We start from the raw sequence: 51,655 nt of genomic DNA, 5'->3' as shown, positions 1-51,655 counted from the left end.
AGCCTGTAAGGAACTGGGGCATAATCCTAAATCAGTTCCTGACGATCTATGAAAAAAGGGTCAGACTTTAAACAAGTCAAACCCCTGTTATTTTTAACTTACACAGTTAATAGGATAGTGTCTATTATTTCAAGGCTTTTTTATTTCTGATAATTACATCATCCAGAATGCGATGATAAAACTTATTACCGAGATGATTATTCCTACCATAAAAACGGTGTAGGTTTTTCTAAGCAGCATGTATTTTTTGTTCAGAACAACACCTAAAAGGTATAAATCTTTAGTAAGTGCTTCATAGATATAATCTTTATCGTAGATGATCTCGTTAATAGCCCACTGATATTGATCGTATTTCATTTTGTGAAAATTTCCAAAGAATAAAATATTCACTTGTTTTTTCTTCACTTGCTCTCTTGTAAACTCTCCGGAAGTTACATTGGGACGCGTAGAAAGTATAGACATAATTATTGAAGCTACACTAAATATAACCAGTACAAGAGTGGGTATCAATAAGTGGCGGTTACTAGGTGCATCTAACTTAGGAATCATATTAGATAATGCTAGCGAAATAATAATAGCATTTACTGAAAGTAAGATGTTTGCCTTTGTATCTGCAATATCACTTAATTTGATGTGGTTTCTTAAAGTTGTACGATATAACGTTTGTACCCCGCGATCCGGACTTTCATCTTTAAATTTGGCCTTAAGTTTGGCTTTAACTTCTTCCTTGCGGTATTTTTTCTTCTTTTTCTTTTCTTTTTTCAATAGAGAAATAAGGTTCTCATCCTTTTGGTTTTTCCAGTTTCTGGCAGCATAATCAGTATAGAATTTATGCTTATGAGTAAACATCTGAATGTTTTCTTCACGCCATTCTGCTGGAGTAAACTTTTTAGTTTCTGTTAAGAGTAATTCTTGTCTTAAAAACTCACTAGTTTGAGCATAATATTCTTTAGCAAAATGGGAATTGTCAGCATCTTTTAAGATGCGCTCTAATTCATTCTGAGGTTCCTCACCCATTTTTGTTGATGCGATAAGTTCAACAACAAGTTGTTGTGTTTCGGCGTCAACATTCTCTTTTTCCATGTAATTTTTAGCAATCTCAATACTAGCTTCTTCATGACCGTCTCGAGTCTTGGTATAACCCGTGTCATGCATCCATGCAGCAAGAATTAAAGCATCTTTCTGTTTAACATTAATTTGAGAATTTTCGGCTATTTCTTTAGTACTTTTAACAACTCTTACGGTATGATTGTAATTGTGATATAGATAACTGTTAGGAAGTTTTTCCTTAAAAAGTTCTAGAACAAATTGATCTGCTTTTGAAAAAGTATCCTTTATTTTTTCTGCTGTTTCAGCCATAAAATTTGGTTATTAAAGTAAGGGAAAGTACGAAAAAGAATTCCCAAAATTATTTTCATGATAAAAAATAACATACTTCTAACACTTGTAATCTGCTTGTTTTTCTCGGCTTGCGCCACTTATACTTCCAGATACAAAGAAGATGTTGAACAAGGGATTTATCCATCAGCAAAAAAAATAGATCGTACTTTTTATTTACTAGGTGACGCCGGTAATTCTGAAATGGGCGAAAGCACTGAGGGGATTAAATTATTTAAGAAGTTTTTAGATAAAGCAAATGATAAATCATTTGCTATTTTTTTAGGGGATAATATCTATCCTGTAGGGATGCCGCCCGAAGGAACAGAAGAGCGACCGCTTGCTCAACACAGGATTGATGCACAGGTTGAAACTTTTGAAAAATATAGAGGAACCCCCATATTTATTCCCGGAAATCATGATTGGTATAGTAATCATTTACACGGTTTAAATAGAGAAGAAGAATATTTGAAAAGAGTAACCGGTTTAGAAGATGTTTTTCTTCCTAAAGATGGTTGTCCATTAGTGAGTTATGATGTTAACGAGTCGGTACATATGATTCTTTTAGATACACAATGGTATTTAGAAGATTGGGATAAAAGCCCGGAGATTAACGATAAATGCGATAATATTAAAGATCGGGAGAAATTTTTTATTGAGCTTGAAAATGAAATTAAGAAAAATCAGCATAAGACCCTAGTGATAGCTATGCACCACCCCATGTACACAAACGGAGTGCACGGTGGTAAGTTTGCTTTAGACAAACATTTATATCCTTCTCAACAGAAAATTCCTGTACCCATTTTAGGCTCTCTAGTAACTCAGATTAGAACACAGGGCGGAGTCTCAAAACAAGATCGTTTTAATGAGAAATACAATGAGTTAATGAAGCGTTTGCGTGTTTTAGCTCAGGGACATAATAAAATTATTTTTACTTCTGGCCACGAACATGGCTTGCAGTACATTGAGCACGATGAGGTTAGACAGATCGTTTCAGGTTCAGGTTCTAAATCATCTTATGCGTATTTAGGTAATGATGGTTTATTTAGTTCAGATTATGAAGGCTTTGCTCAATTAGATGTTTTTAAAGATGGTTCTTCTTGGGTTCGTTACTACGGAACTAATCAAGAAACCGGGGAACCTGAGTTATTTTTTCAAAAAGAAATATATGGGCCTGATAAGGTAGAAGACTATTCTCATTTGCCGACAGATTTTCCTACCACGGTGAAAACTTCGGTTTATTCCATAGAAGAAACAGAGCGGTCAGACTTTTTTGAAAGAGTGTGGGGCGAGCATTACCGCGAAGTTTATGGTAAAAAAGTGACAGCTCCTGTAGCTTTACTAGATACACTATATGGAGGTCTTGAAGTTGTGCGACCAGGTGGTGGCCATCAGACCGTTTCTCTACGACTTAAAGATAAAACCGGTAGAGAATACAATATGCGAGCGCTACGTAAAAGTGCGGTTCAGTTTTTACAAAAAGTTATTTTAAAAGAAAATGCTGATGCAGAAGAGGATTTAAAAAATACAATACCAGAATCTCTGATTCAGGATTTTTATACATCTGCACATCCTTACGGAGCTTTTGCAGTCCCGCGTTTGAGCAATGCTGCACAGGTTTTACATACAACGCCTAGATTATATTTTGTGCCAAAACAACCTGTTTTAGGTTTGTACAATGAAGATTATGGCGATCAACTTTATATGATCGTTGAGCGACCGGCTAAGGAGTACAGTGGGGAGACGTTTAATTATCCGGATGATATTGAGAGTACAGATGATATTCTTAGCAAATTGCGCAGTGATGAGTCTAATGTGGTAGACGAGCCTACTTATATACGTGCCCGTATGTTTGATATGCTTATAGGAGATTGGGATAGACATAATGACCAGTGGCGTTGGGCAGAATTTAAAACTACAGATGGTAAAGATGTATTTGTACCCATTCCTAGAGATCGTGATCAGGTATTTACCAATTTTGATGGAGCTATTCTAGATGTTGCCCGCACTTTATTTGGTATGGCAAAACAGTTTCAGGTTTATGATAAGAATCTGGATGATATGAAATGGTTTAATAATGCAGGCATCAAGCTTGATCGTGCTTTGGCACAGCAGTCGGGAAAAGAAGTCTGGTTAGCCCAGGCAGAGTACATAAAAGAGCATGTTACCGATGAGGTTATAGAAGAAGCTTTCAAAGATCTTCCACCCGAGGTTAGTAATGGTCAATCTATACAGGATATAAAGGAGAATTTAAAAGGGCGGCGTGATAACTTAGTCAATATAGCAGAGTCATTTTATGATTATCTGGTACAGCTACAAATGGTTGTGGGTACAGATAAAGATGATTATTTTGAGATAACTCGTGGAAACAATCAGACAACTATAAAGGCCTGGCGAATAAAAGATGGAGAGAAGGCAGATTTGATACACGATCGTACTTATTTTTCTGATGAAACTAAGCAGATTTGGATTTATGGTCTTGATGACGATGATGTTTTTGAGGTAAAAGGAGAAGGAAACAACCCAATTTTTACCCGAATAATCGGTGGGCAGAATAATGATATTTACCGTATTAAAAGTGGGAGAAAGATTAAAGTTTATGATCATGAGAGTTTACCCAATACTATAGAAGAAAAGGGAAAGGCAAATTTTAGGCTTACTGATGTATATGATTACAATACCTATGATTATCAGAAACAATTTTTACGCTCTAATGTATTAACTCCAGCATTTGGTTATAATCCAGATAATGGTATAAGTCTGGGACTTTCTGATGTATACACTGTACAAGGCTTTAAACAGAATCCTTTTTCGCAGCAGCATCGTTTTAGTGTGCTGTATTATTTTGCAACAAGTGGTCTTGATTTTTCATATAAAGGAGAGTTTGCGGGTATTATGAATGATTGGAACCTAGTTTTATCGGGTAGATACACTACACCTAATCATGCAAGAAACTTCTTTGGCTATGGGAACGAGTCAACCAATAATGATGAAGAATTGGGAATGAATTTTAATCGGGTTCGTTTGAGCCGTATGGAAGCTTCTATAGGGCTTTTACGTAATTCTGATTATGGTAGTACATTTTCAGTAAAGGGGGAGTTTGAAGGGATTGAAGTGGCAGATAACTATCTTAGATATATTGATATTGTAGATATTATAGAGCAAGACAAGCGTAAGTATTTTGCAACATTAGATGCTACGTATGAATATCACAGTAAAGATAATACGCTAGCTCCCACACGAGGGATGGATTTTATACTTAACGGTGGGTTTACAAATAGTATTACCGAAACAGGTAGACGTTTTGTGTACTTGAATCCAAGTATTGGTTTTTACAATGCGATAAGTACAAATAGAAAACTGGTGCTTAAGACTTCTGCGAGTAGTCAGTTTAGATTTGGTGATAATACTGAATTTTATCAGGCTGCAACGTTGGGGCAACGTAATGGATTACGCGGTTATCGTTTTGACCGTTTTACCGGTGAGCGAGCTTTTGCAACTTCAGGTGATTTAAGGTATGCTTTCAACACATTTAAAACAGGGTTTTTACCGCTGCAGATTGGAGTTTTTGGAGGTTATGATTTAGGTAGAGTTTGGTCAGATTTTGATAACAATTCAGAAAAATGGCATGACTCATACGGTATAGGTTTTTGGGTTAATAGTACAGATGCGTTGAGCGGTACATTTAACCTTTTTAAATCTAGTGAAGGCTACCGCGTTTCATTTGGATTTGGTTTTAATTTTTAAGATTAATTTTTTCGTCGTTAGGGAATTTATATATGAAAGAAATAGACAATATTGATAATACAGAGGGTTTAGAGAAGCGCGAACGCGTAGATACAATCAATTTAGAGTATCTCAAAGTTAAAGACTATGAGGAGCTCAAAGAGATCATGATTGCTGTGTATCCTAATATTACAGATCCATACTGGAAGAAAAAAGACATTCAAAAACTGATATCGATTTTCCCCGAAGGTCAGGTCGTGGTAAAAGTTAATGGTGAGATTGCCGGCTGTGCGCTATCAATCATTGTAGATTATGATAAGTTTACAGATACGCATACCTACATGCAAATTACAGGTGACGAGACTTTTAGTACGCACACACCTAAAGGAAATGTACTTTATGGAATAGAGATATTTATTTCGCAACAATACCGTGGGATGCGTATAGGTCGTCGTTTATATGATTACCGTAAAGAATTGTGCGAAAACCTCAATCTGGAGCGTATTGTTTTTGGTGGAAGATTGCCCAATTATCATCAGCATGCAGACGAACTTTCTCCTAAGGCTTATATTGAAAAAGTAAGGGCACGTGAGATTAACGATCCGGTTCTTGATTTTCAACTGAGTAATGATTTTCACGTAAAGCGAATCATCACAAATTATCTGGAGGGAGATAAGCAGTCTAAAGATTATGCGGCACTTCTGGAATGGGATAATATTTACTATCAGAAACCTGCAAAAAAACCGAATGCAATCAAAACGGTGGTGCGTTTAGGTTTGGTGCAATGGCAGATGCGAACGTATAAGAACCTTGAAGAGCTTATAGAACAAGCAGAGTATTTTATAGATACCATTTCGGGTTATCGCTCAGATTTTGCTTTGTTCCCAGAGTTTTTCAATGCGCCGCTTATGGCTGCATACAATCACCTTTCTGAACCTGATGCTATACGGGAACTTGCGAAATATACTGAGCGTATAAGAGATCGTTTCTCTGAGCTTTCCGTAAGTTATAACATCAATATTATAACAGGGAGTATGCCCTATATTGAAGACGGAACGCTTTATAATGTTGGCTTTTTATGTAAACGTGACGGAACAATAGAGAAGTTTTATAAATTACATGTAACTCCAGATGAGGCAAAAGCCTGGGGAATGAGTGGTGGAGAAGTGCTAAAAACTTTTAATACTGATTGTGGTAAAATAGGAATTCTTATTTGTTATGATGTAGAATTCCCAGAACTGGGACGTTTGCTCGCAGATGAGGGTATGGATATTCTTTTTGTTCCCTTCCTAACTGACACCCAAAATGGCTATAGCCGTGTGCGTCATTGTGCACAGGCACGAGCGATTGAAAACGAATGTTACGTGGCGATTGCTGGTAGTGTGGGTAATATTCCTAAAGTGCATAATATGGATATGCAATTTGCCCAAAGTATGGTTTTAACACCTTGTGATTTTCAGTTTCCTACAAACGGGGTGAAGGCTGAAGCTACGCCGAATGCCGAGATGATTCTTGTAGCAGACGTTGATCTTGACCTCTTAAAAGAACTGAATCAGTTTGGTAGTGTTCACAATCTCGTAGATCGTAGAAAAGATTTATTTCAGTTAAAATGGAAGAAAAAATAATGTTTTTAATTTTTAATTGGCAATAATTGATAGTTATCATCATCAATTTCTACTACTTCAAAGGTTGAAAACAGCCAGTCGCTTTGCTCTTTGTTCAACTGTTCTATAACATCTCGTTCAAAAGTCCTATTCACACGGGCATTTGTAAGGTCTGTATCTAGAATTTTAGACTTTAAGAAGCTCGCATTTCTCAAATCTGCCATTTTTAAATTTGCTTTTTGCAAATTGGCATAATCTAAGATCGCATTCTGAAGTTTTGCCGATTCAAGATTAGCATTATTGAAGCTCGTATAGGTCAGATTTGTATTAGCTAAGTCAGTATTACTAAAGTTTGCATTTTCAAAATCGGTGCCGTTAAAGTTTGAATTTCTTAAATCAGCGTAAGAAAGATCAATGTTCAAAAGGTCATAACCTTTAAGTGAAATGTTTCTCAATTCTGCATAGGTAAAGTCCAAGCGCTCAATTAGTTTTCCGTTAGTACGGGTTCTTGTGGTGCTGTTGAGGTTTACTCCTGTTTCTAGAAGAGAAATTAAAAGATAGCCCCGTTCTGGGCTAGTAACGTGAGCTATAAGACTGTCGTTCTCGAGGTATTTGTAGGGTTTCAGCATTTTGCTCAAAGCAATAAGTCTTCCTGCAGTGGCGTCGTCTATTTTGTTTTGAGAACTGCCGGCAACATCATTACTTATTTCTTTCAGCATATTATCCATTATCAAAAGGGTCTGACCGCGACGATCTGCTTCTTGTAAATAGGTTTGCTGATCCAGACGTGTATTTTGTTGCTGAAACATTTTGCTCTGACCAGTAATTAATGTATTCTGTTTGGCGAGATAATAGGTCTGAAAAATTAATAAGATAGAAGGTAGAACAGCTGTTAGAATCAGTAAAAATCCCACACGTGTAAGCCTTATTATAATACTGCTCAGTAACTCTGAAATGGTTTCTCTAGATACGCGTTGTTGTTGCGCCATTTCATCTAAAAAACGCTCAATGCTTTTTTTAAGTTGAGCACCTAAAATCATACCTGAAGAGCGTTTTAAAAAAGTCCAACCCAGTTTGCGGCGCTGTTTCTTTTTAGATTCTTGCTTGTCGAGTTTAGCTCTTAGCTTCTCATTTTCGGCTTCAAGTTCAGAAAGACGTTCTTCGATCATATATTTAAAGTCTGGTACTGATTAAAAATACTATAAACGAACAGTTTTTAAGAATGTTGTCGAGCCTATTTAAGGTGTGTTTTTCCTGTAAGAGAATATTCATATAAATTTCCGCCGGTCTGAGCCCTGCGTTCATCTACTATGTATAGGGTAGAGTCATTTTTAAAAGCGATCCCTTCTTTTGGGGAGGTGTAGTTAAGATCGAATGTCTCAATTTTTCCAGAGAAAAAGTTTTCCCCTTTAAATTCTGAGAGCATCAGTATCTTATCTGAAGTGAGTAGTGCAATTCTATCGCCTTTTGGAGATAGAGCAACACCTGTAACTGCACATGTGTTTAGATTATCGCATACAACATATTGATCAATAAGTTGTGCCTGATAATTACCGGGACGCGCCGGAAGTTTGTATATTTTAGTTGTTCCGTCAAAATTCCGGCTTCTGTTACGGGTAAACATATATAAGCTGCCCTCTTTATACAACAAAGCCTCTATGTCGAAATTAAGATTGTTTAAATCTGGCGGGTAATCTTTTTGGTCTGAAAGTGTAAATGTAATACGTTTGGCGTGTAAGGTATCTGAAGTGGCTGCAAGGCTTGCGAAATTTTCAATGATATAAATAAATTGATCTTCGCGCTCATTTTCATTATTTCCCGTATCAGAAATGTAAAGCGTGCCATTTGGATCAGTTGTAAGATCCTCCCAATCTTCATTAGGTGCATTACTAATTACGATTTCCCGCTGAATATTGCCGTTACTATCTAATCCATAGATATAATTCGGATTTCCGTGATCTGCAGCGGTGTAGATTAAGGTATCATTTTCAAAAACTGCTAAGCCAGAAACTTCTGCGAGGTTACGAGCTAAGCCACCTTTTTTATCGAGATTGCCATAATCCTGACAACTGAAAATAGAGAGAATTATAATGAAATAAAAGGCGGTTTTAAACATAAGATTATGCTTCTGAAGATTGACCCTCACCAGAGTTGGCAATAGTTATAGTCTCTGATCTAAATTTGTTTTTACCAAAATCTAAAGTACGAATTGGGAATGGAATATTTATATCATTAGCATCAAAGGTTTTCTTGATAGCTATGATAGCTTTATCTTGAGCGATGAGCATATCTCTTCGTTTAGAAACTGGGGCCCAAAATCGGGCAACGAAGTTTATAGAACTGTCCCCAAAACCTTCGTAATAAAATTCTATTTCCTCTTTACTCTGCTGTTCAAAAATACTGTTTAAGCTTTCTAAAGTAAGTTCTTTTACTTTTTCTAAATCACTTTCATAACCAACACCACAATTAATGAAAACGCGTGATCGAGTTGTTTGACTCCAGTTCTTAAAGGGAGAATCAACAATTTTAGAGTTAGGTACAATAACATAATTATTATCTGACTGTCTTAAAGTAACATTGCGTAAAGTAATATCCTCAACAACACCTGCATAATCATTAGTCTCTACCCAGTCTCCTAATTGCAGCCGTGGCATAAAACTTAAAATAACTCCGCTAAAAGTATTATTTAGAGTTCCCTGTAAAGCCAGACCAATTGCCAGACCTACAACACCGGCACCTGCCAATACCGAGGTTAGAACTTTATCTAAATCCATAATACCTAATGCAACAAAGAAACCAACCAATACAGTAATTGCAAAAGAAGTTTGACCCGCCATTACTTTAATGGAATCTTGTCCAACGCTGCGCATTAAAATATTGCGAACAAATCTGGATACATATTTAGCAATAAACCAAAAAATTACAAAAACTAAAACTGCAACAATAAAATTGGGTAGTTTTAAAATTAAACTCTCGCCCCAACCTTGAAGTTTGTCTATTAGTTTGTAAAGATCAAACCCTAAAAAGGTTAGGTCAGATTTTGATGCAGCTTCTTGTAATATTAGCATAGATAATAATATAGCTTAGTTATATTTTATAATTTACGATTTTTTATGGTTTGAAGTTTTGGTCATTCTCCATGAGTCTAACATCCAACTTGTTTTTTCTAACTCTCTTATATAACCACCTAATAAGTCTATGGTACCTTCATCACCACCTTCGTCTGCAGTTTTTACAGTAGATCGCATTTGCTTTAACAGTAAACTGTGGTCGTCTAAAAGTATTTTTACCATCTCAATATCTTTAATTTCACTTGGAGCTTCTTCAATATTAGATAATTTTAAATAATCTGTAAGATTACTTATTGGCTGATAGCGTAAGGTTAAGATTCGTTCGGCTACTTCATCAATCTTAACTAATGTATCAGTATACATTTCTTCAAACTTTGCGTGAAGATCAAAAAAGTTTTCGCCAATTACATTCCAGTGAAAGTTTCTAAGTTTCTGATAATATAAATGATAGTCGGCAAGAAGTATATTAAGATTTTCAACTGTAGCTTCTGTTTTTTCGGTATTTAAATTCAGGTAATTCATACACTTTGATAAAAATTATTTATGTAGATCAAATTTACTATTGATTTTTCTTAGACACGAATTACTTAATCCGTTTAGTAAAAGTTTAACGTCAAAATCTAAAAGATGTTAAATAGTAAAATCAAGTTAAATAAAAGTTAAAGTTTTTCAATAAAAAAATAATATATTAGCAGTCTTGATCCCTACTTCATGAGAAATACAAATTTTAAGCAGTTAAAAAGCAAGAATGTTTTTGTTACTGGGGGCTGTGGCTTTATAGGCTCGCATTTAATTAAGGCATTGCTAGAACTAGGTGCTAATGTTAAATGTTTAGATAATTTATCTACAGGTAAATTCGAAAACATCAAAGAATTTTATAACAATTCGTCTTTTGAATTTATAGAAGGTGATATAAGAGATTTTGATACGTGTTCAAAAGTGATGCAAAATTTTGATTACGTAAGTCATCAGGCAGCTTTAGGATCTGTTCCAAGGAGTTTAAAGACCCCTTTAAATACACATAATGTTAATGTAACAGGATTTCTAAATGTTATTGAAGCAGCGAGATTGGCCAAAGTAAAACGGTTTGTTTTTGCGGCAAGTTCTTCAACTTACGGTGATAATGAAGCTTTACCAAAAATTGAAAGTGAAATTGGTAGACCACTATCACCTTATGCAGTAACAAAATTAATTAATGAGTTATACGCAGAAGTTTATAAACAATCTTTTGATTTTGATAGTATAGGTTTACGTTATTTCAATGTTTTTGGGCCAAAACAAGACCCTAACGGTGCTTATGCTGCGGTAATCCCCAAATTTGTATCATCTTTACTACAAGGTAAATCTCCTGTAATTAATGGTGATGGTTCTTTTTCTAGAGATTATACTTATGTCGATAACGTTGTAGAAGCTAATTTATTAGCATTAACGACTTCAAATAAGCGAGCTTTAAACGAAATCTATAATATTGCTTTTGGAGAGCGTACCACATTAATTGAATTAGTAAATTTGCTCAAAGAACGATTACTTAATTACGACAGTTCGTTAGCTAAAATTAAACCTGAATTTGGGCCGGAGCGTCCAGGTGATGTGCCGCATTCTTTGGCTTCTATACAAAAAGCTATAAATCTATTAGGGTATAATCCACACTGTGATATATCTGAAGGTTTAACTAAAGCTATTGACTGGTATTATGAGAATTTGAAAATAGAAACTTAATGAAGATTGGAATTATTGGGCTGGGTTATGTGGGCTTACCGCTAGCAAGCTTGTTTGCAACAAAATATGCTACTACCGGCTTTGATATCAATTCAAATAGAATTCAACAGTTAAATACAGGCTTTGATAAAACAGGCGAACTTGAAACAACCACCTTAAATGCTGTTTTAAAAAAAGAGCAATCTACAGCGTATGGACTGTTCTGTACGGCTGAGTCAGATCATTTAGCAGAATCCAACGTCTACATTATAACGGTTCCTACACCAATCGATCAGAATAATAATCCTGATTTATCACCTTTGATAAGTGCAAGTGAATTAGTTAGCAAGTATCTTAAAAAAGGCGATATTGTGATTTATGAGTCTACTGTTTATCCTGGTGTTACAGAAGAGATTTGTATTCCTATTCTAGAGAAAGAAACAGGCTTAGTTTACAATAAAGACTTTTATGCAGGTTACTCACCAGAACGTATCAATCCTGGTGACAAAATCCATACGGTAGATAAAATTAGAAAAGTGACTTCAGGTTCTACACCCGAAATTGCAACTCAAATTGATGAATTATACGCTTCCGTTATAACCGCCGGAACCTACAAGGCTACTTCTATTAAAGTTGCCGAAGCTGCAAAAGTGATTGAAAATTCGCAGCGCGATATAAACATTGCTTTTGTAAATGAGCTCGCCAAAATCTTTAATCTTCTCGATATTGATACTAATGCGGTTTTAGAAGCTGCCGGTACAAAATGGAATTTCCTTCCGTTTAAACCCGGTTTAGTAGGTGGGCATTGCATAGGTGTAGATCCATATTACTTGGCTCAAAAAGCAAAACAAGTAGGTTATCATCCCGAAATTATTTTAGCCGGAAGAAAATTGAATGACAGTATGGGGCCTTATGTAGCATCCCAGGTCGTTAAACTGATGGCACAGAGAGATATCAAACTTAAGAACAGCCGAATTTTGGTTATGGGAATTACTTTTAAGGAGAATTGCCCAGATGTTCGCAATACACGAGTTATAGATATTATAACTGATTTAAAAGAATACGGAGCTGAAGTTTCAGTTTATGATCCTCTTGCAGATCCTGAGGTAGTTAAAAAGGAATATGGTTTTGAATTATTAGATAGTATTGAGTCTAAAAAGTTTGAGGCTGTCGTTTTAGCCGTGGCACACGCTCCATTTGAGCAAATAGATTTTGAATTGCTAAAGGCGGAAAATGCTATTGTCTATGATGTAAAAGGATTTTTTAAAAACGGGGTTGATGGCAGACTCTAAAAAAAAGACCGTACTTTTCGTATTTGGTACACGTCCTGAGGCTATAAAGCTGGCTCCTGTTATTAAGTATTTTAAAAAGGACTCTTATTTTGACACACGCGTTTGTATAACAGCTCAGCATCGAGAAATGCTGGATCAGGTTTTAGATTTTTTTGAGATTGAAGCAGATTACGATCTGGATTTGATGAAGAAGAATCAGGACTTATTTTCACTTACTGCTAGAGCTTTAGAAGCATTAAAAGAGCCTTTGAGTAGGTATAAGCCAGAGCTTGTTTTTGTACATGGAGATACCACGACTAGTATGGTAGCTAGTTTGGCAGCCTTTTATGCTGGTGCGAGAGTAGGACATATAGAAGCAGGTTTGCGCACTTTCAATAAGCAATCTCCATTTCCTGAAGAAATTAATCGACAGCTAACGACGCGTATTGCAGATTTTCATTTTGCACCTACTAAAAAATCTAAAGCCAATCTTTTAGCGGAAAATATCCAAGAATCTCAGATATTCATAACTGGAAATACAGTTATTGATGCCTTAGAAGAAACAGTAATAAAGGTTTCTCAGCAAACACCGCATTTCGCTGAAAAAATTCCATTCAGTTCAAAAAAAATTATATTGATCACGGGGCACCGTCGAGAAAATTTTGGTGCAGGAATGCAACGTATCTGTGAGGTTTTTAAGGAAATTGCCGAAATGCGTCAGGATGTGCATTTGGTTTATCCTGTGCACTTAAATCCTAATGTAAAAAATACCGTTCACGAGATATTGGGCAATATTGCCAATGTTTCACTTATTGAACCACTGAATTACCCAGATTTTATCTGGATTATGCACGCTTCTTATTTTGTCATTACCGATAGTGGTGGCGTTCAGGAGGAAGCTCCGGGACTGGGCAAGCCAGTTTTAGTAACGAGAGATACTACAGAGCGTCCCGAAGCGGTAACCGCAGGGACGGTAAAATTAGCTGGTACAAATTCGATAAAGCTAAAATCAGCAATTTTAGAACTTTTAGATCAGCCCGAGGCTTATAAAGCAATGAGCAAGGCTCATAATCCATACGGTGATGGTAAAGCTTCTGCACGAATTCTTGACATAGTAAAAAAGAAGTTATAGTCTTCACTATTTACTTAGAATACTTCAGTAGGATTAAGTTTTAACAAGTTTTCTTAAGCTTTTTATTCGGTTTAAAATCTTTGTTACCTTTACGCGACAAGCGGATTTGAAACGCTATTCTTTTATTTTTCTATGGAATTTTCATCAAAACTTTTAGAGCAGGCAGTTTACGAGATGTCTCAATTGCCGGGAATAGGTAAGCGTACGGCCTTGCGGCTGGTGTTGCATTTACTAAGGCAATCAGAGAGTCAGACTGAGCATCTTACACAAGCACTTACTAAATTACGTACCGATATCAAGTTTTGTAAAAATTGCCATAATATTTCTGATGTAGAGCTTTGTGAAATTTGTTCAAACCCTAATCGAGATGCTTCGGTGGTTTGTGTGGTAGAAGATGTGCGTGATGTGATGGCAATAGAAAACACGAGTCAGTATCGCGGACAATACCACGTATTGGGCGGAAAAATATCTCCTCTAGACGGGATTGGCCCTCAGGATTTAACAATTCATTCTTTAGTAGAAAAAGTAAAAGCAGGTGAGATAGAAGAAATAATTTTTGCACTAAGCTCAACTATGGAAGGCGATACCACAAATTTTTATATCTATAGGCAATTGGAAGAATACAGGATAAAAACCTCTACAATTGCTCGCGGGATTGCAGTAGGTGATGAGCTAGAATATGCAGATGAGGTGACTTTAGGACGCAGTATTCTTAACAGGATTCCTTTTGAAAATTCGTTAAAGAATTAGCCTGTGAAGCTATCGGTATTAATTCTCAACTATAAAACTCCTTATTTTCTACACCTTTGTTTAGAGAGCGTTCAACGCGCAACAGCTAAGCTAGAGTCAGAAATGATAGTAATTGATAACAATTCTGAGGACGAAAGTGTAAACCTCATTAAGACCCATTTTCCTGAAGTTCTTTTAATAGAGAACAAAAAGAATTTGGGATTTTCAAAGGCAAATAACCTAGGTGTAAAACAAGCAAAAGGTGAGTTTATTTGTATACTAAATCCAGATGTCGTACTACCAGAAAATTGTTTTGAAATTCTCTTAGACTTCTCAAGCGATAAAAAAGATTTAGGAGCAGTAGGAATACGACTTAATGACGGCACAGGTGCCTATTTGCCTGAGAGTAAAAGAAATATTCCAAATATTGAAGTTGCTTTTCAGAAATTAACGGGTGACACGTCTAAATATTACGCGAATCAGTTAGCTCAAGATGAGATTGGGGAAGTTCCGGTTTTAGTGGGGGCATTTTTATTTATTAGAAAGGGTGTATTCAATGATGTTGATGGCTTTGATGAAGATTATTTTATGTATGGAGAAGACATAGACCTGAGCTATAAATTGATTCAAAACGGTTATAAGAATTATTATTTTGGTCAGTTAACTGCGTTGCATTTTAAGGGAGAGAGCACGATTAAAAATAGAAAATACCACAGAAGATTTTACAAAGCTATGCAGACCTTTCAGAAAAAGCATTTTTCAAAAGGTAGGTTTGTAAATGGTATTCTTATTTTGGTTTTAAAATTGATTGCCGAAACTAAGTCGAATAAACGCGACAAACCAGAAAACAGAGCTGCAGATAAAACTATTTTTTGGGTGTCAAAGCAATCAGACATACCCAAAACTTTCCATCTGAAAAATTATCAATCTTTGAAAGTGATAGCCTTTACTGAGATATCGCAATTGCAGAAAACTTCTGCAACCGTGATTTTTGACCTTCAAGATCTTGAAGTTGGTGAGGTTTTAAGAGCCATGCAGTTGTTAAAAAACAGTAAAAATAGGTTTCGCATACGACCCCCAAATTGTAATTTTAGCGTGGGAAGCGATACTTCTACAAGTCAGGGAGAACTCATAAAATGGTAGTTCTTTAGTAATATAAAGCGGAATACGTTTATTTTTATTAATTTCGCAAAAATATAAAGTCAACTAATAATTATTTTGATAATATGGCAAAATTTGAACTAAAATTACCGAAAATGGGAGAAAGCGTCGCTGAAGCTACAGTGACAAACTGGCTCAAAGAGGTAGGGGACACCATAGAAATGGACGAACCGGTTGTTGAGATTGCCACTGATAAAGTTGATAGTGAAGTTCCTAGCGAAGTAGAAGGTGTACTCATCGAGAAGTTATTTGAAGCTGACGATGTGGTTCAGGTGGGGCAAACTATCGCTATTATCGAGATTGAAGGAGATTCTTCTGATGATCAAACAGATTCTGCAATTGAAGAAGAATGTGTAACTACTGAAGAAGCTGAAGAAAAACACACTGAAACAAGTGCAGACGAAGCAGCACAATTGGTAAATGCAGCAAAAGAAACTGTAGGAGCATCGGCAATAAGCAACGACGGAGATCGATTTTATTCTCCTTTAGTTAAAAATATTGCGCAACAAGAAGGTATAGAACAGGAAGAATTAGATAAAATTTCGGGTACTGGTCTTGAAGGGCGTGTTACGAAAGACGATATTCTAAAATATGTTGAAACACGTAAATCTGGTAAAGCTCCGGTTACAAAACCAAAATCAGAACCCACTAAAGCAGCTCCAAAAGAAGCGCCAACTCCAGTTAGTGTAAGTGGAGAAGACGAGATTATTGAAATGAGCCGTATGGGCAAAATGATTTCAAAACATATGATAGCTTCTGTACAGACCTCTGCGCACGTGCAGTCGTTCATAGAAGTTGATGTTACTGCAATCTGGAAATGGAGAGAGCGTATTAAGAATGATTTTCAGAAGCGGGAAGGCGAGAAGCTTACATTTACTCCAATTTTTATGGAAGCTGTGGCAAAAACCATACGTGATTTTCCTATGATCAATATCTCGGTTGATGGGGATAAGATAATTAAACGTAAAAATATAAACTTGGGTATGGCAGCTGCATTATCTGACGGAAATCTAATTGTTCCGGTTATTAAAAATGCAGATCAGCTTAATCTGGTAGGTATGGCAAAAGCCGTTAATGATTTAGCTTCTAGAGCCAGACAGGGTAAATTAAAACCAGATGATACACAAGGCGGAACGTATACGGTGACAAATGTGGGTACTTTTGGCAGCGTGATGGGAACACCCATAATCAATCAGCCACAAGTGGGGATTTTAGCATTAGGAGCTATACGTAAAGTTCCTGCTGTAATTGAAACTCCAGATGGTGACTTTATAGGAATTCGTCATAAAATGTTCTTGTCGCATTCATACGATCATCGTGTCGTAAATGGTGCGCTTGGTGGGCAATTTGTTCAACGCGTTGCTCAGTATCTTGAAGCTTGGGACGTTGACAGACAAGTATAAATTTCAGCAAATACATCAGATGAACCTCCCTAATACAGGGAGGTTTTTTGTTGGATTAATTTTTAAAATCTTTTTTAAGTAGATGTGATAGATTTTTAAAAAGTTAGAGTATTGCTTAAGGTAATTGTACTTTTGTGAAAATTGAACAATCTATGAACTTAAACCTATCCAGACCCATCTGTTTTTTTGATCTTGAGACAACAGGAATCAATGTTGCTCAAGACCGCATAGTTGAAATATCTGTACTTAAAGTTTTTCCTGATGGAAAAGAAGAAAAACACACTTGGCTTGTAAACCCCACAATTCCTATTCCGGCAGAGACAACTGCAGTACACGGAATTAAGGACGAAGATGTTGCTGATAAACCCACTTTTAAAGAGCTCGCGGTAACAATAAATAATCTGATAAAAGATTCAGATTTGGCCGGTTTTAACTCCAATCGCTTTGATATTCCGCTACTTGCCGAAGAAATGCTTCGTGCCGATGTTGATTTTGATATGAAAAACCGTAATGCGATAGATGTACAGACCATTTTTCATAAAATGGAGCAGCGTACCTTGAGTGCAGCTTATAAATTCTATTGTGATCAAACTTTAGAAGATGCGCATAGTGCAGAAGCCGATACGATAGCAACTTATGAAGTTTTAAAATCTCAACTTGACCGTTATGAGGATTTAGAAAATAATATGAAGAGTCTGGCAGAATTTAGTGCTCGTAAGAAGTTTGCAGACTTTGCCGGTTTTATAGCTTTTAATAAAGAAGGTGAAGAGATTTTTTCTTTCGGAAAGCACAAAGGAAAAAAGGTAGAAGATGTTCTTGAGAATGAACCCGGATATTTTGGATGGATTCAAAATGCAGATTTCCCGCTTTATACTAAAAAAGTACTCACTGCTATTAAGCTTAGAAAATTGAATACCAAATTGTTTTAGCTTATGAAAATCATTTGTATCGGTCAGAACTATAGCGATCACATTAAAGAACTCAATAGTAAACCTTCAGGTGAACCTATGTTTTTTTTAAAACCAGATTCGGCAGTTTTATTAAAAAAGCATCCCTTTGTCATACCAGAGTTTACTAATGAAGTACATTATGAAGTAGAACTTTTAGTACGCATTAATAGATTGGGTAAATATATTCAGCCTAAATTTGCGCATAAATATTATGAAGAGCTAGGGCTGGGGATAGATTTTACCGCGCGTGATCTGCAAAGAGAATGTAAAGAAAAAGGACATCCTTGGGAGAAGGCAAAGGGGTTTGATGGTTCTGCAGTTCTAGGAGATACTTGGGTTTCTAAAGAAAATTATAAAGATTTAAATACTATTAATTTTCATTTAGAAAAAAATGGTGAAATTGTACAAAAGGGAAATACGGCAAATATGATTTATGACATAGATACGTTGATTGCCTACGTTTCTCAATATATGACTCTTAAAATAGGAGATATACTGTTTACAGGAACACCTGCGGGTGTTGGTCCTGTTGCTATAGATGATAAACTGACTGGTTATTTAGAAAATGAGCCCCTATTAACCGTCAATATAAAATAACCCAAATTATATAAATATGCCTACTCATTACGATTTATACCAGCTTGAAGATATGTCTGGCGGGGATAAAGAATTTATGAAAACTGTCGTTGAAGCTTTCTTAGTTGAGATTCCACCAGATCTTGAAAGTATGCAACTTGCCATAGATAACGATAATCATAAAATGGCTTACCAGTTTGCTCATAAAATGAAACCAAATCTAGAGATGTTTGGTATAGATCTTATTCGTGAAATTTCGGCGATGGAGCGCTGGGCAGATAGCAACAAACCTACATCAGCTATCAGACCACAGCTCAATACCATTGTAACAATGGTTAATGATGCGATTGCCGAGATGCGCAAAGACTGGAAAATGTAATGCGAGCACATATAATAACAATAGGCGATGAGATTCTCATTGGCCAGATTGTAGATACCAATTCAGCTTTTATTGCAAAGGAGTTAGACAAGATAGGAATTGAAGTTCATGAAATTTCTTCTATTTCTGATGATAAACAACATATTTTAGAGAGTCTTGCTTCCGCGAAAGAGCGTGCCGAAGTGGTAATTATTACCGGCGGTCTGGGTCCCACAAAAGATGATGTTACTAAGCATACATTTTGTGAATTTTTTAAAGATCATTTGGTTGAAGATGCAACAGTGCTTCAAAATATAGAATGTATTTTTAAGCATCACGTCAATAGACCTATATTGCCTGCAAATCGATCTCAGGCTTTGGTGCCGAGTAAATCAACTGTTTTGATGAACAGAAACGGTACAGCGCCCGGGATGTGGATGAAAGATGGTAATACTGTTTTTATTTCCATGCCGGGAGTTCCTTTTGAAATGAAAGCCTTAATGACTGATGAGGTAATTCCCAGATTGCAGCGAGAATTCAGCAGACCTTTTATTGTTCATAAGACCCTGCAGACCTATGGAATGGGGGAAAGTGAGATTGCTGATAAAATTGAAGATTGGGAGAATATGCTGCCAAAAGAAATTAAGCTTGCATATTTACCCGCTTTAGGAAAAGTTCGCCTTAGACTTTCTACAAGAGGGCCTGTTAAAGAAGTGCTAGATCAAAAGCTTGAAGAGCAAGTTATAAGCCTTCATAAGTTGATAGGTGATATTATTGTAGGCTATGATGACGATGAGCTTATAGAGACCGTTGTAGGTCGTTTGTTTGTTCAAAAAGGAAAAACACTTGCTGTAGCTGAAAGTTGCACTGGAGGGCAGATAGCCTCCGCTATCACGTCAATTCCTGGAGCTTCGGCATACTTTAAAGGAGGAATGGTTACCTATGCGACACATTCTAAAGTCGAATTGCTTAAAATTGAACAATCTCTGATCGATGAACATTCTGTAGTAAGCGCTCCGGTAGCCGAAGCAATGGCTTCGGCTGTCAAAAATTGGTATAAATCAGATTATGCGATTTCTACAACAGGAAATGCTGGACCATCAAAAGGAGATTCTGATGCTGAAGTAGGTACAGTTATTATTGGCATAGCAACGCCAGGCGGTGTGTTTTCTCAAGAATTTAAGATGGGAAGCCAGAGGGAGCGGGTGATATCTAAAAGCGTAAATAAAGCTTTTGAACTCCTTCAAAAAGAAATTTTAAAAAACTAGTGTTTTAAGTTGGTCAACTTGTTTTAGTTGTGTAAATTTGCACCCTGTTTTTCAGTAACACATTATAAAGTTTAGAATCATGTCAAGAGTTTGTGAGCTTACGGGCAAAAAAGCAATGGTAGGAAACAATGTTTCTCACGCGATGAATAAAACCAAGCGTAAATTTGATGCCAATTTAATCAAAAAACGTTTTTATATTCCGGAAGAAGATAAGTGGATTACATTAAAAATTTCTACAGCCGCTCTTAAAAATATAAATAAGAAAGGAATTACTGCTGTGCTTAAGGAAGCGCGTGCAAAAGGCTTTCTTACTAAGTAATAACGGTATAACGATTAGGAATTATGGCAAAGAAAGGCAATAGAGTACAGGTAATTTTAGAGTGCACAGAGCATAAAGCTTCTGGGAAACCAGGAACTTCTCGTTATATTACCACTAAGAACAAAAAGAACACCCCAGATAGAATGGAGTTGAAGAAATTCAACCCAATCTTGAATAAAATGACTGTTCACAAAGAAATAAAATAAGACATGGCAAAGAAATCAGTAGCAACATTACAGACCGGTTCAAAACGTTTGACCAAAGCCATTAAAATGGTAAAGTCTCCTAAGACAGGAGCTTACACTTTTGTAGAAGCTGTTATGGCACCAGAAATGGTTGGAGAGTTTTTAGACAAAAAATAAGACATTCTAAATGTTTATACATAGCCGTTACACTTTGGTGTAACGGCTTTTTGTATTTTTAATTTCAACAAGTTTTTAAATAGCATTAAAGAGAATACCTTTGCACTGCTAACCAATGCATCCTGAATACGATGAGTTTTTTCAAAAAAATATTTTCAAAAGAAAAAAAAGAAACTTTAGACAAAGGTCTGGAGAAAACAAATACGAATTTTTTAAACAAATTAGGAAAAGCTGTTGCTGGTAAAAGCAAAGTAGATGATGAGGTTTTAGATAGTCTTGAAGAGATTTTAGTTTCCAGTGATGTTGGAGTAGCTACTACCATTAAAATCATAGACAGAATTGAAGAGCGCGTAGCGAGGGATAAGTATTTAGGCACAGAAGAACTCAATACGATTCTTAGAGAAGAGATCGCCGGTTTGATGAGTGAGACCAATTCAGGTGATGCTACAGACTTTTCGGTTCCTGCTAAAAAACCTTATGTGATTATGGTAGTGGGTGTGAATGGTGTAGGTAAAACCACGACCATTGGTAAGTTAGCTTATCAGTTTAAAAAGAAAGGGCTTAATGTTGTTCTGGGAGCAGGTGATACCTTTAGAGCAGCTGCTATAGATCAACTACAAATCTGGGCAGATCGCGTAGATGTTCCTATTGTAAAACAACAAATGGGTAGTGACCCTGCTTCAGTGGCTTTTGATACGGTGCAAAGCGCTGTTAAAATGAATGCTGATGTAGTGATCATAGATACCGCTGGACGTTTACATAATAAAGTCAATTTGATGAATGAACTGACTAAAGTAAAGCGTGTGATGCAAAAAGTTGTTGATGATGCACCAGACGAAGTCCTATTGGTTTTAGATGGATCTACCGGGCAGAATGCTTTTGAGCAGGCTAAGCAGTTTACAGCTGCTACAGAAGTAACTTCTTTAGCCGTTACTAAACTAGATGGTACGGCAAAAGGTGGCGTGGTAATTGGTATTAGTGATCAATTTCAAATTCCTGTAAAATATATAGGTGTAGGCGAGGGAATTGAAGATTTACAAGTATTCAATAAGATTGAGTTCGTAGATTCCTTTTTTAGAGTATAAAATTTACCAAATTGTTTAAAATATAAAGGCGTCCATTTTTATGAGATGCCTTTTTGTATTTTAGGAGGAAAATTAAAACCCTATGAAAAAAAAAATACTTGTTTGTACGCTATTTATACTGCTCTCTTGTAAAAAAGAATCGAACTCCAATACTCAGGAAAGCCCAGAAATTGAAACGGACAGTATTCAGGAACGCGAGTATGCCGTCTTAGATTCTAAGGTTTTAGATACATCAGTTTTATGGAAATCATTCAATTTTGAGGTAAAAACATTTATCGAAACGAAGTACGATAAACTCAAACCTCTGATTTTTGAAAAAACAATTCCTGAAATTCAACAAGCCGTTGCAGATGGTAAGCTTACCTATGAAGAGCTTACCTTATTTTATCTAAGTCGAATCAAAAAATACGACCGAAATAATGACCTGTCTTTAAACTCGGTTATTGCTTTAAATCCTAAGGTGCTGGATGAAGCACGGCAGTTAGATACGATAGAGATTGAAGCGATAGATTGTTATTCAATCTACGGGATGCCGGTTTTGCTGAAGGATAACATAAATGCTGCAGATATGCCTACAACAGCCGGTGCGGTTGTTTTTGAGAACAACACTACTGGTGACGCTTTTATTACTCAAAAATTAAAAGAAAACGGAGCTTTGATTCTTGGTAAAGCTAATTTGAGCGAGTGGGCGTATTTCTTTTGTGGTGATTGCCCTAGTGGGTATTCTGCAGTAGGTGGTCAAACTCTAAATCCTTACGGAAGAAAAATTCACGATACTGGCGGTTCCAGTTCGGGTAGCGGTGTTTCGATGGCGGCTAATTTTGCTGTCGCCGCGGTAGGTTCAGAAACTAGTGGCTCTATTTTGTCACCATCAAGTTCAAACTCAGTTGTAGGTTTGAAGCCTACAATAGGTTTACTTTCTCGTGGAGGAATTGTGCCCATCTCAAGTACGCTAGACACCCCGGGGCCGATGACACGCTCTGTGATTGACAATGCGATTATGCTTCAGGCAATGACCGGCCTGGATTCTGAAGATGAAAAGGCTGTAAGTCTAAATGCCCCGCAAACAAATTATATCAACGCTTTGAAGAATTTAGATCCTGAACGATTCTTAAAAGAAAAGCGCTTAGGATATTACAAAGGCTATGAGGATACCTTGTACGTGCAGGCAGTACAGGCGTTAGAAGAAGCTGGCGCTACTTTAATTGAGTTAACTCGACCTGAAATTGATTTACCGCAATTTGTACGGGTTTTAAACTTGGATATGAAAGTAGATTTACCTGCTTACATCTCAAAATATGGTTCTGAAAAACTTTCAGTAAATGACTTAGATGAAATCACAGTTTACAACAAAGAAGATTCTTTGATTAGAATGCCTTACGGTCAAAAATTACTTTATGGGGTTTTAGCAGATTCTGCTTCTGCCGAAGAGTTCACAGCAATTAAAGATACCTTAGAGCGCAATGGAAGACGGTTCTTTGATGAACCGATAAAAGCCAATAATCTAGATGCTGTACTTTCAATAAATAACTATATGGCAGGATATGCTGCTGTGGCAAAATATCCTGCGATTACGGTACCTATGGGTTATCAGAAGGATAATCGCCCGATGGGATTAACGTTTATCGCACCCACACTATCAGAAGCTCAGTTATTAGAACTAGCTTTTGCGTATGAGACGATTTCAAAAAAGAGAAAGACTCCTGCAGATTTTAAGGAGTGATTCTTTTCATTAATTCTTACTCAAATAATCTAATTACTCATCTAAGAGCAATTCAGTACCAAAGCTATAAGCGAGATTAAAAAGTAACGGTCTCCTATTAACCGAATTTAAGATTCATCTAATTTAAGGCATAAAATCGTTAAAACACCGTATCTTTGCGCCCCAAAATAAAGAGCATTATGCGTACTAAAACCCTTAAGAAGAATAAAATAAACGTAGTGACCTTAGGTTGCTCTAAGAACGTTTATGACAGTGAAGTTTTGATGGGACAATTGCGGGCAAATAACAAAGAAGTTGTTCACGAAGAAGAAGGTAATGTGGTGGTTATCAACACGTGTGGTTTTATTGCTAATGCTAAAGAAGAATCGGTTAATACGATTTTAGAATACGTTCAGAAAAAGGAAGACGGTATCGTAGATAAGGTTTTTGTAACCGGTTGTCTTTCTGAACGCTATAAGCCTGATTTGCAGCAGGAAATTCCGGATGTTGATCAGTATTTTGGAACTACAGAATTACCCGGATTATTAAAGGCTTTAGGAGCAGATTATAAGCATGAGTTGATAGGAGAACGCTTGACTACTACTCCAAAAAACTATGCCTATTTAAAGATTGCTGAAGGCTGTGATCGCCCTTGTTCGTTTTGTGCTATCCCGTTAATGCGGGGCGGACATAAAAGTACGCCGATAGAAAAACTGGTGATTGAAGCTGAAAAGCTTGCCGCAAATGGAATTAAAGAACTGATTCTTATCGCCCAGGATTTAACCTATTATGGTCTTGATCTGTATAAAGAACGTGCACTGGCAAAGCTTTTACGCGAACTCGTAAAAGTTGAAGGTATTGAGTGGATTCGTCTGCATTATGCGTTTCCTACCGGTTTCCCGATAGATGTACTCGACGTGATGAATGAAGAATCTAAAGTTTGTAATTATATTGACATCCCGTTGCAACACATCTCGACCAAGTTGCTGAAGTCTATGCGCCGTGGGACGACTTATGAAAAGACCAATGCACTATTGCATACTTTTAGAGAGAAAGTACCGCAAATGGCGATTAGGACTACACTAATCGTAGGATATCCCGGCGAAACTCAAGAAGATTTTGAGCTGTTACGCGATTGGGTAAAAGAAATGCGTTTTGAGCGTTTGGGTTGTTTTACCTACTCTCATGAAGAAAATACACATGCGTATAATCTAGAAGATGATGTTCCTGAAGATGTAAAAATGGAGCGTGCTAACGAAATTATGGCGTTGCAATCACAGATCAGTTGGGAGTTGAATCAAGAGAAAATAGGGAAGGAGTTCCGTATTGTTATTGACCGAAAAGAAGGAAACTACTTTGTAGGCCGTACGGAATTTGACTCGCCAGATGTGGACAATGAAGTGCTTATTGACGTTTCGCAACATTATTTAAAAACCGGAGAATACACTTGGGTAAAAATCACTGAAGCTGAAGATTTTGACCTATATGCAGAGCCTGTAAAAAAATAATATTTATATTTAGAAGTATATACAGTTCTAGAGATGAAAAAAATAACTTCTAAATTACACAAAAAGCAACGTAATTCTATGTTGATTTATGGTTGTTTATATTTGGTTTTTGGTTTAATTCAAAAATATTTCGAAACTGATAACACTTTAGGTTGGGGCTACGTAGTCATAGGAATTGGAATGCTTACTTTTGTAGGTTATCAGCTTTATACTAACAGTCTATTTTCTGTTATCAAGTGGGATTATCAAAAACTGACGCTAAAAGCACCAGAACAAAAACCAATTGTTTTTAATCGGACTGCGATCAAATCAATCAAATTGACCGAAAAGAGTTTAACGATTAACGCAGGTATGGGAAATGGCGAAATGCTGGATCTCGATTATTTCAAAGCTGAAGATTTAGCATACTTCAAAAATGATTTTATTGAGCAAAAAGTTACTCAGGGAGAAGCTTATAGTCTAACGGAAGCATAAAAGCAAATCTTCTTGTAGACATCGCACCACCCATAATTATAGCGCTGGGAGGTGTGTGATTTCCAAAAGCATCTATCATAAAAGGCTGATTGGTTTGAATAGCTGATTGTTCATCATTATCGTAAAGGATACTTAACTTTTCAACGAGCAATTTCACATAAGTTTTATCTTGAACTTTTCTAAATTCAAAATGTAAATAAGGTGGGGCTTCAAATTTATCATAGAATATTCTGAAGCCATTTTCGTGTAACTTCTTTTGAGCTAATGAACGCATAAAATGAAGTGTAGACCCTGAATAGGACTTTTCTCGATTTTTGAAGTATTTCTTACGTGTTTTCTTTTTCAATTCCTGATAAAAACTAAAGCCTTCATAGTAAACCATATTTACAAATTGCATTCCTGCATTAAGGCTTTTTTCATAATTTACATGAAAATCGTTTAAGGTATAGTTTACCGTATATCCCAGATATTTATTTTCAATAATAAGGGGCTCGTTAGCCCAAGCGGTAAGTTTTAATTGGGATGGACTGTAATGAAGTTTGAGGACCTCAGGATTACGTATCTTACATTTTAGAGCTTCTTGTGAGTGTCCTAGAAATTCAAGCATAAACACTTTTAATTTGCGTTCGCGCGTCCAGGGATCGGTTTCAAGAAATACTTGATCCAGTTGCTCAGTCATTTCTTCTAAGTAAACCGGAGGCATCTTCCCATCTGTATTTAAATAGTTGTTGATGTAAACCGGTGAATAGCCCATCATTGTGAGGACTAACGGACTTTTTATACCTTCTTGTACTGGAATGGAGTAGTGCCCGTTTTGGTTAGTTATTGTACCTATTGTTGTGCCATCAAAATAAATACTAACAGCTTCCAGAGCCGTCGAGTCTTTAGCGCTGTAAACATATCCGCTAAGTTGCTTTTGTCCCGATGCAGTTACATAGAATAGTAAGCCTGTAAAAAACAAAAAGATACGCATAGAACAAAAATAACTATTATTATAGTTATAAAACTACAATAATAGTTATAAATCTGAATACTTAAATGCTTTTATTTTGTCAAAGATTTTTGAGGTTCTAAATTTTGATCAACAACTTGTACCTCAAGTCCTAATTACTAAATTTTTTTGAGCTGAGTTTTAGCATCACCCACAATGAAATATATGAGTTTATCAGGGTCAGCATATTTTTTAGCGATATTTTTAATTTAATCAAGTGCAGTATCTGTGCCCGGTGTGTTTTTATTTTCTTGTTCTTCTTCCAGTTTTTTTATTTCTTCAAAGAATTCCTCAGGTTTCATTATTCGCATTGTTTTTTGAACAACAATTGTGTTTGCTAGGGTATAGACGTGATTGTCTTTATTCCGCAGGTGTAAAAAGAAAAGGGTGATGTTTTCAACTTGTCCTGACATCGGAAAATCTTTATCTACGATTTCTACATAATCACCAATTTTCAAAGGATGATTAAAAAAGAGAATCAATCCTGAAGTGATGTTGCATAACAACGACCATTGCGCGAAAAATGCCACTCCCAGAATTGTGATTACAGACCCAATACCGGCAATTACATCTGCTCCCGAAAAGCCCCAAATAATTACCATAGAAAAGCCCAGCACCAGAAAAAATAGCATGTTCAGGACTTTGACGGTTATTTGTTTTCGCGTAATATCAAAGTTAGCCTTCTTAAATCGTCTGATAATGAGTTTAGATACTGCATATCGTATTACTAGTAATACAAATAAGAGTACAAAACTCTCAATTAGTTTGAGTTCAATTTCTGTGAGAATCACGTTAGTCTCTGTAGTTATTAGGGTTATTTAAAAATAGGGCATTTACAAAAAATAATTTTCCGTTTTGCCAGAATGCTCTAAAAAGCGGATCATCTACCATATATGTTACAGTACCTCGACCCATAGGCTGAACACCAAAAACCAAACTGTTTTTTAAAGCTTTTAAAGCATCTTCACCAGCGTAGCCTGATATACTTTCCGGACTGTCATCCAAATAAGCAACATTATAGCCATTGTCTAGCAAGGCATACGCATCGCTACCTATTTTTAAGCTGTAATAGGTGTCACTGTATCCAAAAGCCAACGGATGGGTGTTATCTACTTGTGTTTTAAATATACTACCGCTAATGAGGTCTGTAGCTCGTGAACTTTCACGCTCTGCATAAGGAACCAATTTATCAACAATAGTATCTCCTTTTTTTACAGGTTCAGACTCTTTTAAACCAAAACCATCTTTATCGCTAAAAGATCTTAATGCATTATCTATAGCTATTAAATTTCCACCACTACGAACCCATGACTTTAATTGATCTAAGGTGTTTTCATCAAAACGGTATCTCCCGCTAGGCAAGACCAGAATATCATAATCAGTTAGGTTTATACGCCCCAGATCTTCGGCTAAAATAGAAGTTACAGGATAATTTAATTGTTGTTCAAAAAAGTGCCAAGTCGCACCATAACTTAATGAAGAAGTTTGTTCTCCGCTTAAAACTGCGATTTTTGCTTTATTAATCAGTTTTACTGATGACGAACCAAAATCTGGACCTGCAGATGCAAAACTGGTTTTTACAGGGGTGAGTTTGCGTTTAAATTCATTAGCTATTGTAATTAATTTGGAATCAAATTCAGTTGTGTTATTATCGCTTCTAGTAATAATTAAAGAACCGGTAGGATAGTCCACCCCACTGTTTGTAAAAGCTTTTTCAGAAAACCGAACCTTAATATTTGCCTGAAGCAAGGCACTTAAGAATTTTGCATCCTCCATACTATTCCATTTTGAGATATAGCCGGCTGCATTTTTTGATAGTACATTACGCTCAGGAGTTAAAGGATCTGTAGCGGTCTCAGAATTAGCTTTTGTACTTGCAACCGCTTCTAAACCGTATGCATATGATAAACACCAAGCTGTTATATCATAAGTCAGCGGCGTAGACAAAGCTGCTTCTGGCTCAAAAAGTACGTGTACCAGTTTACCTTTAGGTTGATCTGTACTTACTACAAGAGCCTGATCATAACTCATACTTTCTTGCTTCTTAGAATTATAGTTGTAACCGCTGGTTTTTCCGGAAGAAGCAAATCGATATTGTATATCGTGTAAATCTAATAATTCAGCCAAAGCAGCCAGATGATCTTTTTCACCGCTAATTGTGAAATTTTTATAGGTTACATCAGAATTGCTGTAATACTTTTTAAATTCAGAATTAAGTCTTTCTACGTTTTTGCTAGCCATTTCAACAGTAGAAATACCTGTAGTAACATGATGGGCTACGCGATCTACTAATGTTAGAATTGTACCGTCTGATTTTTTGATGCCTAAACCTGCACGCCCACCGCCTGCTTGCTCATAAGTCATGCCTATAGAGCCGGTGTAAGTAGGGTAGGTGTCACCATAACTTGGATAAAGTAGATCGAACACTTCTCGGGTAAAAAACAGCCATCCGTTTTGATCAAAATACTTAGCGTGGTTGGTTCCTATTTCTTGCTGAAATTGAAATTGAAATGGCGTAATTATCTTGTGATAAGGTTCTGCTGCTGGCGCAAAATAATACGGGTTATTTATGCCTTGCTCGTGAAAATCTACGTGAATATGAGGCAACCAACTGTTATAAACTTTTAAACGCTGCCGGGTTTCCTTTTGAGTTGCCCAAGCCCAATCGCGGTTTAGATCAAACAAGTAATGGTTTGCTCTACCACCAGGCCAGGGCTCGTTATGCTCAGCAGCATCAGGATTGGTGTCGAATGGAGTTGCTTTTACTTTATTATACCAGTTAGCATAACGATCCCTACCATCAGGATTAATGCAAGGATCAATAATAACAACGGTATTTTTCAACCACTCTTTTTTATTCGTGATTAACTCATAAAGGGTAAGCATAGAAGTTTCTGTGCTGCTTGCTTCATTACCGTGTACATTATAACTCAACCAAATTATGGCTTTATCAGGATTTGCAGATCCACTTTCAATACCGGCGTTTTGAAGTTGGTTGGTTCTTATGGTTTCAATATTCGCCTGGTTTTCTGGAGTTGTAACTATGGCATAGGTTAAGGGTCTGCGCTCATTGGTTTTTCCATACTCTTTATAAGTAACCCAATCAGAATTTGAAGCTACATATTCAAAATAGGACACAACATCTGCGTGTCTAGAGAATTCTGTCCCTATTTTATATCCTAGAAATTCTTCGGGCGACTGCAGAGATTGAGAGAAACTCAAACTAGTAAAAAGTAGGGTAATTAATAGTGTAAATCTGTACATACAATAATTAGGTTAGTAAGCAGTATTTTGGCCAAGTCCAAGAAATCATTTATAAAAGCATATTTACTTAGAATATAGCCTCTAAAAGATTAAATCTCGATTATCGAGCGAACAGTAAAACTACTAAAATTGTGAGTAAGTTGTTCTCTGTGAATTAACGTAAATTTGGGCTGTAAAAGTGGGCTATTCTTTTATTTTTGCTCTCGTTGTGAAATCTAAAATTTGACTACTTATAATTACCTTGAAAACTAGTTTTTGACGATTAAAGTAATAATTTTTGCGGAATCGTTGATATTGAAAAAAGAACTCCATGTCAATTCATAAAATAGCGTATAAAGAAACCGGATATTTCTCTAAACTCATTTGTGATTATCTAGAAGATAAAGAGAGTCTGAATCAATTTTATAGCAATTTTCCGACATTGGAGAATTTTAAAAAACAGCTAGAAGCAAAATCTTTTTCTTCAGAAAATCGTTCTGTTTTAGTTTCCGCTTTGCGTAATCAATATAAAAACTTAGAAGCAGGAGAGACTGTAGAATCAGCTGTAAAGCAATTAGAACAAGAAAATACATTTACTGTAACAACTGGTCACCAACTTAACTTATTTACCGGGCCACTTTATTTTTTGTATAAGATTATAAGCACCATTACGCTTTCGCGAAAGTTAAAAGAGGCCTATACTGAGTATAATTTCGTTCCGGTTTATTGGATGGCTACCGAAGATCATGATTTTGACGAAATCAATTATTTTAGACTTCACGGTAAGAAAATACAATGGAACCGGGAGGACATACAGGATAATGATAAGGGAGCAGTAGGTGTTCTTAAAACGGAAGGGCTCCAAGAGGTTTTTAATCTTATTTGCGCAGAATTAGGAAATACCCATTTAGCTAAAGAGCTTTGTAATTTGTTTGAATCTGCTTACCTCAAACACGACACGCTTACGGAAGCGACCCGTTTTTTAGCACATCATATTTTTAGTCAATATGGGTTAGTGATTGTAGATGGTGATGATCACCAGTTGAAGTCTATTTTTGCTCCTTATATGAAACAAGAGTTGCTTAAGAACAAAGCTTATAAAGCTGTGACTACACAAGCAGAGAAACTGGAAAAAGCGGGGTACTCTATTCAAGTTAATGCCCGGGAGATCAACCTTTTTTATCTGGCAGACGGTATTAGAGAACGTATTATTGAAAGGGACAGTCGTTATTTTGTAAATGATACTTCAATTGAATTTTCTGAGGAAGAATTATTAGTTAAATTAGAAGAAACACCTGAATCATTTAGTCCTAACGTGATAATGCGACCTTTGTATCAAGAGGTTATTTTGCCTAATCTAGCGTATATAGGTGGAGGCGGAGAGATTGCATATTGGTTAGAATTGAAAAGTTTTTTTGATGCTGTTGAAGTCACGTTCCCAATGTTGATGGTTCGCAATTCTGCATTATTAATAACCGAAAAGCAACAGGAGAAATTAAAAAAACTCAACGTTTCAATAGAAGATCTTTTTCTCAACCAGAATGATCTCGTTAATCGAAAGATTAGAAAAATATCAAATATAGATGTTGATTTTAGTTCGCAAAAAGAATATCTCGTCAAACAGTTTGAGGATTTATACAAATTGGCATCAGAAACAGATGCTTCCTTTTTAGGAGCTGTAAAAGCTCAGGAGGTAAAGCAGTTAAAAGGTTTAGATCACCTCGAAAAACGCTTACTTAAAGCCCAAAAGAAAAAATTAGGAGATCACGTAAGAAGATTAACCACTATTCAAAACGAGCTTTTCCCGTTAGAAAATTTACAAGAGCGTATCATGAACTTTTCTGAATTTTATTTAGAATACGGTTCAGATTTGATCCCGCAATTGTTTGAAGCCTTAGATCCTTTAGATTATAGATTTACGGTAATCATTAAATAGTTTGGGTTAAAAGGTTTCTGTTTTTAAAGAGCTTACTTTTTAATAAGCTTTTTACCTTCAATACTAATAGCAGAACCTTCCATACATTGTACAGAATCAGGATCGCGAGTAGATAGTTCATTAAATTCCGAACCGTAGATTTTTCCGAAGTCAAAAATCACTTCATAATCCAGTACTTTATAAGCTTCCCAAATAGGGTGACGCACTTCGTACTCCCAGGTTTGATTCTTATTCTTTTTACTGTAACCCCAAAAGTGTTCTGTAATGAATTCGGTTATACTGCCGGGTTTATAGTTGTGCGTTTTAGTAGCTGTTGCGACTTGAAACAATTGCCAGTTCTCTTCAAAGTCTAACCCATAACTAAAGAAGTTTTCTTCATCAGTAAGGTCGTGCTTATAGTGCATCTTAAAAACGCTGTATTGCTCATTATAAAGCAAGTTAGCAACCCAGGCAATAGCAGGTTTTCTAACGATTTCAGATATGAAAACCGTACCACGCTTCCAGATTTTACCATCAAAATACTTTACGTAAAACCTGAGATTAATTTCTTCAAACCGCTTATGGAAAGGAATTGTGATGCCTTTAAGTTTAACATCGTCAAATAAAAAACCTACAAGGCTTACGTAACATTTACCTTCATAAAAATCAAGTTCTGTATGTGCAGGCACATAAGGCTTGAGTATCTCAGGGTCTATGGTATAATTAGCAAAGCAGAGCTTTTTCCAAGAAGCGGTTAAAAAGCTCATTTATTTTTGAAGTACTTTAAGGGAGGAGCAAGCATTCCAAAACATTCACCTTCTTCTTTGCCTAAATGTTTATGATGAATTTTATGAGCTCTTCTAATTCCCTTAGCATACCAATTGTTAGCATTTCTAAAAAGTTTAAAACGCTGGTGGATAAAAATGTCATGTACCATAAAATAGGCAACACCGTAGGCAAAAATACCAAGTCCTATAGGTAAACCAATCCACACATTTTCATATTGCCATAACAGAAAGCAACCTATACTTACTAATGCGTAAAAGATGAAAAAAAAATCATTGCGTTCCCACCAGGAGCCGTGGTCTTTATGATGGTGATCTCTGTGTAATGACCACAAAAAACCGTGCATAACATATTTATGAGTAAACCAAGCCATAAACTCCATAATGCCAAAAGTGAGCAAGAAAATAAAAATCCAGAGTAATGTTTGCATTTTAAATAAGGTTTAATCTATATTTTACATAACTGCGCGCCAGTAGAGATGCTTTCACATAATTAGGAACACGAATACGTGCATTTTTTATCTCCAAAGACGGAGTGTTCTTTAACTTGAGCAATAATTTTCTGTAATAACGGTATGCAGTATAAACACCAAATTTTGCTTCTACAGGCAATTTACAAATACCAGCAAGACCTTTTGCAAAGTCAGCTTCAATTTCTGCAATGATTTTTTGTTTTGATGCTTCGTCTAAAGCATTCAGATTAGTATTGGGAAAATACGTTCTGCTCAATTCTTCGTGATCTGCTTTAAGATCTCTTAAGAAATTTACTTTTTGAAAGGCAGAGCCTAGGCTTTGTGCACTTTCTTTAAGTTCATCATATTTAGCTCTGTCTCCTTTTACAAATACAGTAAGGCACATAAGCCCTACGACATCAGCAGAGCCATAAATATAATTTTTGTATTCCTCTTGCGTAAGGTATTTGCTTTTAGAAAGATCAAGGCGCATACTGTTCATAAAAGCATCTACAAGATGTTTTTCGATTTTATAGGTATGGAAAGTATGCTGAAATGAGTTGAGAATAGGATTTAAACTTATTTTGTGTTCAAGTGCGTGCTCCAAGTCATTTTCAAAGCGCTCAAAGAGTTCTTCTTTATCATAATCGTGAAAGGTATCTACGATTTCGTCTGCAAACCTTACAAAACCATAAATGTTGTGAATGTCCTTCCTGATACTCGGGGCAAGCATACGGGTAGCCGTAGAAAACGAGGTACTATAGGAGCGCGTCACCGTTTCTGAACAAGCTAAGGATACGTTGTCGAAAATTTCTTTCATTTCTTTTTCTTAGTCATTTTTAGTTATCAAACCGGCCACTAGTTTACCGGAGATTAGAGCAGGAGGAACTCCCGGTCCCGGGACAGTGAGTTGGCCTGTAAAGTAGAGGTTATCAACTTTTTTACTCTTGAGTTTAGGTCTTAAAAATGCGGTTTGTAACAGGGTATTCGCTAATCCGTACGCATTTCCTTTATATGAATTGTATTCTTCAACGAAGTCATTTACACAAAAGGATTCCTTAAATATAATATTTTTTTTAACAGATTGATCCGTAAGTTCTTCAAGTCGATTTATAATTATTTCAAAATATTTTTCGCGCTGTTCTGGAGAATCGTAAACCCCGGGAGCCAACGGAATCAGAAAAAAACCAGCTTCTTTACCTTTTGGCGCCATGCTATCGTCTGAAATAGATGGGAAGTTTGCATAAAATAAAGGTTCGTCTGGCCATTCTGGTTCATCATAAATTTCACGGGCATGTTTTTCAAAATCCACATCAAAAAACAAGGTATGATGATTAACATGTTCAATTTTTTTATCAAAGCCTACATAAAATAGTAGAGAAGAGGGAGCAAATACTTTTTTATCCCAGTATTCTTCAGAATATTGTCTGAGGTTTTTAGGAAGTAAGGTTTCGGTGTGGTGATAGTCGGCGCCACTAAGTACAATATCTGCTTCAATAGCTTTACCGTTTACTTCAATTCCTGTAGCTTTTGAACCTGATGTACGAATGCGCCCAATAGTGCTGTTCACGTAAGTTTTAACCCCAAGACCTTCGGCTAAATTAACCATTGCAGAAACAACAGCGTGCATCCCATTTTTAGGGTGAAATGTTCCTATACCAAAATCAGCATAATTCATAAAGCTATAAAAAGAAGGCGTTTTATCGGGCTTTGCACCTAAGAATAAAACCGGGAATTCCAGTATTGAAATCAGTTTTGGATTCTTAAATGATTTGCGCACATCTTTACTTATCGTGCTAAAAAAACTACCTATTTTTTTAATTGTAGCAGGCGTCACAAGTTCAAGTGGAGAAACTCCGGGACGATATACTAAATCCTTTATCGCAACATCATAATTGGCACGGGCTTCGTCTATAAACCCCTGTAGTTTTGAAGCGCTACCCGGCTCAATACGCTCAAAAGTCGCTTTAATTTTTTCTAATGTATCTTCAATAGTGATGTATTGATTTTTACCAAAATATACACTGTAAGCAGGATTCAATTTTTCTAGCGAATAGTAGTCTGAGGTTTTCTTACCAAAATCTTCAAAAAATCGATCAAATACATCTGGCATCCAGTACCACGATGGTCCCATATCAAAGGTGAAACCCTCGCGTTTAAATTGTCTTGCACGCCCACCCAGACTGCTGTTCTTTTCGTAAATACTTACATCATACCCGTCTTTAGCTAAGTAACAAGAAGCTGCAAGAGCTGAAAAACCAGAACCTATAATTACAATTTTTTTAGACATAAATGATTTAGTTAAGCAGCGTCATAAACGCATCTATAGATTTTATAAGTTTTACGTTTTTAGGCATTTCTGATTGTTCAACCGGTTGTATGATTCTTCCTAGAAGGTATAAGGGCATATTATTTTGACCGATATCTTTATTGAAACGTTTTACAAAATTGGCTACAGAAATTTCACAGGGATTAACCGTAAGATAGGATACAAAATGAGGTTGTTGTTGTGTACTTGCTAGGTATTTTAAATCTTCAATCTGAATATTCTGACCAAGGTATACACACTTAAAGCCATGTGCAACAATCTCATAATTGAGAAACATCAATCCTAAATCGTGAATTTCATTTTCTGGTAAAAAGAGAATGAACATTTTTTCACATCCATCACGATCAGCATTTTCTAAAAGCTCTTTATTGATAAGAATTTTTTGTTTGATAAGGTTTGAAATGAAATGCTCGTGAGCAGGATTAATAACTCCAGATTGCCAGAGTAAGCCTATGTTTTCTAATAATGGGATGAATATTTTAAAAAAGATTTCTCTAAACGATAGCGATTGTTTTAAAGTTGCATAGGCTCTATTGAAAAGCTTCTGATCAAAATTCATCATCGCAATTTTAAATGAATTGATTGCATGATGATTAATACCCATATCGTCTTCTTCAACAATATCTGAAACTAGCGCTGCAATCTTTTTACTTGAGTGCTTTGCAATTTTTGAAATCTTATAATTGTGGTCTAATAAGAAGGTGACGTTTAATAATTTTTGAAGATCCTCTATGGAATAGGTGCGAATATTTGTTTCAGTTCTATCTGGTTCGAGTAGATTATAACGGCGTTCCCACATACGTATTGTATGTGCTTTTATACCACCAAAGCTTTCTAAATCTTTGATGCTAAAAGAGGTTTTTACCGTATTCATAAACTGTATGTAGTCGTTCTCAAGTACTCAAATTTAATGTTTTGTTTAAAAGAATTGTCTAAAACTTCAACAAAACAGAAACTTTAGCATTGTATTAAGAAAAACGGTAGGAATGGACTAAAGAAGGAGAAATGTTATATCTTAAAAGTAATACCGTCTTCTACGTTTCGGTCGTATTTCTCTTTGTCAAATTGGTAGAGGTATGAACCTTTTCTAGATGAGGTCATATCTTTCTCCTCAAGTTTTACCAGAATGTCCAGACCATTTACTTTATTAATAAAATTACGTTTGTCTAATTTTTCGTCTAAAATAGACTCATATAATTTTTGCAATTGGCGCATTGTGAATTTTTCCGGAAGGAGCTCAAAACCAATGGGTTTTGAAATAGCTCTGCGGCGTAATCTTAAAATGGCTTTTTGTACCATTTGATTGTGGTCAAATATGAGTGATGGTGCTTCTTCTATACTGAACCATTTAGCAGAATATTGCTCAATGAGCTTTTCGTCGTGATCTTCAATATTAATTAAAGCAAAATATGCCACGGAAAGCGTTCGCTCTACAGGATCCCGGTCTATTTTGCTAAAATTGTAAAGTTGCTCCATATATATTTTATCAAAACCGGTAAGGTGGTTCAAAATACGATTTGCAGCATCATCTAAAGTTTCAGTCATTTTTAGAAATCCACCTATAAGAGACCATTTACCTTTTTCAGGTTCAAAATCCCGCTTGATCAAGAGAATTTTTAAATCTTCCTGATCAAATCCAAAAATGATACAATCTACCGCAAGAAGCACTTTGTCTTCGGTATTGTAGTTATTGAGCATAACAATACAATTAATTAAAAGCTAAAATATAGAATATAGCTAAGTGAGAACCAAAAATAAAATAAATGTTGATGATACAGTAATAAATATAACTTGTTATTAATAAAACAAGAACTTCGGATTGGTATGAATTAAAATTATTTAAAATAATCTTTATTCCTTCACAATCTTTATTTACATTTGGAAATGTAATAATAACACTTATTTTAATGCGGGAATACTAAACAATTTTGATTTTATAGTTAGATGTTACGAAATCGATACATTTTTAGTAAATACTATTCACGTGGAAGTAGAATTATAAAACACTTAAACACCAAATAATTTAAAGATGAAGAGTAAACTACAAATTATAGGTGCATTCTTAGTAGCATTTTGCTGCGTCTCTTTAGTGAATGCTCAAGATGCGACGATTAAAATTAAACCTTCTGAAGATGCTCCCACAATTAGTAAACATATCTATGGGCATTTTGCAGAGCACCTGGGAAGATGTATTTATGATGGCCTTTATGTGGGCGAAAAAAGTAATATTCCAAATACAGAAGGGGTACGTATTGACATTATCAACGCACTTAAGGATCTTAAGATTCCTAATTTACGCTGGCCGGGAGGTTGTTTTGCAGATACCTATCACTGGAAAGACGGTGTGGGGCCACAAAGCGAGCGACCTACAATTGTGAATACTTGGTGGGGTAATGTAACCGAAGACAACAGCTTTGGTACGCATAACTTTTTAAACCTCTGTGAAGAGCTTGGTGCGGAACCTTATTTAGCAGGTAACGTAGGAAGTGGAGAAGTACAGGAATTATCTGACTGGGTACAGTATGTAAACTTTGACGGGATAAGCCCTATGTCTGACTGGCGTAAAGAAAACGGTCGTGAAAAGCCCTGGGGTGTAAAATACTGGGGTGTAGGCAATGAAGCATGGGGATGCGGAGGAAACATGAGGGTAGAATATTATGCAGACATCTACCGCAAGTATGCCACCTTTATGTCTGATGCGGGACTTGAAGGGGGATTGTATAAAATTGCTTCAGGAGCCAGCAATGACGATTATCACTGGACTGAAGTATTGATGCGTGACATTCCTCATAACTTACTTCAGGGTGTTGCTTTACATCATTATTCGGTGATTGACTGGAATGCAAAGGGACCTTCAGTAGGATTTTCTGAAGATCAGTATTTTAAAACCATGCAGCAATCATGGTTGATGGAAGAACTCGTTACCAAGCATGTTGAGATCATGGATAAATACGACCCTAAAGGTAAAGTTGACCTTGTCGTAGACGAGTGGGGCGGCTGGTATGATGTAATGGAAGATACCAACCCTGGCTTTTTATACCAACAAAACACCATGCGTGATGCGATGATTGCCGGTATGACGTTGAATATCTTTCATAATCACGCAAGACGCGTAAAAATGGCCAATCTGGCTCAGGTGGTAAACGTGCTTCAGGCTGTAATTCTTACCGAAGGAGAGAAGATGATTCTTACGCCTACCTATCACGTTATGAAAATGTATAACGTCCATCAGAATGCACAGCTTATTCCTGTAGAACTTGACACACCTAATTATGAGTTTGGCGGTGAAAAGCTTCCTGCGGTAAATGCTTCGGCTTCTAAAGATGCAAGTGGTAAGGTACATATCTCTTTAGTGAATATTGATTCTAAAAAGTCAAATAAAGTAAGTATTGATGTTGACGCTTTAAAAATCAAAAACATCACAGCAAACATTCTGACTTCAAAAACACTGGATGATCACAATACATTTGAATCACCAGAAACGATTACACCTAAAATTTTTAAAGACTTCAAGTTGAAGAAGGGTAATCTTGAGGTAGAACTACCTCCTTTCTCTGTAGTGGTTCTTGAAGCTGAATAAAGAAGAGATATACTTTAGTGTCTAGTTTATTTATAGGTATTAATATTTGCATCTTTAATTCAGAATTATGAAAAATTTGTTTTTCTCTATTGTGGTATTTGGAATGCTTTTTAGCATTTCAGAACCAATTCTAGCTCAGCAAGATGATGTTGAGGTCGTTCGCGGAGATGCACTTTTTGAAAAGTTAGAAGCGTCTTACAATAACCCAATAGTAACAGATAAGTACACCGCAGACCCTGCAGCATTGGTGCATGATGATCGGGTATACATTTATGCTGGTCATGACCAGGCACCTGATGATCAGGAGCGTTACATAATGGATGAGTGGCTGTTGTATTCTTCAGGTGATATGATCAACTGGAAAGAGCATCCGGTACCTTTAAAACCCACAGATTTTGTCTGGGCAATTCATTCTGCCTGGGCTGCTGAGGTTGTAGAGAAAGACGGTAAGTTTTACTGGTTTGTAACTGTTGAACATAACGATTCTAAACCCGGTAAGGCGATAGGTGTGGCTGTTGCAGATAGTCCTGAGGGGCCCTGGAAAGATGCTTTGGGTGAAGCCTTGATCACAAATGATATGACTACCCAGACTGATATCAGCTGGGATGATATTGACCCTACGGTTTTTATTGATGATGACGGAACCCCATATCTATATTGGGGAAATCAGGTGTGTAAATATGTAAAACTCAAAGGCAATATGATTGAGATGGACGGTCCTATTCACACGATTGACCTTCCTAAATTTACTGAAGCACCATACATACACAAACGTGGTGACTGGTATTATCTTTCTTATGCGTACGATTTTCCGGAGAAAACCGCTTATGCGATGTCAAAATCTATAACAGGTACCTGGGAATATAAAGGCATTTTAAATGAGGTGGCGGGCAACTCCAATACGAACCACCAATCTATTATTGAATTTGAAGGTAAGTGGTATTTTATTTACCATAATGGAAGTATTCCAACCCACGGAAGCAGTTTTCACCGCTCGGTTTGTATAGATCGATTATACTACAATGAAGATGGAACCATCAAACGCATTGTGATGACCTCAGAAGGCATTCAATCTGAAAATTAGACTATGAAAATTTTATTCACTTTTTTAAGCCTGTTTGTTTTCAGTAATTTTTTTGCGCAAGATATACGGGTGCACGACCCCGTCGTAATCAAACAAGGGGATACGTACTATATCTTTTGTACCGGAAGAGGAATTTCTGTTTTCAGTTCACCAGACCTTAAAAACTGGGAGCGAGAACCACAGGTTTTTACTGAAGAACCGGTCTGGGCAGATGATGTTGCTGCCGATTTTAATAATCACATTTGGGCTCCGGATATTACGTTTTATAATGGTAAGTATTATTTGTATTATTCAGTTTCCGCATTTGCGAAAAATACTTCGGCAATTGGATTGACTATTAATACAACGCTAGATGCTGAAGACCCCAATTACAAATGGGAAGATCAGGGAATTGTTATACAGTCTGTACCCAACCGTGATTTATGGAATGCTATAGATCCTAATCTTGTTTTTGATGATAATGAAACACCATGGTTGGCTTTTGGTTCGTTTTGGGACGGACTCAAAATGGTAAATCTTTCTAAGGATTTAAAAACCGTTGCCCAACCACAAGAGTGGCATACTATCGCACGGAGAGAACGTTCTTTTGATTTAGCAGATGCAGATCCCGGCGATGCTGCTTTAGAAGCACCTTTTATCTTCAAAAAGAACGGCTGGTACTACCAGTTTTTATCTTGGGATTTGTGCTGTCGTGGTGAAAATAGCACTTATAAAGTTGTGGTAGGTCGTTCTAAAAATGCTGTAGGACCTTATGTTGACAAGGAAGGTAACGCATTAAATAACGGAGGAGGAACCTTGATTATTGAAGGAAATGACAACTGGTATGGTGCTGGTCACAATAGTGCTTACACTTTTGACGGGAAGGATTACATCATTTTTCACGCCTATGATGCTAATGACAAGGGGGCGCCGAAATTAAAAATTTCTGAATTAACCTGGGATGCAGAAGGCTGGCCAAATTTAAAAGAAAAAGTTCTCGATTAATATGAAATATTTAGTTTTTAGTTTTTTAGTTTTTAGTCTTTCTGCTTCAGCACAGCAAGCAATAGAAATGTTTCCGTTGAATCAGGTTTCAGTTACTGAAGGCGTATTTAAAGAAGCTGCTTTAACCGATTTTGAATACATAAAGCAACTCGATCCAGACCGTTTATTAGCTCCTTTTCTAAGAGAGGCGGGTTTAGAACCAAAAGCAGAATCCTACACCAACTGGGAAAATACGGGACTTGACGGGCACACCGCAGGGCATTACCTTTCTGCATTGTCTATGTATTACGCCTCTACAGGCGACCCGGAAGCTAAAAAATTATTAGATTATTCACTTTCTGAACTGTACCGTGCGCAACAAACCAATGCAAATGGATATGTAGGTGGTATTCCGGGAAGCAAGGAATTATGGGGCGAAATCAAAGCCGGTAAAATCAATGCCTCAAGTTTTGGACTTAATAACCGTTGGGTGCCGCTATACAATATTCACAAGACGTTTAACGGACTAAAAGATGCCTGGGTGCACGCCCGGAATCCGCTGGCCAAAGAAATGCTCATCGATTTGACAGATTGGTTTATGGCCACTACCGCAGACCTTTCGCAGGAGCAAATTCAGGATATGTTGCGCTCGGAACACGGCGGACTTAATGAAGTTTTTGCTGAGGTTTACGCAATCACCGGCGATAAAAAATACCTGAAACTGGCTAAAGATTTTTCCCAATTTGCTTTGTTAGAGCCTTTAGCAGCTGATGAAGACATTTTAACCGGAATGCATGCCAATACCCAAATCCCAAAATTCATCGGTTTTGAGCGTATCAGTCAATTGGAAGAAGCCAAAAAATACCATCAGGCAGCGTCTAATTTTTACGATAATGTAACCTCTAAACGCAGCCTGAGTATTGGAGGAAACAGTGTACGCGAGCATTTCAATCCCATTGATGATTTTTCGTCGGTAATGAGCAGTGAGCAGGGACCAGAAAGTTGTAACACTTACAATATGCTTAAGCTGAGCAAGCTTTTATTTGAAGATACGGCCGACGAAAGCTATATGGAGTTTTACGAGCGCGCATTATACAATCACATTTTGTCAACCCAAAATCCGGAAGGTGGCTTTGTCTATTTTACACCGATGCGTCCCGGTCATTACCGGGTGTATTCGCAGCCAGAAACCAGTTTTTGGTGTTGCGTAGGTTCGGGACTGGAGAATCATACCAAGTATAACGAACTCATTTACGCCAAAGCAGATGATAAGCTTTATGTAAATCTGTTTATTCCTTCTGAAGTAAAATGGGAGGAGAAGCAGTCTTCTTTAAAGCAAGAAACCAATTTCCCAGAAGCCGATTTTACAGAATTGATTTGGCAAAGCCGAAAAAAAACAAAAGCAACCCTGATGTTGCGTTATCCAGAATGGGTTAAAGCTGGAGAATTAAAAGTTTATGTAAACGGAAAACTTCAGCAAATAGCGGCAACTCCGGGTTCATACATTCCGCTTGAGCGCAAATGGAAAAACGGCGACCGCGTGAAGATGGAATTACCGATGCACCTCAGTCTGGAGCAAATTCCTGACGAATCGGGTTATGTTTCGGTTAAATACGGTCCGCTGGTTTTAGCTGGGGTAACTGGAGACGAAGATCAAAAAGGATTGTTTGCAGACGACAGTCGAGGCGGGCATATTGCTAACGGTCCATTTCTTCCTTTAAACGAGGCGCCTACATTTGTGGTGAAAAAAGATACCTCAATACTTGATCAGATTAAACCGATTCCCGGTAAAGCCTTACAATTTACCGCTTCGCAGCTGCTTTATCCTGATACTTATAAGGACTTGGTGCTTCAACCCTTTTATAAAATCCATGAGAAGCGCTACACCATTTATTTTAAAACGGAAACCCCGGAAAGTCTTGCAGAAATGCAGCGCAAGCTTGAAGAGCGACAAAAAGCAGAAGCCTACCTGAGATCTATCACGCTGGATTATGTGGCTCCCGGTGAGCAACAACCAGAATCTGATCACGGATTTGATTCTCAAAATTCCAATAGCGGGGTACACAAAAACCGCCATTGGCGGGACGCGACGGGTTGGTTTAGTTACGAGCTCAAAAATAAAGAGGCAGAGGCAAAAACCCTGCGTATCACCTACTACGGCAAAGACTCGGGACGCAATTTTAAAATCCTGATTAACGGAAATGTTATTGCTACGCCAGAGCTAACAGGAACACAGGGAGATGTTTTTTACGATGTAGATTACCCGTTGCCGCAAGAACTGGTTGAGGAAAACGAAATTCTTAACCTGCGTTTTGAAGCATTGCCGGGCTCTGTAGCAGGCGGAATTTATGGCGTTCGTCTGTTGAATGAAGAAGTAAACTAAAATAGTTAAAATTATTTTAAATGTATCTTTTACATTTTTAATTTGAAAATAGTAGATTTGTCTGATAACAAGTGATTGTTTTATGAAAGAATATGTCATTGGCTTAGATTACGGTTCAGATTCTGTACGGGCTGTTTTAATAGATGCTGCTAACGGTCAGGAAATTGAGGCCGAAGTGAGTTATTACCAACGTTGGAAAAAGGGATTGTTTTGTAATCCATCGGAAAATCGTTTTCGCCAACATCCATTAGATCATTTAGAAGGATTAGAGAATACGATAAAAGCTGTTGTTTCAAGAAGTGGTGTTCCTGCTGCATCTGTAAAAGGGATTTGCATAGACACAACAGGTTCTTCTCCAATTCCGGTAAATGCAGCGGGAATTCCGCTTTCACTTACTGAAGGCTTTGAAGAAAATCCGAATGCCATGATGGTGTTGTGGAAAGATCACACTGCTATAGCAGAAGCTAATGAAATCAATGAACTGGCTCGCAATTGGGGCGGGGAAGATTTTACAAAATATGAAGGTGGAATTTATTCTTCAGAATGGTTTTGGGCAAAAATTTTACATGTAGTTCGTGAAGATCAAAAAGTAATGGAAGCTGCGCATTCTTGGATGGAGCATTGCGACTGGATAACTTATGCGTTACTTGAAGACGTTTCTCTTGATGATTTTAAACGTAGCCGTTGCGCGGCAGGTCACAAAGCGATGTGGCACGAGAGCTGGGGCGGTCTTCCCCCCGAAGAATTTCTAGGGAAATTACATCCGTATCTGGCTACACTTAGAGATAACTTATATTCAGAAACCTATACATCAGACGAAATAGCTGGCAATTTAAGTGCTGCCTGGGCAGAAAAATTGGGTCTAACTACAGATACGGTTATAGCGGTGGGTACTTTTGATGCGCACGCAGGTGCCGTTGGAGCTAAGGTTGAAGAGCACACATTGGTTCGTGTAATGGGAACTTCTACTTGTGATATCAGTGTTTCTTCACCAGAAGTTACTGCAAATAAAACTGTACGCGGTATTTGTGGTCAGGTTGATGGTTCAGTTATTCCGGGGCTTGTAGGTCTTGAGGCCGGGCAATCTGCTTTTGGTGATCTATTAGCGTGGTTTAAAGATGTGTTGAGTTGGCCAATTGATAACCTCGTGCTTACTTCAAATATTCTTTCTGAAGAACAAAAAGAAAAGCTTAAGGCAGAAATCGAATCAGATTTTATTAGAAAATTATCTGACGAGGCTGAAGCTATTCCACATAATGAAGCTATTCCTGTTGCATTAGACTGGATTAATGGTCGTAGAACGCCAGACGCAAATCAAGAACTGGAAGCAGCGGTTACAAACCTTAATATGGGTACACGCGCGCCGCATATTTTTAAGGCTTTGGTTAATGCAATTTGCTTTGGTTCTAAAAAGATCTTAGATCGTTTTGAAGATGAAGGTATCGAAATTAAATCTGTCGTGGGTATCGGTGGCGTTGCACGTAAATCTAAATTTATAATGCAGTCACTGGCAAATACGCTTAATGTTCCTATTAAAGTTGCAGCTTCAGATCAGGCTCCAGCTCTTGGTGCAGCTGTTTATGCAGCTGTAGCAGCAGGGATTTACCCCGATGTAATTGAAGCGAGTAAAAGTCTAGGAAGTGATTATGAAGCAGAATACCATCCACAACCAGAGCATCTTGAAGAATTTGCTGATTTGATGGAGCGCTATGAAGTTTTAAGCCAATTTGTAGAAAAGTCGATTGTAAAATCTAAAAAGAAAACAGAAGCTCATGTATAAATCGTTAAAAGAGGAATGTTACGAAGCAAATATGGAGCTAGATGCTTTAGGTCTTGTTATTTATACCTTCGGAAATGTTAGTGCAGTAGATCGTAAAAATGGTGTATTTGCTATCAAACCCAGTGGTGTTCCTTATGAAAGTTTAAAACCTGAAGACATTGTTATTGTAGATTATGATAACACTATTGTTGAAGGAGATAAGCGTCCATCTTCAGATACTAAAACACATGCTTATTTATACAAGCACTGGGAAGAAGTAGGAGGTATCGCGCATACACACGCTACATATTCTGTAGCTTGGGCTCAGGCACAGATGGATATTCCAGTATTCGGAACTACACACGCAGATCATTTAACTGCAGATATACCCTGTGCACCACCTATGCACGACGATTTAATCGCTGGTAATTATGAGCACAACACAGGAATTCAAATTCTTGACTGTTTTAAGGATAAAGGTCTTGATTACAAAGAAGTAAATATGGTACTTTTGGGAAATCACGGTCCGTTTGCCTGGGGAGAAACTGCCGCTAAAGCGGTTTATAACAGTAAGGTTTTAGAAGAAGTAGCCCGTATGGCGCAATTGACGCTTCAGATAAATCCTAATGCACCAAGGCTAAAAGACTCTCTTATTAAAAAGCATTACGAGCGTAAACACGGCAAAGATGCCTATTACGGTCAGGGTTGCTAAACTACTAACTAATTACATTTAAACACTATGGGATTAATCACTTTTGCTGCATTTACAATTCTTGTGGCAGTTATTTCGTACTTCGCATCGCGTACCACAGATGAGACCACTTCAGATGGTTATTTTCTGGGAGGGCGAAGTCTTACCGGGCCGGTAATTGCGGGGTCACTATTACTTACGAACCTTTCTACTGAGCAAATTATTGGTGCTAATGGTATCGGTTTCAGCGAGGGTATTCTTATCGCAGCCTATGAAATTTTAGCAGCTGTTGCAATGGTTTTTACTGCGTTCGTTTTGCTGCCTAAATATTTAAAGGGTGGAATTTCCACTATTCCACAGTTTTTAGAAAAGCGCTACGGAAAACTTACGAAAACGATTGTGTCAATTCTTTTCTTAATGGCATACGCAATTTCGATGTTACCAACTGTTCTCTATTCTGGTGCTTTAGCAATAAACACGATGTTTGACCTGCCTGAACGTATGGGTATGTCTCCGGAGTCTGCCCTTTGGGTAACGGTTTGGGGAATTGGTCTTATCGGTTCGGTTTATGCGATTTTTGGTGGACTTAAAGCCGTTGCGGTTTCTGACTCGATAAACGCAGTAGGACTTATTGTAGGTGGTTTATTGATCCCTGTTTTTGGATTAATGGCAGTAGGTGATGGTAGCATTATAGAGGGTATGAACGTACTTAAAACAAACCTTCCTGAAAAGTTTGAAATCTTGGGCGGACCCGATTCTTCAGTTCCCTGGACGACTTTATTCACTGGTATGGTGATTGTAAATTTTTACTATTGGGGTACCAACCAAGCTATTATACAACGTACGTTAGGAGCAAAAAATCTTGCTGAAGGTCAAAAGGGACTCTGTCTTGCGGCTTTTGTGAAAATCTTAGGCCCCATAATCGTGGTCTTACCCGGTATTATAGCCTTTCAATATTTTAACGGAAATCTTGACAACGCAGATGAAGCATACCCAATGCTCGTAAAAGCAGTGCTTCCTACTGCATTTGTTGGCTTCTTTGCTGCAGTTTTATTTGGTGCAATTTTGAGTTCGTTTAACTCTGCGCTTAACTCGTCTGTAACTTTATTTGGATTAGATTTATACAAGCAGTATTTCAACAACAATGCTTCTGAAAAGCAAGTTGTTCGCGCCGGTAAAACTTTTGGTATCCTGCTTGCAGTTTTCTCTATGTTAATTGCTCCATTATTGTACGGGGTTGAAGGTGGTATTTTCAACTACCTGCAAGAACTTAACGGATCTTTTAGCGTTCCTATTCTTGCGATTATTCTAGTGGGTATTTATTCTAAACGTGTTTCTGGTAAAGCTGCCAATATAGCTATTGTTTTTGCGGTAGTTTCTTATTTGGTAACGCTTTATGTGATCAAACCGATTATTACTGGTAATGCTGTCACAGCTGCAGAATTGGGAGGGGTTACAGATGCTTCTGAGCTTGCTCAAATTGCTAAAGAGGCTTTCCCGAGTTTCTTACACATTATGGGAATCATCTTTGTGTTGGTAGTAGGAATCTTATTTGGTGTTAGTAAATTCTATCCTAGAGAGACAGATTACCTTCAGGAATATACCCGTCAGGTAGACATCACCCCTTGGAAATATATGAAACCAGCGGGAATAGCGATTTGTGTTATGGTTGCCGCCGTTTACATCTATTTTTCTTAAGAAAATTCAAAACCTAAATAATAGTATAAGTATATATTTTTTATGAATTACAATATTGATCATTACGAAGTCTGGTTTGTTACAGGAACCCAACACTTATATGGTGAAGAAACTTTGAAACAAGTTGCAAATCATTCACAGGAAATTGCAAAGGGACTTAATAGTTCTCAGGATATTCCGGTGAAAATCGTTTATAAAGATTTAGTAAAAACACCTAATGAGATTACAGACTTATGTCTGGAAGCTAACAGCAATAAAAATTGCATCGGATTAATTTTATGGATGCATACCTTTTCTCCTGCGAAAATGTGGATTAAAGGATTGAATTTACTTCAAAAACCTATCTGCCATTTACACACACAGTTTAATGCAGAGATCCCTTGGGGTGAGATTGATATGGATTTTATGAATTTAAATCAATCTGCGCATGGTGATCGTGAATTTGGCTTTATGATGTCTCGTATGCGTAAGAAACGCAAAGTAGTTGTAGGTCATTGGGGAGACAAACGTGTGCAAACAAAATTAGGTGTATTTACACGTGTAGCTCTTGGATGGAATGAATTTCAAAATCTTAAAGTTGCCCGTATTGGTGATAATATGCGTGAAGTAGCAGTAACTGAGGGTGACAAGGTAGAAGCACAAATGCGTTTTGGTTTTACCGTAAATGGATTTGACTCTTCAGATATTGTAGCAAAAATAAATGAGATCAAACAGGAAGACCTTGATGCTCTTTTGAAGACTTATGACGAGGAATACGAGCTTGCTGAATCAATAAAAAACGGTGGAGCGCAACGTCAATCTCTGGTTGATGCAGCTAAAATTGAATTGGGACTTAGAGCTTTTTTAGAAGAAGGTGGTTTTGGAGCTTTTACAGATACGTTTGAAAATTTAGGAGAACTGAAACAATTACCGGGTATCGCTACACAACGCCTAATGGCAGATGGTTATGGTTTTGGAGGAGAAGGTGACTGGAAAACTGCTGCTTTAACCCGTGCGATGAAAGTTATGGCGATAGGTCTTGACGGTGGAACTTCATTTATGGAAGATTACACGTATCATTTCACACCACAGGGTTCTTATGTTTTAGGTTCTCATATGCTTGAGATTTGTCCTTCTATTGCTGATGCTAAGCCTAAATGTGAAGTACACCCACTAGGAATCGGTGGTAAAGAAGATCCTGCGCGTTTGGTTTTTAATTCACCAGAAGGTCCTGCGATCAATGCTTCTTTAGTAGATATGGGTAACCGTTTTCGCTTAATTGTTAACGAAGTTGAAGCTGTAAAACCAGAAGCAGATTTACCACATTTACCGGTAGCTCGTGTGCTTTGGGATTGTAAGCCAGACCTTGATATTGCTGCAACCAGTTGGATTCTTGCAGGTGGTGCACACCATACAGTTTACAGTCAGGCGGTGACTACTGAATTTATGGAGGATTTTGCCGATATTGCAGGTATCGAATTGCTGGTTATAGATGATCAGACTCGTGTGCGTGATTTTAAAGATACAATCAACGCTAACGAAGCATACTATCAGATTTTTCAGCACCGCATGTAATTATCAACCTAATAAAAGAGTATGAAATTAACTAGTAAATTTTTAGTCATTCCAATTGTTCTGGGGATGTCACTTACCTTGGTAAATTGTAAAAATGATACCAAGAAAGAAGACACTCCTGTCGTAGAAGAAATGGCAGAAGCAAGCATAACCAAGTCCGATTTTGGAATGTATCAGGACAGTATACCTGTTGAGAAATATGCTTTAGTCAACGCAAATGGAATGGAAGTAGATGTCATCACTTACGGTGGTATCATCACCAGTTTAAAAGCGCCGAGTAAAGACAGTACGTTTCAAGACGTGGTTTTAGGTTTTGACAACCTGGAGGAGTATGTAGAAGGTTCACCGTATTTTGGAGCAATCATTGGCCGCTACGGAAACCGAATTGCTAAAGGAGAATTTAAGTTAGACGGAGAAACGTACAAATTGCCTGTAAATGATGGGGATAACAGTCTTCACGGTGGAACCGCCGGTTTTGATAAAGTGGTTTGGAATGCCGAAGAAGTAAAAGACGGCGATAACGTAGGTTTAAAACTTACCTACTTAAGTCTTGACGGCGATATGGGATACCCCGGTAATTTAGAAACTACAGTAACTTATACTTTACAGGCAGATAATACGTTGATGGTAAAGTATGAAGCGACTACCGATAAGCCTACTGTGGTTAATTTGACTCAACACACGTATTTTAACCTTTCAGGTAATTTTGACAACACAATTTTGGATACTGAAGTAATGATCAACGCAGATCAATACCTTCCTGTTGACGCTGGTTTGATACCTACGGGAGAGCTGAGATCTGTTGCAGGAACAGCTTTTGATTTTAATAAACCAAAGAAAGTAGGAGCTGAAATTAATGCGGAAGAGGATCAGTTAAAGAAAGGATTGGGTTACGACCATTGCTGGATTTTGAATGGAACCGGCGGTGAAATGAAGCTGGCGGCTACTGCTCTTGATCCTGAAAGCGGAAGGTTTATGGAAATTATGACCACAGAGCCTGCTATTCAGTTTTACACCGGTAACTTCCTCGATGGGACGCTTACTCAAAAGGATGGTAAAGGTACCTATGCGTATCGCAGTGGTTTTTGTTTAGAAACTCAGCATTATCCAGATTCACCAAATCAGGCTGGCTTTCCTTCAACGGTTCTTAAACCCGGGGAAAAATATGAGACTACAACTTCCTTTAAATTTTCTGTACAAGATTAATCTGGAGTTTTATATAACTAAAAGCCCGATACTTATGAGTATTGGGCTTTTTTTATAAACGCTGCTTGATATTCTGCTCACAAAGCTCAATGATTTGAGTAATACGTTTTTTGCGCGTCCCTTCGCGCTTAGCCTGATTTAGCCAGTATAAGTAGCTTTTGCGATAGCCTTTAGCAAAATTTAGGAAGTTCTCAAAGGCCTTAGAATTTGCGTCAAAGGCTTTTTGTAAATCCTCTGGTGTAATTCCATTTTCAACATCATCAAGAGATGTCCATGAACCATTTTCTTTAGCAAGCTCAATAGCTTTCATTCCATTGGGATGTATTAAATCTGCCTCTAGTAATTCATCAACATAGCCTTTATTTATTGCGCTCCATACACTTTTTGATTTTCTTGGACAGAAATATTGCTTTCTTCTTTTATCATCAAGCTTTCTAACTGTACTGTCTATCCAACCGTAACAGAGGGCAACCTTTACAGCTTCTTCCCAGCGCATACTGGGCTCTTCACATGCTACTTTGTAAAATACAAGTTCTACACCGGCATCTAAGTGATGGTTTTCGTGTAGCCAATTACGCCATTCTTCAGCATTTTTAAAATAAAGTAGTGGACGTTTGGGTTTAGTCATTGCTAATCTAATTCTTCAGATTCAATATAAAAATTGCGGTCTATTTCAAATTCAGAAATAGGTTCATCAAACGATTTGGTATTCCAGTTTGCAGCAGGATAAATCCATATTTTTTCTTGGTTTACCATAATCTGAATTGGCATATCAAACCCTTCAACAATATCTGCATAACGGAATTTCAACGTATTTCCGTTAATAGTATATTCTAACTCCGGAATCATCGTGGTACGCAAATACTGATTCCAAAATTCGGTAAGATCAATTCCACTTTTTTCACTTATATAATTTTCAACCTGAGCTGTGGTCACGGTTTGATGATAAAATTCTTTATTAAGTCCGCGCAGAATTTCACGCCATTTTTCATCATCTTCGATCAATTGTCTTAAGGTGTGCAAAATATTAGCACCTTTAAAATACATATCGCCACTTCCTTCGTGATCTACACCATACGTACCAATGATAGGACGGTCATTACGAATAGCATTTCGCATTCCAATGACATAATCTGATGAAGCCTCTTTTCCGTAGAAGTAATCAACAAATAAGTTTTCAGAATAGGTGGTGAAACTTTCATGAATCCACATATCTGCAACATCTTTATTTGTTATGTTATTCGCAAA

At 37.1% G+C, this 51,655-nt stretch carries 45 protein-coding genes (1 of these 45 running past the window's edge); 29 read left to right on the top strand and 16 right to left on the bottom strand.

What is annotated here, in order from left to right; translation table 11 throughout:
• Positions 1-153: 153 nt before the first annotated feature.
• Positions 154-1,359 carry a Pycsar system effector family protein gene (locus DSM02_RS11050; RefSeq protein ID WP_128765688.1) on the bottom strand — a complete coding sequence of 402 codons (1,206 nt, stop codon included), beginning with the start codon at positions 1,357-1,359 and terminating at the stop codon, positions 154-156.
• A 57-nt stretch (positions 1,360-1,416) separates the two neighbouring features.
• Here DSM02_RS11050 and DSM02_RS11045 point away from each other — a divergent pair, with 57 nt between their 5' ends.
• Both DSM02_RS11045 and DSM02_RS11040 read left to right on the top strand, forming a co-directional pair.
• Complete coding sequence (locus DSM02_RS11045) at positions 1,417-5,124, top strand: metallophosphoesterase (RefSeq protein ID WP_128765687.1); 3,708 nt, start codon at positions 1,417-1,419, stop codon at positions 5,122-5,124.
• A 32-nt stretch (positions 5,125-5,156) separates the two neighbouring features.
• Entirely contained in the window at positions 5,157-6,728 is a 1,572-nt protein-coding gene (locus tag DSM02_RS11040) for a bifunctional GNAT family N-acetyltransferase/carbon-nitrogen hydrolase family protein (protein WP_128765686.1), read from the top strand.
• A 5-nt stretch (positions 6,729-6,733) separates the two neighbouring features.
• Here the strand turns inward: DSM02_RS11040 and DSM02_RS11035 are convergent, their stop codons facing one another.
• The 4 genes from DSM02_RS11035 to DSM02_RS11020 form a co-directional block, all read right to left on the bottom strand.
• Positions 6,734-7,876 (bottom strand): pentapeptide repeat-containing protein, encoded by a 1,143-nt coding sequence (locus DSM02_RS11035; RefSeq protein WP_128765685.1) that lies wholly within the window; start codon positions 7,874-7,876, stop codon positions 6,734-6,736.
• Positions 7,877-7,941: 65 nt separating this feature from the next.
• Complete coding sequence (locus DSM02_RS11030; protein WP_128765684.1) at positions 7,942-8,823, bottom strand: hypothetical protein; 882 nt, start codon at positions 8,821-8,823, stop codon at positions 7,942-7,944.
• A gap of 4 nt (positions 8,824-8,827) precedes the next feature.
• Positions 8,828-9,775, bottom strand: coding sequence for a mechanosensitive ion channel family protein (locus tag DSM02_RS11025; RefSeq protein ID WP_128765683.1), 948 nt, complete (start codon positions 9,773-9,775; stop codon positions 8,828-8,830).
• A gap of 33 nt (positions 9,776-9,808) precedes the next feature.
• A complete protein-coding gene (locus DSM02_RS11020; RefSeq protein WP_128765682.1) occupies positions 9,809-10,300 on the bottom strand; it encodes a Dps family protein in 492 nt (163 codons plus the stop codon).
• A 189-nt stretch (positions 10,301-10,489) separates the two neighbouring features.
• On the opposite strand from DSM02_RS11020, the gene DSM02_RS11015 reads away from it, so the two are divergent.
• From DSM02_RS11015 to DSM02_RS10935, 17 genes are all read left to right on the top strand, one after another.
• The gene (locus DSM02_RS11015; protein WP_128765681.1) at positions 10,490-11,497 is read left to right on the top strand and encodes an SDR family oxidoreductase; all 1,008 of its coding nucleotides are present in this window, start codon (positions 10,490-10,492) and stop codon (positions 11,495-11,497) included.
• Positions 11,497-12,768 carry a nucleotide sugar dehydrogenase gene (locus tag DSM02_RS11010; RefSeq protein WP_128765680.1) on the top strand — a complete coding sequence of 424 codons (1,272 nt, stop codon included), beginning with the start codon at positions 11,497-11,499 and terminating at the stop codon, positions 12,766-12,768. Before DSM02_RS11015 ends, DSM02_RS11010 begins: the two co-directional genes overlap by 1 nt.
• Positions 12,755-13,879 carry a non-hydrolyzing UDP-N-acetylglucosamine 2-epimerase gene (wecB, locus tag DSM02_RS11005; protein WP_128765679.1) on the top strand — a complete coding sequence of 375 codons (1,125 nt, stop codon included), beginning with the start codon at positions 12,755-12,757 and terminating at the stop codon, positions 13,877-13,879. Before DSM02_RS11010 ends, wecB begins: the two co-directional genes overlap by 14 nt.
• 132 nt (positions 13,880-14,011) lie before the next feature.
• Positions 14,012-14,629, top strand: coding sequence for a recombination mediator RecR (gene recR, locus DSM02_RS11000; RefSeq protein ID WP_128760440.1), 618 nt, complete (start codon positions 14,012-14,014; stop codon positions 14,627-14,629).
• 3 nt (positions 14,630-14,632) lie between these two features.
• Complete coding sequence (locus DSM02_RS10995) at positions 14,633-15,751, top strand: glycosyltransferase family 2 protein (RefSeq protein WP_128765678.1); 1,119 nt, start codon at positions 14,633-14,635, stop codon at positions 15,749-15,751.
• Between the two features lie 83 nt (positions 15,752-15,834).
• A complete protein-coding gene (locus DSM02_RS10990) occupies positions 15,835-17,172 on the top strand; it encodes a dihydrolipoamide acetyltransferase family protein (RefSeq protein ID WP_128765677.1) in 1,338 nt (445 codons plus the stop codon).
• A 152-nt stretch (positions 17,173-17,324) separates the two neighbouring features.
• Entirely contained in the window at positions 17,325-18,101 is a 777-nt protein-coding gene (locus DSM02_RS10985) for a 3'-5' exonuclease (protein ID WP_128760443.1), read from the top strand.
• Between the two features lie 3 nt (positions 18,102-18,104).
• Positions 18,105-18,719, top strand: a complete 615-nt coding sequence (locus DSM02_RS10980) for a fumarylacetoacetate hydrolase family protein (protein ID WP_128765676.1) — start codon at positions 18,105-18,107, stop codon at positions 18,717-18,719.
• A 16-nt stretch (positions 18,720-18,735) separates the two neighbouring features.
• Positions 18,736-19,077 carry an Hpt domain-containing protein gene (locus tag DSM02_RS10975; RefSeq protein WP_128760445.1) on the top strand — a complete coding sequence of 114 codons (342 nt, stop codon included), beginning with the start codon at positions 18,736-18,738 and terminating at the stop codon, positions 19,075-19,077.
• A complete protein-coding gene (locus DSM02_RS10970) occupies positions 19,077-20,324 on the top strand; it encodes a competence/damage-inducible protein A (protein ID WP_128765675.1) in 1,248 nt (415 codons plus the stop codon). The genes DSM02_RS10975 and DSM02_RS10970 overlap by 1 nt, the downstream gene beginning before the upstream one ends.
• Positions 20,325-20,403: 79 nt before the next feature.
• Complete coding sequence (gene rpmB / locus DSM02_RS10965; protein WP_009780710.1) at positions 20,404-20,643, top strand: 50S ribosomal protein L28; 240 nt, start codon at positions 20,404-20,406, stop codon at positions 20,641-20,643.
• Positions 20,644-20,666: 23 nt separating this feature from the next.
• Positions 20,667-20,849 carry a 50S ribosomal protein L33 gene (rpmG, locus tag DSM02_RS10960; RefSeq protein ID WP_028375871.1) on the top strand — a complete coding sequence of 61 codons (183 nt, stop codon included), beginning with the start codon at positions 20,667-20,669 and terminating at the stop codon, positions 20,847-20,849.
• 3 nt (positions 20,850-20,852) lie between these two features.
• Complete coding sequence (locus DSM02_RS10955; protein WP_072979645.1) at positions 20,853-21,005, top strand: DUF4295 domain-containing protein; 153 nt, start codon at positions 20,853-20,855, stop codon at positions 21,003-21,005.
• Positions 21,006-21,136: 131 nt separating this feature from the next.
• Positions 21,137-22,090, top strand: coding sequence for a signal recognition particle-docking protein FtsY (gene ftsY, locus DSM02_RS10950; RefSeq protein ID WP_128765674.1), 954 nt, complete (start codon positions 21,137-21,139; stop codon positions 22,088-22,090).
• An 82-nt stretch (positions 22,091-22,172) separates the two neighbouring features.
• Positions 22,173-23,813: an amidase family protein gene (locus tag DSM02_RS10945; protein WP_128765673.1), complete on the top strand. Its 1,641-nt coding sequence runs from the start codon at positions 22,173-22,175 to the stop codon at positions 23,811-23,813.
• Between the two features lie 179 nt (positions 23,814-23,992).
• Positions 23,993-25,300: a 30S ribosomal protein S12 methylthiotransferase RimO gene (gene rimO, locus DSM02_RS10940; RefSeq protein ID WP_128765672.1), complete on the top strand. Its 1,308-nt coding sequence runs from the start codon at positions 23,993-23,995 to the stop codon at positions 25,298-25,300.
• Between the two features lie 33 nt (positions 25,301-25,333).
• The gene (locus DSM02_RS10935; protein WP_128765671.1) at positions 25,334-25,774 is read left to right on the top strand and encodes a hypothetical protein; all 441 of its coding nucleotides are present in this window, start codon (positions 25,334-25,336) and stop codon (positions 25,772-25,774) included.
• Here DSM02_RS10935 and DSM02_RS10930 read toward each other — a convergent pair.
• The 3 genes from DSM02_RS10930 to DSM02_RS10920 all read right to left on the bottom strand — a co-directional run bounded on the left by DSM02_RS10930 (position 25,737) and on the right by DSM02_RS10920 (position 30,029).
• Positions 25,737-26,747, bottom strand: a complete 1,011-nt coding sequence (locus DSM02_RS10930; protein WP_128765670.1) for a carboxypeptidase-like regulatory domain-containing protein — start codon at positions 26,745-26,747, stop codon at positions 25,737-25,739. The genes DSM02_RS10935 and DSM02_RS10930 overlap by 38 nt on opposite strands.
• A gap of 227 nt (positions 26,748-26,974) precedes the next feature.
• On the bottom strand, positions 26,975-27,397 hold the full coding sequence (locus tag DSM02_RS10925) for a mechanosensitive ion channel domain-containing protein (protein WP_128765669.1): 423 nt from the start codon (positions 27,395-27,397) through the stop codon (positions 26,975-26,977).
• Positions 27,398-27,557: 160 nt separating this feature from the next.
• Entirely contained in the window at positions 27,558-30,029 is a 2,472-nt protein-coding gene (locus DSM02_RS10920) for a M14 family metallopeptidase (protein ID WP_128765668.1), read from the bottom strand.
• Between the two features lie 310 nt (positions 30,030-30,339).
• On the opposite strand from DSM02_RS10920, the gene bshC reads away from it, so the two are divergent.
• Positions 30,340-31,944 carry a bacillithiol biosynthesis cysteine-adding enzyme BshC gene (gene bshC, locus DSM02_RS10915; protein ID WP_128765667.1) on the top strand — a complete coding sequence of 535 codons (1,605 nt, stop codon included), beginning with the start codon at positions 30,340-30,342 and terminating at the stop codon, positions 31,942-31,944.
• 32 nt (positions 31,945-31,976) lie between these two features.
• On the opposite strand, the gene DSM02_RS10910 is transcribed toward bshC, so the two are convergent.
• The 6 genes from DSM02_RS10910 to DSM02_RS10885 all read right to left on the bottom strand — a co-directional run bounded on the left by DSM02_RS10910 (position 31,977) and on the right by DSM02_RS10885 (position 37,187).
• Positions 31,977-32,690, bottom strand: coding sequence for a YqjF family protein (locus DSM02_RS10910; protein ID WP_128765666.1), 714 nt, complete (start codon positions 32,688-32,690; stop codon positions 31,977-31,979).
• Positions 32,687-33,139, bottom strand: coding sequence for a sterol desaturase family protein (locus DSM02_RS10905; RefSeq protein WP_128765665.1), 453 nt, complete (start codon positions 33,137-33,139; stop codon positions 32,687-32,689). The genes DSM02_RS10910 and DSM02_RS10905 overlap by 4 nt, the downstream gene beginning before the upstream one ends.
• A 1-nt stretch (position 33,140) precedes the next feature.
• Positions 33,141-33,980: a phytoene/squalene synthase family protein gene (locus tag DSM02_RS10900; RefSeq protein ID WP_128765664.1), complete on the bottom strand. Its 840-nt coding sequence runs from the start codon at positions 33,978-33,980 to the stop codon at positions 33,141-33,143.
• Between the two features lie 9 nt (positions 33,981-33,989).
• Positions 33,990-35,450, bottom strand: a complete 1,461-nt coding sequence (locus DSM02_RS10895) for a phytoene desaturase family protein (protein ID WP_128765663.1) — start codon at positions 35,448-35,450, stop codon at positions 33,990-33,992.
• A 7-nt stretch (positions 35,451-35,457) separates the two neighbouring features.
• On the bottom strand, positions 35,458-36,363 hold the full coding sequence (locus DSM02_RS10890; RefSeq protein ID WP_128765662.1) for a MerR family transcriptional regulator: 906 nt from the start codon (positions 36,361-36,363) through the stop codon (positions 35,458-35,460).
• A gap of 134 nt (positions 36,364-36,497) precedes the next feature.
• Positions 36,498-37,187 carry an NUDIX hydrolase gene (locus DSM02_RS10885; RefSeq protein WP_128765661.1) on the bottom strand — a complete coding sequence of 230 codons (690 nt, stop codon included), beginning with the start codon at positions 37,185-37,187 and terminating at the stop codon, positions 36,498-36,500.
• Positions 37,188-37,518: 331 nt separating this feature from the next.
• Here DSM02_RS10885 and DSM02_RS10880 point away from each other — a divergent pair, with 331 nt between their 5' ends.
• From DSM02_RS10880 to DSM02_RS10840, 9 genes are all read left to right on the top strand, one after another.
• On the top strand, positions 37,519-39,069 hold the full coding sequence (locus DSM02_RS10880; protein ID WP_128765660.1) for an alpha-N-arabinofuranosidase: 1,551 nt from the start codon (positions 37,519-37,521) through the stop codon (positions 39,067-39,069).
• A gap of 67 nt (positions 39,070-39,136) precedes the next feature.
• The gene (locus tag DSM02_RS10875; RefSeq protein ID WP_128765659.1) at positions 39,137-40,153 is read left to right on the top strand and encodes a glycoside hydrolase family 43 protein; all 1,017 of its coding nucleotides are present in this window, start codon (positions 39,137-39,139) and stop codon (positions 40,151-40,153) included.
• A gap of 3 nt (positions 40,154-40,156) precedes the next feature.
• Entirely contained in the window at positions 40,157-41,137 is a 981-nt protein-coding gene (locus DSM02_RS10870; protein WP_128765658.1) for an arabinan endo-1,5-alpha-L-arabinosidase, read from the top strand.
• A 1-nt stretch (position 41,138) separates the two neighbouring features.
• Positions 41,139-43,499: a glycoside hydrolase family 127 protein gene (locus DSM02_RS10865; protein WP_128765657.1), complete on the top strand. Its 2,361-nt coding sequence runs from the start codon at positions 41,139-41,141 to the stop codon at positions 43,497-43,499.
• A gap of 82 nt (positions 43,500-43,581) precedes the next feature.
• A complete protein-coding gene (locus DSM02_RS10860) occupies positions 43,582-45,279 on the top strand; it encodes a ribulokinase (RefSeq protein ID WP_128765656.1) in 1,698 nt (565 codons plus the stop codon).
• Positions 45,272-45,970 (top strand): L-ribulose-5-phosphate 4-epimerase, encoded by a 699-nt coding sequence (locus DSM02_RS10855; RefSeq protein WP_128765655.1) that lies wholly within the window; start codon positions 45,272-45,274, stop codon positions 45,968-45,970. The genes DSM02_RS10860 and DSM02_RS10855 overlap by 8 nt, the downstream gene beginning before the upstream one ends.
• A 27-nt stretch (positions 45,971-45,997) precedes the next feature.
• Positions 45,998-47,647, top strand: a complete 1,650-nt coding sequence (locus DSM02_RS10850) for a solute:sodium symporter family transporter (protein WP_128765654.1) — start codon at positions 45,998-46,000, stop codon at positions 47,645-47,647.
• A gap of 42 nt (positions 47,648-47,689) precedes the next feature.
• Positions 47,690-49,201, top strand: a complete 1,512-nt coding sequence (gene araA, locus DSM02_RS10845; protein ID WP_128765653.1) for an L-arabinose isomerase — start codon at positions 47,690-47,692, stop codon at positions 49,199-49,201.
• A 21-nt stretch (positions 49,202-49,222) separates the two neighbouring features.
• Complete coding sequence (locus DSM02_RS10840) at positions 49,223-50,407, top strand: aldose epimerase family protein (RefSeq protein ID WP_128765652.1); 1,185 nt, start codon at positions 49,223-49,225, stop codon at positions 50,405-50,407.
• Positions 50,408-50,459: 52 nt separating this feature from the next.
• Here DSM02_RS10840 and DSM02_RS10835 read toward each other — a convergent pair whose 3' ends face one another.
• Together DSM02_RS10835 and DSM02_RS10830 are read right to left on the bottom strand one after the other, a co-directional pair.
• Entirely contained in the window at positions 50,460-51,035 is a 576-nt protein-coding gene (locus DSM02_RS10835; RefSeq protein ID WP_128765651.1) for a YdeI/OmpD-associated family protein, read from the bottom strand.
• Positions 51,036-51,037: 2 nt separating this feature from the next.
• Positions 51,038-51,655 carry the end of a M1 family metallopeptidase gene (locus tag DSM02_RS10830; RefSeq protein WP_128765650.1) on the bottom strand. 1,008 nt of this gene lie beyond the right edge of the window, so the window shows 618 of its 1,626 coding nt (coding positions 1,009-1,626); the start codon falls outside the window, past its right edge; the stop codon is at positions 51,038-51,040.

The organism is Leeuwenhoekiella polynyae, from assembly GCF_004104075.1.
Lineage (GTDB): Bacteria > Bacteroidota > Bacteroidia > Flavobacteriales > Flavobacteriaceae > Leeuwenhoekiella > Leeuwenhoekiella polynyae.
This window is presented reverse-complemented; position numbering and strand designations above follow the sequence as displayed.

Coding starts and splice junctions, on each gene's coding strand:
- DSM02_RS11030 (WP_128765684.1), bottom strand. CDS start 8,823: ATGTTTAAAACCGCCTTTTATTTCATTATAATTCTCTCTATTTTCAGT.
- DSM02_RS10980 (WP_128765676.1), top strand. CDS start 18,105: ATGAAAATCATTTGTATCGGTCAGAACTATAGCGATCACATTAAAGAA.
- recR (WP_128760440.1), top strand. CDS start 14,012: ATGGAATTTTCATCAAAACTTTTAGAGCAGGCAGTTTACGAGATGTCT.
- DSM02_RS11045 (WP_128765687.1), top strand. CDS start 1,417: ATGATAAAAAATAACATACTTCTAACACTTGTAATCTGCTTGTTTTTC.
- DSM02_RS10875 (WP_128765659.1), top strand. CDS start 39,137: ATGAAAAATTTGTTTTTCTCTATTGTGGTATTTGGAATGCTTTTTAGC.
- DSM02_RS10930 (WP_128765670.1), bottom strand. CDS start 26,747: ATGCGTATCTTTTTGTTTTTTACAGGCTTACTATTCTATGTAACTGCA.
- DSM02_RS10925 (WP_128765669.1), bottom strand. CDS start 27,397: ATGCTATTTTTTCTGGTGCTGGGCTTTTCTATGGTAATTATTTGGGGC.
- DSM02_RS10990 (WP_128765677.1), top strand. CDS start 15,835: ATGGCAAAATTTGAACTAAAATTACCGAAAATGGGAGAAAGCGTCGCT.
- DSM02_RS10985 (WP_128760443.1), top strand. CDS start 17,325: ATGAACTTAAACCTATCCAGACCCATCTGTTTTTTTGATCTTGAGACA.
- DSM02_RS11040 (WP_128765686.1), top strand. CDS start 5,157: ATGAAAGAAATAGACAATATTGATAATACAGAGGGTTTAGAGAAGCGC.
- DSM02_RS10975 (WP_128760445.1), top strand. CDS start 18,736: ATGCCTACTCATTACGATTTATACCAGCTTGAAGATATGTCTGGCGGG.
- rimO (WP_128765672.1), top strand. CDS start 23,993: ATGCGTACTAAAACCCTTAAGAAGAATAAAATAAACGTAGTGACCTTA.
- DSM02_RS11050 (WP_128765688.1), bottom strand. CDS start 1,359: ATGGCTGAAACAGCAGAAAAAATAAAGGATACTTTTTCAAAAGCAGAT.
- DSM02_RS10850 (WP_128765654.1), top strand. CDS start 45,998: ATGGGATTAATCACTTTTGCTGCATTTACAATTCTTGTGGCAGTTATT.
- DSM02_RS10890 (WP_128765662.1), bottom strand. CDS start 36,363: ATGAATACGGTAAAAACCTCTTTTAGCATCAAAGATTTAGAAAGCTTT.
- DSM02_RS10835 (WP_128765651.1), bottom strand. CDS start 51,035: ATGACTAAACCCAAACGTCCACTACTTTATTTTAAAAATGCTGAAGAA.
- DSM02_RS10910 (WP_128765666.1), bottom strand. CDS start 32,690: ATGAGCTTTTTAACCGCTTCTTGGAAAAAGCTCTGCTTTGCTAATTAT.
- DSM02_RS10880 (WP_128765660.1), top strand. CDS start 37,519: ATGAAGAGTAAACTACAAATTATAGGTGCATTCTTAGTAGCATTTTGC.
- DSM02_RS10865 (WP_128765657.1), top strand. CDS start 41,139: ATGAAATATTTAGTTTTTAGTTTTTTAGTTTTTAGTCTTTCTGCTTCA.
- DSM02_RS10905 (WP_128765665.1), bottom strand. CDS start 33,139: ATGCAAACATTACTCTGGATTTTTATTTTCTTGCTCACTTTTGGCATT.
- wecB (WP_128765679.1), top strand. CDS start 12,755: ATGGCAGACTCTAAAAAAAAGACCGTACTTTTCGTATTTGGTACACGT.
- DSM02_RS10935 (WP_128765671.1), top strand. CDS start 25,334: ATGAAAAAAATAACTTCTAAATTACACAAAAAGCAACGTAATTCTATG.
- DSM02_RS10895 (WP_128765663.1), bottom strand. CDS start 35,450: ATGTCTAAAAAAATTGTAATTATAGGTTCTGGTTTTTCAGCTCTTGCA.
- DSM02_RS10870 (WP_128765658.1), top strand. CDS start 40,157: ATGAAAATTTTATTCACTTTTTTAAGCCTGTTTGTTTTCAGTAATTTT.
- DSM02_RS10900 (WP_128765664.1), bottom strand. CDS start 33,980: ATGAAAGAAATTTTCGACAACGTATCCTTAGCTTGTTCAGAAACGGTG.
- DSM02_RS11010 (WP_128765680.1), top strand. CDS start 11,497: ATGAAGATTGGAATTATTGGGCTGGGTTATGTGGGCTTACCGCTAGCA.
- DSM02_RS10860 (WP_128765656.1), top strand. CDS start 43,582: ATGAAAGAATATGTCATTGGCTTAGATTACGGTTCAGATTCTGTACGG.
- ftsY (WP_128765674.1), top strand. CDS start 21,137: ATGAGTTTTTTCAAAAAAATATTTTCAAAAGAAAAAAAAGAAACTTTA.
- DSM02_RS10945 (WP_128765673.1), top strand. CDS start 22,173: ATGAAAAAAAAAATACTTGTTTGTACGCTATTTATACTGCTCTCTTGT.
- DSM02_RS10885 (WP_128765661.1), bottom strand. CDS start 37,187: ATGCTCAATAACTACAATACCGAAGACAAAGTGCTTCTTGCGGTAGAT.
- DSM02_RS10955 (WP_072979645.1), top strand. CDS start 20,853: ATGGCAAAGAAATCAGTAGCAACATTACAGACCGGTTCAAAACGTTTG.
- araA (WP_128765653.1), top strand. CDS start 47,690: ATGAATTACAATATTGATCATTACGAAGTCTGGTTTGTTACAGGAACC.
- DSM02_RS10970 (WP_128765675.1), top strand. CDS start 19,077: ATGCGAGCACATATAATAACAATAGGCGATGAGATTCTCATTGGCCAG.
- DSM02_RS10855 (WP_128765655.1), top strand. CDS start 45,272: ATGTATAAATCGTTAAAAGAGGAATGTTACGAAGCAAATATGGAGCTA.
- rpmB (WP_009780710.1), top strand. CDS start 20,404: ATGTCAAGAGTTTGTGAGCTTACGGGCAAAAAAGCAATGGTAGGAAAC.
- DSM02_RS11025 (WP_128765683.1), bottom strand. CDS start 9,775: ATGCTAATATTACAAGAAGCTGCATCAAAATCTGACCTAACCTTTTTA.
- DSM02_RS10920 (WP_128765668.1), bottom strand. CDS start 30,029: ATGTACAGATTTACACTATTAATTACCCTACTTTTTACTAGTTTGAGT.
- DSM02_RS10840 (WP_128765652.1), top strand. CDS start 49,223: ATGAAATTAACTAGTAAATTTTTAGTCATTCCAATTGTTCTGGGGATG.
- rpmG (WP_028375871.1), top strand. CDS start 20,667: ATGGCAAAGAAAGGCAATAGAGTACAGGTAATTTTAGAGTGCACAGAG.
- DSM02_RS11035 (WP_128765685.1), bottom strand. CDS start 7,876: ATGATCGAAGAACGTCTTTCTGAACTTGAAGCCGAAAATGAGAAGCTA.
- DSM02_RS11020 (WP_128765682.1), bottom strand. CDS start 10,300: ATGAATTACCTGAATTTAAATACCGAAAAAACAGAAGCTACAGTTGAA.
- bshC (WP_128765667.1), top strand. CDS start 30,340: ATGTCAATTCATAAAATAGCGTATAAAGAAACCGGATATTTCTCTAAA.
- DSM02_RS11015 (WP_128765681.1), top strand. CDS start 10,490: ATGAGAAATACAAATTTTAAGCAGTTAAAAAGCAAGAATGTTTTTGTT.